The following is a 53,497-nucleotide window of genomic DNA, read 5'->3' on the forward strand; positions in this document are numbered from 1 at the left end:
GACTGTGAATTATCACAAATTATGAAAAATCAGAAAATACCCCACTGCTACAGAGGGGTCGTTCGCAACAGTATGGTTTGCTATCCAGTGTGTTGCGAACACGTTAAGTGATAGGAGTTAGCTTTTCAGCGGGTTTTGTTGTATCGAATGTCTGACTTAGCCGTTGATGATTGCGTTAAGTGTCTCGCTTGGGCGCATCAAAGCTGACGCTTTTTCAAACACAAGTGCATAGTAGCCACCTAGGTCACCAGCGACACCTTGTGCATCATTCAATTCTGCAACAATCTTCTCTTCTTGCGCCGCTAGTGCTTGAGCGATTGGCGCAAATTCAGCAGCAAGTTCAGCATCGTCAGATTGTGACGCGAGTGCCTGTGCCCAGTATGTTGCTAGGTAGTAATGGCTACCACGGTTGTCCAACTCACCTACTCGACGCGAAGGAGACTTGTTGTTATCTAGGAAGTCACCTGTTGCTTTGTCCAGAGCGTCTGCCAGTACTTGCGCCTTAGCATTGCCTGTTACTGTGCTTAGATGCTCAAGAGAAGCGGCAAGAGCGAGGAACTCGCCTAGTGAATCCCAACGTAAGTGGTTTTCTTTCTCTACCTGCTGAACGTGCTTAGGAGCAGAACCACCCGCACCCGTTTCAAATAGACCGCCACCGTTCATGAGCGGAACGATGGATAGCATCTTCGCTGATGTACCAAGCTCAAGAATCGGGAACAAGTCAGTTAGGTAGTCACGAAGAACGTTACCCGTTACTGAGATCGTATCTAGGCCTTGTTTGATACGCTCTAAAGAGAACTGACAAGCTTCTAGTGGAGCAAGGATCTTGATCTCTAGACCTTCGATATCGTGTTGAGGCAAGTACTGGTTTACTTTCTCAATCAGCTGAGCGTCATGAGCGCGGTTTTCATCTAACCAGAAGACCGCTGGCGCACCCGTTGCACGTGCACGAGTGACTGCAAGCTTGACCCAATCTTGGATTGGTGCGTCTTTAACCTGACACATACGGAAGATATCGCCTTCTTCTACTGATTGCTCCAGTAGCACTGCACCGGATGCATCAACGATGCGCACTGTGCCCGCTGCATCTAGGATAAAGGTCTTGTCATGAGAACCGTACTCTTCGGCTTTCTGAGCCATTAGACCAACGTTTGGTACGCTGCCCATTGTCGTTGGATCGAATGCACCGTTCTCTTTACAGAAATCAATCACAGCCTGATAGATGCCTGCATAGCAACGATCTGGGATCATCGCTTTAGTGTCTTTCTGCTTGCCGTCTGGTCCCCACATTTGACCCGACGAACGCAACATTGCTGGCATAGAAGCATCGACAATGATGTCGCTTGGAACATGTAGGTTTGTGATGCCGCGATCTGAGTCAACCATCGCCAAAGGCGGTTGAGTTTCGTAAACAGCCTGTAGAGCCGCTTCAATCTCTTCTTTCTGTGCCGCAGGAAGCGCTTGAATCTTAGCGTACACATCACCCAGACCGTTGTTTACGTCAACGCTAAGCTTATCGAATAGGTCGCCGTATTTCGCAAATACGTCTTTGTAGTACACTTTAACAGCATGACCAAAAATCACTGGGTCAGAGACTTTCATCATTGTCGCTTTCATGTGCAGAGACAATAATACGTCTTGCTGTTTTGCTTCTTCGATTTGCGCTTCAAAGAACTCCACTAGGGCTTTCTTGTTCATTACTGAGCAATCGATAATCTCTTTATCTTGCAGAGCAAAAGGTGCTTTAAGCTGTTTTACTGAACCCGCTGCATCAACAAACTCAATGGCAACTTTTGTCTCACCTGAAACGGTATGAGATTTTTCACTACCGAAAAAGTCGTTGTCTGCCATGCTAGCAACGTGTGACTTTGAATCTTTAGACCATGCACCCATTGAATGTGGGTTCTTCTTCGCATAGTTCTTTACAGATAGAGGAGCACGACGGTCAGAGTTACCTTCGCGCAAAACTGGGTTTACCGCACTACCTTTAATTTTGTCGTACGTTGCTTTGATCGCTTCTTCTTCGTACGTACTTGGTTCTTCAGGGTAGTTAGGTAGGTTGTAACCTTTTTCTTGAAGCTCTTTAATCGCGGCTTTCAACTGAGGGATAGAAGCTGAGATATTAGGTAGTTTAATGATGTTTGCTTCTGGTGTTTTAGCCAACTCACCAAGTTCAGTCAGTGCATCACCAATGCGTTGTTCTTCAGTTAAGTGCTCTGGGAAGTTAGCAATAATACGCCCAGCTAGAGAGATATCACGTGTATCAACGTTGATACCTGAAGAAGCAGTAAACGACTGAATAATTGGAAGAAGTGAATATGTCGCTAGCGCAGGTGCTTCATCAGTAATGGTGTAAATAATTGTAGGTTTTTCTGTAGGCATGAAATTTCCCTATTTGTTCTAGCAAAGCCATCGGATGAGTAGCTTTGTGTAAATGGCCGGCAACAAGTTGATTATTCATCCCCTCACTTGTCGCGTTTTGTCCGTCTCTTTTTGTTTTGGTCGCTTCACAGCGAGTGACTTGAGTGCGGTTAGTTATAATTAAACAAAAACATGATAATAGTCTATTATCTTGTTCAACAATCCTGTTTTCGGGCGCGCAAATGATAGCTCATCTAAGCCGCTGAAGAAACTTTACAACACACTTTATTTACATTTTTGCAAGGTAGTTAACATGTCATCACGCACTCGCCGTGACTCATCCTCTGCGACATCGAGAAAGCAACGCTCTGGTTTTAAACACAAAAACTCAAATGGTCGAACCAACAAACCTTCTTCCAATGCTCGTAAAGCCTCTCCGTCAAATAAGCCAAAAATCTCGCTGCAAGATCGAAAGGTCATCGTGTTTAATAAACCGTTTGACACTTTAAGCCAGTTTACGGATGGTGACGGACGAAAGACTTTGGCAGACTTTATTCCTGTGAAAGGTGTTTATGCCGCAGGCAGACTCGATCGAGACAGCGAAGGTTTACTGCTATTGACGAACGATGGCATTCTACAAGCCAAACTTACTCAGCCTAGCTCTAAATCACCTAAGACCTATTGGGTACAAGTCGATGGCGCACCTTCCGAAGATGATTTGGACAAGCTGCGTAAAGGGGTTGAACTGAAAGATGGAATGACACTGCCTGCTGGCGTTGAGATTATGCCTGAACCGAACGTGTGGCCACGCACCCCACCCGTTCGCTTCCGCGCAAATATTCCAACAACTTGGCTAGCAATCACCATTGTTGAAGGCCGCAATCGTCAAGTTCGTCGCATGACAGCCAACATAGGTTTTCCAACTTTACGATTAATCCGTCACTCTATCGGAGAGATCACGCTGGGTGATTTACAACCTGGGGAATGGAAAGAAATAACGCTCTAATTGCACAGCAGCAATCGAGTTAAGCGACCGCTTTTCCTTGAAAAAAGGAGCACTTCTTCCCTGCTTTTTTGGCTAAGTACAGGCCGTTGTCTGCTTTAGACAACGTCTTGTCTAGACCTTCATTAAGGGTGAATTGCTCAACTCCCGCGCTGAAAGTGACATGAATGTTCCGTGAGTCGAAAATTATTGGACTTTCCATGACACTGCTTTGTAACTGCTCAATCAATTGAGGCAATCCAACGTCGGCCACTCGTTTGGGTTCGAGAAGGACGACAAACTCCTCGCCTCCCATTCGATAAATTTGTTGGCGAGTGACGACTTTATCTAAACGCCTGACGACCTCTTTTAACACCTCATCTCCACCAGCATGACCATAGTTGTCATTGATCGCCTTGAAATCATCCAAATCTAATGCAAACAGATAACAGCCATTGAGCGATAGTGGGTTTTGTTTGAACGTCGTGACTAAAGCTAAACGGTTTTGTGCACCCGTTAGCGCATCTTGATGTGCCAAAGAATTAAGTTGTTCAACCCCTCGTGCGCGACTATCTTCATAGACGTGAGAAATCGCCCAGACAAATATGTATGCCATGACGAGATTCAAATATGTCGCAAAATAAGTCATCAACTGCTCACCGAGCGAATAATAGAGAACTGTGACCTCTAAGCAGAGAAAAATAAGACTACAAATAAATCCAATCCTGATCCCTAACGCGAGATAGAATACGGTTGGCAACACCACCGCCCACAAATAAACCGTGCTCTCTGTTCGGCTAACGTATGTTCCATAACTGATTAAAAAGGTTAGAACAACACAATGGAATCCAAGAAACCAATTCGGCTGAGTCGATTTTCTTACATACTGAAGCATGGTAAAAGAGACGACAAAATAAACAAGCTCTATAATACCCAACAACGTCGCGTTTTTTCCAAAATAGAAAACATTGGCTAAGCCGAATAACAATGATGTCCCGCCTAAAACAACACACATACCAACTAAGACTTTGCGCCTAAGTTGGTAGGTTGCGTCGCATGGAATCAGGTGATCGTTCATATCTGTATCTATTACCCAAAAGTGTTACGTATTTTTAACACAAAGACGCGTAATATTCATGCTTTGAATGTAAAAAAGCCGCTTGTTTCCAAGCGGCTGCAAATAGATTGATGTGACTCGAAAATTATTCCGCGTCTTTTTCTTTTGCTGCTGTGACAGCGATAGCCAACTCTTCAAGCGCCGCCGGATTCGCTAGGCTTGGAGCATCGGTCAGTAGACATGAAGCCGCTGTTGTTTTCGGAAACGCAATAACATCACGGATGTTCTCAGTACCGCATAGCAGCATAACTAGACGGTCAAGACCGAAGGCTAAACCTGCGTGTGGAGGCGTACCGAACTTAAGTGCGTCTAATAGGAAGCCAAACTTAAGCTGTTGCTCTTGTGCATCGATACCTAGAATGTCAAATACTGCTGCTTGCATTTCTGCGTTGTGGATACGTACTGAACCACCGCCCACTTCATAGCCATTTAGCACCATGTCGTATGCGTTAGAGTTCGCAGCTGCTGGGTTCGCTTTTAGCTCTTCCGCGTTAACACCTAGAGGTGATGTGAATGGGTGGTGCATTGCATGCAAGTTGCCTTCGTCGTCTTCTTCAAACATTGGGAAATCAACAACCCATAGCGGCGCCCATGCAGATTCATTGGTTAGCTCTAGATCTTTACCTAGTTTCAGACGTAGAGCACCCATTGCTTCAGCAACGATGTTTGCTTTGTCTGCGCCAAACAGGATGATATCGCCAGTTTCAGCTTGCGTACGATCTAGAATGCCGTTGATCACCTCTTCGCTTAGGAACTTAGCCACTGGAGACTGAATACCCTCAATGCCTGCTGCACGGTCGTTAACCTTCATCCAAGCTAGACCTTTCGCACCGTAGATACCAACGAACTCGCCGTAAGCATCAATTTGCTTACGTGTTAGTGACGCGCCACCTGGTACACGAATAACAGCAACGCGGCCTTTTTCGTCGTTAGCAGGCGCTGAGAATACTTTGAACTCAACGTCTTTCACTAGGTCAGCGATGTCTACAAGCTCTAGTGGGTTACGTAGATCTGGCTTATCAGAACCAAAACGACGGATAGCTTCGCTAAACGGCATTACTGGGAATTCACCGAGATCAACGTTAAGCAGCTCTTGCCACATTTCACGGATCATTTTCTCAGTTGTCGCGCGAACTTCATCAGCCGACATAAATGACGTTTCAATATCGATCTGAGTGAATTCAGGCTGACGGTCTGCACGCAAGTCTTCATCACGGAAACACTTAACGATTTGGTAGTAACGGTCAAAGCCCGACATCATTAGCAGCTGTTTAAATAGCTGTGGAGACTGTGGTAATGCGTAGAAGCTACCTTTATGAACGCGGCTTGGTACCAAGTAGTCACGAGCGCCTTCAGGGGTCGCTTTCGTCAGAACTGGCGTTTCGATATCTAAGAAACCGTTGTCATCTAGGAAACGACGGACAAAGCTTGACGCTTTTGCGCGTAGTTTGATGCGGTCACTCATTTCTGGACGGCGAAGATCCAGGTAACGGTATTTTAAGCGTTGCTCTTCTGAGTTCTTCTGATTGAAGTCCAGTGGTAGAACATCACTGCGGTTAATGATTTCTAGACCTTTGGCGATAATTTCCACTTCACCCGTAGCCATGTCTTTGTTCACTTGGCTTTCAGGACGTACTCGTACTTCACCAGTTAGTTTGATACAGAACTCATTACGTAGAGTGTTTGCGATTTCATACGCGTCTGCCATATCTGGATCGACAACAACCTGAACTACGCCTTCACGATCTCGCATATCAATGAAAATAAGACCGCCTAGATCACGACGACGGTTAACCCAGCCGCAAAGTTCTACAGTTTGTCCTGCAAGGGACTTGTTCAGGTGACCACAGTAATGGGTACGCATAATGAATTTCCCAATCTCTTTAAATTTGTTGATTACTATCTATCGGTGTTAACTTTACCGATAGAGCAAAGTTCCATTTATACGCTGAAAGTTGGTCGAGATCGACTACCCAGCATACAATTTATTGCGATTTATCATCTATTGATGCTTTTTAAAGCAATAAAGGCGTAAAACAGCATCAATGTAAGATAATTGGCGCTGATTATAGCCCCATAATGGGTGGTTCGGCAAAGCTCTATTCTTCTAATCAAATCATGGGTGTTAAGTACAAAATATGGACCGTTTACCCGTCAGACTCGGGCTGACCATGTGGTCTCACAACAATTGGCAGCAAAGCTTTTATGGAAAAGGGACTAAACCCTCTGAAAGGCTAGAAAAATATGCGCGCGTCTTTCATACCGTGGAGGGGAATACCACCTTCTATGCAACCCCGACATTAAGCACTGTCAATAATTGGAAAGCAGCCACTCACGACGAGTTTCGTTTCACCTTCAAGCTACCCCAAGCTATTACTCATCAACAAATGCTTCGAGGCAGCCAAAGTCAGTTGAAAGAGTTCATGCACATCATGCAACCGCTGCATGATCGGATTGGTCAATGGACGATCCAGCTTCCCGCTGCGTTTTCACCCGAGCATCTCGATATATTAAAGAAATTTTGTGCCCTATTTCCACCCAACTTTCCTATCGGTGTTGAAGTGCGCCATCCGGCTTTTTTTGCTAAAGGCGAAGCGGAAATTGCCTTGAATCAGTGGCTGATCGAAAACAATTACGATCGCATAATCATGGACAGCCGCCCTGTGTTCTCTGAACCACTTGAGCCAACACACCCCCACTACGAGTCCTTGCTTGACGCCCAACAGAAAAAACCCAAAGTGCCTGTCCATGCCATCGCCACGGCAAGTCAGCCGATGGTGCGTTTTATTGGCCACCCACAAGAAGAGAAGAATCTCGCCTTTTTTCAGCCATGGTTAGCTAAACTGCCTCAATGGATAGCGCAGGGAAAACAGCCATATTTGTTTATTCACACGTCGGATAACCTTATCGCTCCGGAGCTGGCTGCAACCTTGTATAAGAGTTTGCAGCAACAGACCCTTTTGCCTGACTTATCACCATTTCCAGCAGACGATGGCGTATCACAGCTTCAGATGTTCTAAACAGAATCACCACAAAACATGACACAGACGTTTATTTCTCATAAAATACGCGCCTTTTTAATAGCTGTAGACCATGTTGGCGACCAAGCCGACATCTAGTGAGAACCGAGTATGAACCCTAAGAGCAATCCAGATACTATTTTTTCGGCTCCAATCGATAAAATTGGGGATTTCACCTTTGATGAACGTGTCGCCGAAGTGTTCCCAGACATGATTCAACGCTCAGTACCTGGTTACAGCAATATCATCTCAGCGATTGGTATGCTGGCGGAACGCTTCGTCAAGCCGCATTCAACCATCTACGACCTAGGTTGTTCACTCGGTGCTGCAACGCTCTCGATGCGCCGTCACATCAATCAAGAAGGCTGTAAAATCATCGCCGTAGATAACTCATCTGCGATGGTAGAACGCTGTAAGCTACACGTAAACGCGTATCGAAGTGACACGCCAGTGGAAGTCGTAGAAGCGGACATCCGCAATATTGAGATTGAAAATGCCTCTGTTGTGGTACTTAACTTTACCCTGCAATTTTTGTCTCCTGAAGACAGATATGCCTTACTTGAAAAGATCTACGCTGGTTTACGTCCAGGTGGGATTTTAATTCTGTCTGAGAAGTACGTGTTTGAAGACCAAGTGTCCAATGAGCTTCTGATTGATCTCCACCATGATTTTAAACGGGCCAATGGCTACAGCGAACTTGAGATCAGCCAAAAGAGAAGTGCCATCGAAAACGTAATGCGTCCTGACTCTAAGCAAGAGCACAAAGCGCGTTTTAAAGCGATTGGCTTCACTAGCTACGATGTCTGGTTCCAATGCTTTAACTTTGGCTCTATGTTCGCGATTAAATAGCGAGAAATTTTTCGACTCACTCATTTTGTGTCAAATTTTTAATTTAATATCAGTGATAAGACTATGTTTAATTTTGCTAATTTCTACCAGTTGATTGCTCAAGATACACGCCTTCAACCTTGGTTAAACGTACTCCCTCAGCAGCTAACCGACTGGCAAAATGCGGAACATGGTGACTTTGGTCGCTGGGTCAAAGCATTGAACAAGATCCCACAAGGCTCGCCTGACCAAGTCGATCTAAAAAACTCTGTCACTCTTGCCAATGACACGCCTTTTCATCAAGGCGAGTTGAACAAGCTTGAAAGCCTGTTGCGCACATTCCATCCGTGGCGTAAAGGCCCGTACCATGTTCACGGCATTCATATTGACACCGAGTGGCGCAGTGACTGGAAATGGGATCGCGTTCTGCCACACATTTCACCACTGAAAAACAGAAGTGTGCTTGATGTCGGTTGTGGTAACGGTTACCACATGTGGCGCATGCTGGGTGAAGGCGCTCGGCTCACTGTCGGTATCGACCCTTCTCACCTGTTTCTGATTCAGTTTGAAGCGATACGTAAACTGATGGGTGACGATCAGCGTGCGCATCTGCTACCTCTAGGTATAGAACAACTTCCTAAACTGGAAGCGTTCGACACTGTGTTTAGCATGGGTGTGCTCTATCATCGCCGCTCTCCACTGGATCATCTTATCCAATTGAAAGACCAACTGGTCTCTGGTGGCGAACTGGTGTTAGAGACATTAGTTATCGAGGGTGATGAGACTTCTGTACTTGTTCCTGTTGATCGCTACGCTCAGATGCGTAACGTCTATTTCTTCCCGTCAGCAAAAGCGCTCAAGGTTTGGTTGGAACAAGTGGGCTTTGTCGATGTGCGTATTGTCGATGAAAATGTCACAAGCGTTGGAGAGCAACGTACCACGGAGTGGATGACTCACAACTCTCTGCCTGATTACTTAGACCCGAATGACCCATCGAAAACCGTCGAAGGTCACCCAGCACCAAGACGCGCGATTCTGGTTGCTAAAAAACCATAAATATTGACAGAGAGTTAACCCAAGTTCGACTTGAAAACGTTTCTCTCGTATCCAATAGCCAATACAATAATAAGGATGCTCAGCATCCTTATTTTTTGCGTATGATCATCCCTTCCTCAAATTTTGAGAGCATCAATCCAATTGCTGCTTGTTTGCGATAAAATATATACGCTAAACTTCTTATTTAATTAATAATTCTATTTACGTTCAGGTTTCTCAATGTTGACAAGATTGACCCCTTTAATGGCCATAATGCTAGTCTCTGGTTGTACGCTGACAAACAGCGAACAGCTCCACCAAGAAACACTTGCAGCCATTCAGGCTTCAGAAACAAATCTCACCACTCAATACGAAAACCTAGCTTTGCAATTGAGCAACCAGTCTGATTACATCGAGAGTCTTGAGGATCAGGTCAACTTACTTGAACAGCAGTTGTCCGATTTCAGAACTGAAGCGATGAATGAAGTCCGTAAAACTGCGGCGCCAGTCGTCCTCACTACCCCAGCTCCTGCCCAACCAACACCGACTCATGGCATCGTGCTCGGCGAAGTAGAAAAAGTCACCATTGATTCAATCAAGCAATCTTTTGACGCGCGTGTTGATACCGGAGCTGCGACATCATCACTCAACGCTATCGATATTGAAGAGTTCGAGCGCAATGGTAAGAATTGGGTGCGCTTCCATCTTTCAGATGGAGAGAAAACGCTTGATGAATCTAACTGGATCGAAGCGCCTATTCTTCGTTTCGTAAAAATTCGCCAATCAACCAATGAAGAAGTCGAAAGACGAGCGGTGATTGAATTGTGGGTTAAACTCGGAAAAATCCATGAAAAAGCGCAATTTACCTTGGCGGATCGTTCTCAGATGAGTCATCCTGTACTACTAGGACGCGAATTCATCCGTGATATAGCTGTCGTTGATGTAAGTAAAAAATACATCCATACGGAAAACCAAGAAAAATAACAAGGTAGCGTAAGCTTATGACTTCAAAAATCCCTTTTTATATATCAGTTGCCCTATTAATTGTTGCTGGTATTGCATTGAGCATCTTCCGCCACCAGAATTATGGCGTTCCTTGGACACCAGGCGAAGCACGTCAGGTCTGGGACATTGAGGCTCGCATTGAATTTAGTGGTCAATCCAAGCCTGTCAAAGCCTCATTAGCTGCACCTCATACTCAGACAGGCTTCACCTTAATTGATGAATCATCTTCTTCTCCTGGTTACGGTCTTTCATACGTAGAAACTGAATCAGGACGCCGCGCCGAGTGGTCAGTACGTCAGGCCACAGGACCACAAACCATCTACTATAAAGCTCAGTTCTTGGTTGACCCTCAAGCTAAGGTCGAATCAACGCCACCCACTAACGAAATGACTCAACCAACCTTTGATGGCCCCGCAGAAGCTGCCGTTCTTGCGTTGATTGAACGTGCGAATCAACGCTCTGCTGACGACATTACCTTCACTCGCGAGTTGATCAAATCAATCAACGATTCAGAGAGCCAAAATGCTTCACTACTGCTGAACCGCATGAGCAAAGTAGACGCAGTGGCAAAAATCCTTGCTTACGCCAAAGTACCAAGTAAAGTCGTTGGCGTTATCGAGCTAGAAGATGGCCGTCGTCGACAAACTATCCAGCACATGAATCAGGTATGGAACGGTAAACAGTGGGTTCTGTTTAATCCAAACAACGCTAACCCTGCCATTTCTGACAACATTCTGGTCTGGGATGAATCTAATGTGTCACTACTTGATTTAGTGGGCGGTCAAAACAGTCAGGTTCACTTCTCTATGATCGCGCAGGATATTACGCCATCACAAGCAACCAAAGATAAAGTACTCGCAGATGGTCTATTAAACTTCTCGATTCACAGCTTGCCTCTCGAAGAACAAGCGATGTTTAAAACCATCATGCTGATCCCGATTGGCGCTCTGATCGTTGTGTTCTTGCGTGTGATTATCGGTCTGAAAACCTCAGGTACATTTATGCCGGTGTTGATTGCCGTAGCCTTTGTTCAGACTCAACTCGTTACGGGTATTGTTGGCTTCTTGCTGATCGTCGGTACGGGCCTTATCATTCGAAGTTATCTATCGAAGCTCAACTTACTGTTAGTCGCGAGGATATCGGCGGTGATCATCACGGTAATTATGATCATCTCAGTGTTTACCGTTGTCGCGTTTAAGATTGGTTTAACCGAAGGCTTATCGATTACTTTCTTCCCTATGATTATTCTTTCTTGGACGATTGAACGTATGTCCATTCTCTGGGAAGAAGAAGGCGCGAAGGAAGTCGTGCTGCAAGGCGGTGGCTCACTGCTCACTGCTGTGCTGGTTTATCTCGCGATGACGAACCCATTCATTCAGCACCTAACCTTTAACTTTATCGGTCTACAGTTGATCGTGTTAGCGGCTATCTTGCTGCTAGGTACTTACACAGGTTACCGCTTAACTGAACTCCGTCGCTTTAAACCGCTAGCGGAGGAGTAAGTAATGTTTTCGAAATATACATCGCCGTTCAAGCTCCGCCACAAAGGCATTATGGGCATGAACAAGCGCAACCACAGCTACATTGGCCGATACAATGACCGTTCAAAGTATCCGCTGGTTGACGACAAGCTCAAAACCAAAATCATTGCTGAAGCGGCCGGCGCTACGGTACCAAAACTGATTGGTGTGATTCGCAATCAGGCTGAAGTTAAAACCATTCATGAAATGGTCAAGAACTGGCCTGGCTTTGTGATCAAACCAGCCCAAGGTAGTGGTGGTAAAGGTATTTTGGTTATCACGTCACATAAAGATGGCGTTTACACCAAACCTTCGGGTTCCACCATTAATCAAGAAGATGTAGAGCGTCATATCAGTAACGCATTGGCGGGGCTCTTCTCCTTAGGCGGCAAAAACGATGTTGCTGTTGTGGAGAATTTGATTAAGTTTGATGACTGTTTCGAAGGTTTCAGCTACGAAGGCGTACCTGATGTGCGCATCATCGTCTTCAAAGGTTATCCGGTAATGGCGATGATGCGCTGCTCTACTGCCGCCTCTGACGGTAAAGCAAACTTGCACCAAGGTGCCGTTGGTGTGGGCATTGATATCGCGACAGGCCGTGCTGTCCGAGCTGTACAGTTTGACCAACCTGTTACCCACCATCCAGACACCGGTATGGAGTTAGCGACCCTTCAAGTACCTCATTGGGAACGGCTACTGATCCTTGCTTCAAGTGCATGGGAAATGACTGGGCTCGGCTATATGGGTACCGACATGGTGCTTGATAAAGAGGAAGGTCCAATGGTGCTAGAACTGAATGCTCGTCCTGGACTTGCTATTCAAATCGCTAACGGCGCTGGCTTATTGCCTCGCCTTCATCATATCGAGAGTCTTGGTTCACCCGCTGAGTATCCGAAGCCAGCCGAACGCGTCGCTTATGCCGCGCGTCAGTTCGGTATCTTCGCCAAAGAGATTCCTAGATAGCTCTGTTTTAACGACAAAAAAAGCCCGCTTTCGCGGGCTTTCTTGTCTCTTATAACTCTTCGACCAGTTGCTGGACTTCACTCTTGGCTTTCTTGGTTTGTCCAAACCCCCTTAATCCTACGACATGCACGTGTTCATGATCTTTGAACACCTTACGCACCAGTTTATACGTTGTCCCTTTCTCTGGGCTGATATTCTCTGGTGCAGCGATAAGTAACTGCATGCCGAGACGGTCACACAACTCGAACAGAGTTGAGATAGACTTAGCATCAAGACGTGCTGCTTCATCAAGGAACAATAGACGACAAGGTACAATGTCCTTGCTACGTAGACGTCGAGACTCTTCTTCCCAACTCTGTACAACCATCAATAGAATCGATTGACCGGTACCAATGGCTTCACCTGTCGATAGCGCCCCTGACTCCGCTTGAAGCCAGCCATCTGCACCACGGTTAACTTCCACACTTAATTCCAGATAGTTACGGTAGTCCAGTAACTCTTCACCCAGAACCTGAGGAGAACGCTGTCCCATGTCGATATGTGGATTAACACGTTGGAACAACTTCGCCATCGCTTCAGAGAACGTGTAACGCGTGGATTCGAAGAGATCTTTGTGCTGTTCTTGTCCTGTAGACAAGCCATTAAGCAATATTTCATGGCTTTCACGGATCTTAACGTTGAGTCGAACGCCCTTGACCTGACCAAATGATATGTTGGACAGACCTTGGTTAAGCATACGAATACGGTTTTGCTCACGCTGAATCGTCTTCTTAATGATGCTCGCAACAGAATCCGAGCTGATTGCCAAACGGTTTTCACGTTGTGTCAGTTCTTCGGTTAGACGCGCAAGTTCCACTTCCATCTCTTCGATAGCTTCAACAGGATCATCAGTATGAATAATGTCCTGACGAATACGCTCACGAAGATGCTGGTATACGGCAATATAAAACAAGACTTTGCGTTCTGGACGTGCATTGTCTTCAGAAAGACGCAGCGCATCACGCAGATCATCATTGTCGGCGACCGCAAGACGCAATGCGCCCAACGATTTATCCGACATAGAACGCAGTTCATCTGCGGACATGTAAGCCAGTTCACGCTTGTGAAGGCGACGTTCCACATCATTCTCACGTGCTAGGCGAAGTACTGAACACCAACCTGCTTTCGCTGCAACGACAAATGTACGCAGATCAACGTAATCTTTCTGCACTTTCTTGAGACGTTTTGCCAGCGCTTTCATTTCAAGTTCTGTCGCAGTGATAGTGCGCTCGTATTCACTCTTACGAGAACGTGAAGTATGCAAACGCTCTTGCAGTTCATCGCGACGACGCATAGCGCGTTCAGCAGCACCTTCGTCAGCCGTGACACCGTATTCTTGTAACTCTTGTTTGAACTCTTGAACCGTCTCAAGCTTCGCCTGATGCGAACTCTTGAGTGAGGCTAGCACCTGGTTGTATTGGTTCATCTGGCCTTGAGCCTGTTTAAACTCCTCGCGTGAACGCGTGCGCATACGTTCCGCTTCGACCAGTTTCGATTTGAGCTGCTCGCTCAATTCGCTACTTTGATTCAACAAATCGACTGAGTCTGAGTAAGCGAAGTAATGACGACGCTCAACCAAATCTGCCACAGCAAAAATCTGGGTTTTCAGCTGTTGAAGTTTTTGGTCAGCCGCGTGGTATTCCGCTTCCAAAGTATCAAACTGCTCAGGGTCAGCTTCCAGCGCTGAAGCAATTTTTTCTAGCTCAGCAATCGCCTTACCATGACGAGCAATATACGCTTTGGCGTCTGTCAGTTGGGCAATGTTTTGCTCCAGTTCTTCAAACTGAGCAAGTAGTGCCTGATCCTCAATAAGAGCCATATTTGGCGCAATCTTATCGAGAGCGGATATCGCTTGCTTGCTTGCCAATAACTGACTACGTTGCTGCTGCTCTTTGGCATCTAGATCTGCCAAAGCTCGTGTTAATTGGCCGCGTTTTTCACGTACTACGATCAATGCTTGCTCTGGGTCTGGTTCAAACGCAACCTGAATGTGTTTAGCCACAAAGTTGTTGAATGCTTGGTACAGACGTTGGAGTTTTTGCGAATCAAATGCCGCTTTAGCATGCTGCTCTACGACCTCTTCGCGCTCATTGCGCAGCAGTTCCAAACGTTGCTCACGAGCGGCACGACCGAACAAAGGAATTTCTGGCAAACGCGAATAACGCATCTGACGATTGTTCATTCTCACGCATACCGCACCTTCAAGCTCTTCTGCATCAAATGAGCTGTCATCAAATGCATCGATGTCACCTTCAATGATATAGAGGTCTTCAGGGCAGTCATCTAATTCAACCAGCTTCTCTTCGATACCAGACAAGTCTGATACAACAATCGCATGGCGAGCTGGGCCGTACATCGCACTGAAATACGGCGCATCGTCAATGGTGATATCGTCATAAATCTCGGACAGCAGAACCCCACCTAGGGTATCGGCTAAGCCTTTCAGGCGCGGATCGTTAGAACCACCAGGAGACGCGAGTCGTTCAATTTCATCTTCAAGCTTGCTACGACGTTCAGCCAGTTTATCTTTGGCGATAGACTGTTGTTTTTCTTGCTCTAGAACGACTTGCATATGGCTCATGACAGCCTGACTGTCATACAGTTCTACACCGCTTTGCTCTTGAAGTGATTCGAGGGCATCATTCGCAGCAATCCAAGTTGGAGCAATGGCTTCATGCCTGTTAATTTCAGCGGATGCATCTTGCTCTAGACGGCGCTGCTCACTGCGTTGCTCACGCAACTCTTCTTGAGATATCTCTAGAGATTCGATCTGTTGAACGTGACGTTCACGCTCGATCTCAAACGTCGCTTCATCGGTCAGTTCTACTTGATGCTGTTTTTGATATTCAGTGACCAGTTCCTGAGTTTGGCGTTGCTTATGTAAACGACGTTCCACATCACGATGCTGTGCTCGCCATTGCTGTTCATTTTGAGCGATGCGCTGTGCTTCACGACTCTGTTCAATCGCGGCTTTCGCGGCCGTTGAAGCCTCTTTACGCTCTACATGTCCGACAATACTTGCAACCAGCTTGAGAGCGGATTCAAACTGTTCAGCAGCAGCTGATGAGATATCCAATTTATGCTTAGTTGCGAGCAACTCTGTCGTACTTTGGGCTTCTTGCGCTTTCAACTCAGAAACAAGCACTTGCGCCGATTCAGCAGTTAAGCCTTCGTTACCCAATAGTTGTTTTGCTTTATCTAGCGCCTCAACCGCTTGCTGATATTGCAGCGCACGGGTTTGCTGAATGTCCAGCGCTTGCTGGTAGTCGGCTAACTGACTCTTCAAGCTATCCACTTCTTCTTCAGAAACAGACGCTTGCTCTTCGGCCATCGCGACACGCTCTTGCGCTTCTTCAACCACCATCAACTGCTCTTCAAGACGCTCGTTGAGCTCTTCGAGATCTTCTTGGTAACGCTCAATCTTTTCTTGCTGACGCAAAGCATTTTGCACTAATTGCAGATGGTCAGACGCCGCTTGGTAGTCTTGCTCTAAAGCAGATTCAGACTCAACCAGCAGCTCAAGCTCTTCTTGCACTCTGTTAAGTAGATTGTTGTGCTCGATTAGCGTTGCACGTGAACCAAACAACTCACTACGTAAAGATAGAGTCTGCTCTAGTTTGTTGCGTCGGTCATTTGCATGGCGCATGTAGTCTGCTGCCACGTAGTTGGTTGACTCAGTGATAAGGTGTTTGAACAGGTCACGATCGGCTTGAGTGGTTTTGATCGCTTCAAGCGTCATACGGTTTTCACGCAACGCTGATTCCATATCTTGGAACGCTTTCTTCACGCCGCCATTTTGCGGTAGCAAGTAGTCTCGCAGTGAGCGAGTAATCGCACTTGAAATACCGCCGTACAGTGACGCTTCGATTAAGCGGTAGAACTTAGAGCGATCACTGGAGTTACGTAGTTTCTTCGGAATAACGCCAAACTCGAACATTTGCGAGTGGTAGTCAACGATGGAAGGGAACGCTTTAAACTGCACACCCTCGAATTGTCCGACCGCTTCCTTTACTTCGTTAATCTGACGAACACGTGCCTGAGTTGCCGACACGCTCTCAATTAAAATATCGGTAGGTTTAACATGGCTTGGTAAACCCTGTACAACAAATGGCTTGATGTCGACTTTCTTATCACGGCCTGCCACTTGCTGTAGCTTGACGGCAAACAGTAAGCGTTGATTTCGTGAGTTAACCACGTCAAGCGCAGCGTAACAGGCACCCGCTTGCAGCTTACCGTAAAGACCTTTATCACGAGATGACTGATTGCTGCCCGCCTCTGTGGTATTACGGAAGTGAAGTAAGGTTTGGTCTGGGATCAGTGCCGTGATGAAGGCCGCCATGGTCGTAGACTTACCTGCACCGTTACCGCCAGAAAGCGTTGTTACTAGACCATCGATATCAAATGTACGCGCAAAAAAGCCGTTCCAGTTGACCATGGTTAGCGATTGATATTTACCGCGTTCAATCATGCTTCACCCTCTTCTAACATTTGCTCTTCGGCTTGATCATCATTGTCATCATTATTTCGCTCAAGGAGGCTACCCTGACTTGGTTCTTTGGTATGGACAACCGCTTCACCATCGCGGATAAGACGCAGTTGTGCCTCACGCATATCGTCGCCGATGCGTACATCTGCCCCGAAGCGGAATACCGATTCACTGATACTGAATTTGCCCGTTTCACCAATATTGATGATCATGCCTAAACGGCGTAGTCGACGTAGAGACGTACGTACTTTTTCGAACAGTTTCTCTTTGTCTAAGTCTGAACCTGTCGCTCGGTTGGTCACAAGCTTCATTAGCTTAGATTCATCAGCAAGAGCAAGCAGCTCTTCATACAACTCTTGGTTGGTAAAGATACCTTCATGAGCTAAGCGCTCAGGGCTTAGATATAAGAAACACAACACCTTGCCCACCAGCATATCCAGTTCGGAAAGAACACTGCGGCCAATCAAAGAGGTTGAACGTGGACGAAGGTAGAAAAAGCCTTCAGGTGCTTTAACTAGCTCTGTGTTGTAACGCTGATAAAAAGAGCTCAGCTCAACTTCGAAGTCTGACAACAGTGCGTGGTTATCGAGATCTTCACTGGAAATGTGACGGCCTGCTCGCAGCATGCTATCAAGCGCTGGGAACAGAGGGTTCGAAATTGCTTTTACCAGATTATCTGGCATGTATTCATTAGTATCGGTCGATGACATTTGCTTGTACCTTTGCACCAAAATCGTTGATCGCCTGCCAGTCTGGCTGAATTGCCTGATAATCTGACTCGGAATAGCCAAGGCGTACTGCTTGGTCGATAACAATTCGTGCTAAATCAAAATGATGAGTCTGCGGATGCTGAGCTAGGTAATCGCGTAGCACGATACCAAGATCAATGGCGGTACCCTGTTCTTTATGAACTCGGAGCATATTGCCAATGCGTTCTGCCAATTCATCATTGACCTGTTGGAACTCTTCGTATTCTACCTCTAGCGGCACTTGGCCTGTGACTTCATCATCGCGAAGTACTAGAGCTTCATCACGAAGGTCAGTTAGACGCTCAGCATCTGCATAAGTCAGATACCAAGGCATATCGAAATAATCTTTTATCGATTGACGTAAACGCGAACTAAACGCTCGGTTCTTATCCATATCAATCGCGGTACGGATAAACTTGTGGACGTGGCGGTCATAGCCAATCCAAAGGTCAATCGCTTGTTGACCCCAGCTTGTGATGCGGTCAAGTTTCATTTGCAGTGCGAACAGTGTTTCGGCAATAAATTCGAGTTCATCATCACCGTACACCAGCTCTTGAATATCAAGAATCTGAGTTTGCAGTTCATCACCCGCCGCTTGGAGCGTATCTTGCAACTCTCTAAGCGTGTTGGACGTTTCAGACAGCAGCGACTCACAGTTGTTTATCGCATCTCGCCAATCTTTGTTCAGTAGCTCCGCAATTTGAAGTTTGACCGACTGTTGCTGCTCATCCATCACACGTTGGTTCAAGTCGATTTGGTCAAAAATCTCTCCCACCGAGTATTTTAAGACTCCGTAAACATTCTTGCGCCAATGCTCAGGTGTGCCACCCTGACGTGCAGACTCAATCGCTTTCGCCATTTCATCTGCAACCATAGATAATTGGATAGATAATTTAAGCTTAGAAAATTCTCTGTGGCGAACGTAATAGTCAGTAATACCGATCGCGAGAGGCGATAAACGGTAAATACTTGCTCCGTCGTTAATTTCACTGGTAAAGCGGCTGATTAGTCTCTGTTTCACCATTTCATTAATGGCGTTGTTTGCACGGAACGCAGATGCATCCCCTGTTTCTTCGAATAATCGAGTCACTATGGTAAACGCATCATGCAGTTCACCTTCACCTAACTCTTCATCGAACCTTTCGTTACTGAGCACAGCAATAGCGATCAAAAATGCCAAGCGCTCTGTGGTCAGATTCAATGAGAAATCGTGCTGTTTTACCCAGCCGACCAACTCGTCGATCGGCTGCTCTGCAGCATTTAGAGTCATCTCACTCATTGTTAGTCCTGCTTATCTTTCTTTTTCGCCCATACATGTATGTATCGGCCTAACGAGAGGTATGGCTCTTGTCTGCACAATTGTCTTTCTAGTGCCAACACATCTTCATACTGGTAGTCGCCCATATACTCCATATTGCCTATGTAGTCACTAAAACAACGAATACCAGATTTACCGCAAATTGAAAAACCAGCGTCTTCTATCCACTGATATACCTCTTCGGGTTTTAAGCCTTTTTGCGGTTGTAATTTAAAACGCTTACGATGCGGCATCCCGTCAAGAACATGGGGAATATTGCCACATACAACATTCTTGTAGACCAGCCCATGGTGGTTATAAAACATGATGGAAGCCATACCACCAGCTCTCACCTGCTCAAGCACTTTTTCTAATGCCGGTTTCGGGTCTGCCAACCACTCCATGACTGCATGAAACAAAACGATATCTACTTGAGTGTCGAGATGTTGATCAATCGATTGGACTGGCGAATGAATGAAGCGATACTGCGCAAGCAGTTCATTATTTGCAATATCATGCTCTGCTAATTGCAGCATTTCAGAAGATAGATCACATAACGTGACGTGATGTCCGAGTTTAGCAAGCTTTTGTGACATTTGTGCCAAGCCGCCCCCAGCATCCAGCACATTCAGTGGTTGTTTCGCACCATCTACGGCATGAAGTATCTGTTGAAGATCTTCCCAAACAATGACTTGACGAATCTCGCCTTTGTCAGAACCGTAAATATTTTTTGCAAATTTGTGGGCAATATCGTCGAAATTGCGGTCTTCAGTCACAGCAGCTTGAGTTATCATGTCTAATCGTGCTGCTATTCTGTCACAAGAAAAGCAGGAATAAAGAGGCTTTCTCTTAAAATATAATCAATTGATGTTTTTTCGGACTATTTCGTATGTTTGAGCTGAAAAAAGTTGTGTCTTCTTTGCTAATGCCCTTGCCGGCCCTGCTCATCATTGGCCTATTCGGGCTAATGTTGATCATGTTTACTCGAAAGCAGAAGACAGGTTGCTTTGTTGTTCTATTCTCTTTTATTGGCATTTTCCTGATCGCCTTCCAACCCGTTTCATCTCGTCTATTGATGCCACTAGAGCGCCAATATTCGGCGTTTTTCCCAGTCGATGAGCCCATCGATTATGTTATGGTTTTGGGCAGCGGCCACGTTGTCGACGATAAAATACCACCAACATCTGAGTTAAGCCGTTCTGGTTTGATGCGCCTCACAGAAGGTATTCGAATTTTACGCATCTACCCAGGCGCCAAGCTTATCTTATCTGGTTACACCGCAGGTTCAGAAGTGAGTAATGCACGAATGATGGCCAAAGTCGCGCTCGCACTTGGTGTGTCTAAGTCCGACATCATTTTGCTTGAAACAGCAAAAGATACGTGGGAAGAAGCGCGACAAGCAGCAGCTTTTGTGACAAACAAAAAGCTGGTTGTGGTGACTTCAGCAAGCCATATGACGCGTGCACTGAATGAGTTCCACTCAGCAGGTTTAAAACCTTATGCCGCTCCAACTAACTACTTAGCGCATGAGAATGTAACCGAATTCTGGGCGAAATATGCGCCAAAAGCGGTCTACCTCGAGCAAACTGAACGTTATTGGCACGAGACATTGGGTCGTATTTGGCAGACGCTTCGAGACTGGGCGTCAGACTATGAAGAGAAAGCTTTGCAGGCTTCAGAGAGCAACGTTTAGCAACTTGCTGTCATCACTGTAAAATAAAAACCGAGGCAAATGCCTCGGTTTTTTTAATTCATCTAGAGCGACTAGTCGCCTGCAAACATATAACCTTCGCCATGAACCGTCACAAAGATCTGAGGGTTCTTTGGATCGAATTCCATTTTCGCTCGCATACGTCTTATCAGCACATCAATGGTACGATCGTTCGGTGCGTCGACACGGTGGCTAATCATGTTGAGAATACGCTCACGGCTCAATACCTGATTAGGGTATGAAGAGAGTGCAACCAGCAATTCATACTCAGCTTTAGTGAGTTTTACTGGCTCTCCATTGCGACTTAATGCACGTCGTTGAACATCAAATGTCCATTCACCAAAACGTACTACATTGTCGTCTTGCTGCGCTGCGTCTAGTGTTGCAGATGCGTTGCGGGCAGAAGAGATACGCCACAATAAGTTTTTAACTCGAACCAAAAGTTCGCGTAACTCAAACGGTTTGGTGACGTAATCATCTGCGCCCATTTCTAGGCCAACAATTTTATCGATGCTATCCGTGCGTCCTGTTACCAGGATAATTCCAATGTCAGATTGACTGCGAAGTTCGCGCGTTAGCATTAATCCATCTTCACCAGGAAGATTAATATCTAACATCACCAAATCAATCGCATTGTTTTGTAGCGTATGACGCATCTGCTCGCCGCTTTCAGCCTCACTCACGTTATAACCTTCGTTCTTAAAGTAACCAACGAGTTTGCTACGCGTGACTGCGTCATCTTCTACAACTAGTACATGATAGCTCATCTACACCACTTAATTTACATTGGGAATTGCTCTAAAATTGTATTCTATTCATAAATAGTAACATTTCTAGTAATTATCACTTTAAAACTAAGAAAGATGATTTTTTCTTGATTCAAGACAAAAGTCACCCACTCATTAACATTCATTCATAATTGATGGTAACTTATCACACAAGCCGTTATCCCTATTCATTTTTATTGGTTAAACTAGTAGATAGTTATTTTAGGAGTTGAACCTAATGCAAGAAATTAAAGCATTTAATGAGAAACGTGCCGAGATTTACTGGTGGCTATCAAGCCTGTTTGCCAATGAGCTTACTGAGGAAAATATCGCGCAGTATCATTCCGCTGAAATCCGCGCGTTTTTGACTGGTTTGGGTGAAAATGCCGCTTTAAAACCTGCAATTGACCGTGTCACTGATGCGCTCAATCGCTTGATGGATCGTGAAGATGCTCAATTGGAACTCGCCGCAGATTTCTGTGATCTATTTTTAAAGTCAGATAGAGACTCTGCCCTTCCTTATGCCTCTATGTACATTGGTCAATCGGGATTACTCAACGACACGCCAGCTAAAGAGATGGAAGAGCTCATGGCGAAACATGGGGTTGCAGTTGAAAAAGATCTAAACGAGCCAGCCGACCATCTTGCAATCGAACTCGACTTTCTTGGCAATCTTATTATTCGCTCAAATGAGTTGGAACAAGAACGTCATTTAGAAGATGCGTTAAAAGAGCAAGAAGCGTTTATTCAGCAACACCTATTGAGCTGGGTTCCGAAATTTTCAACCAAGTGTCAGACACTCGATGACTTCGGTTTTTACTCTGCAATCGCCAGCCTTACTAGCGCTTTCTTAGAGCTAGATTGCAGCTATCTTGCAGGCGAGTAAAAAACGCACATTGTGAGCTCAAACCTACAACTTTGACGTTTTTTGTTTGCTCTCTGAGAGTTTGCGGTCTAAAATCGTGACCGCAAACGATAAAAATGAACGATTCAAATACAAACCGCTAAATAAGGGCGGTTTTTGTGTTTCTGATACTTTCTGCCAGACTATTTTATTCTACACTTGAATATATTTGCTTGGCAGTCATCGACAGGACAAAACCTTATGGCCACTATTAAAGATGTTGCTCGCCTAGCCGGTGTTTCAACAACCACTGTGTCTCACGTAATTAATAAAACACGCTTTGTTGCTGAAGCTACTCAAGAAAAAGTAATGGAAGCGGTGAACGAGTTAAACTATGCGCCAAGTGCTGTTGCGCGTAGCTTGAAATGTAACACGACTCGTACAATCGGTATGTTGGTCACCCAATCAACAAACCTATTCTTTTCAGAAGTGATTGATGGCGTAGAAAGCTACTGCTACCGTCAAGGCTACACGCTTATCTTGTGTAATACTGGTGGCATCTACGAGAAACAACGCGACTACATCCGCATGTTGGCAGAGAAGCGCGTAGACGGCATCTTAGTCATGTGTTCAGACCTTACTGAAGAGCTGAGCGAAATGCTCGATCGCCATAAAGATATCCCTAAAGTCGTTATGGACTGGGGTCCTGAAAGCTCGCAAGCGGACAAGATCATTGATAACTCAGAAGAAGGCGGCTACTTAGCAACAAAATATCTGATCGAACGTGGTCATAAAGATATTGCCTGTCTAAGTGGTCACTTTGAAAAAGCCGCCTGTCAGGAGCGTATTCGCGGTTTCAAACGCGCGATGAGTGAAGCAGAACTTTCGGTGAATGAAGATTGGATTCTTGAAGGCAACTTCGAGTGTGATACCGCCGTACTCGCCGCAGACAAAATTGCAGCGATGGATAACAAGCCAAGTGCTGTGTTTTGTTTCAACGACACAATGGCATTGGGGTTGATGAGCCGTCTACAGCAAAAAGGCATTCGAATTCCTGAAGATATGTCAGTCATCGGCTATGACAATATTGAGCTGGCTGAGTACTTCTCTCCACCACTAACGACTGTCCACCAACCAAAACGTCGTGTTGGTAAAAACGCATTCGAAATCTTGCTTGAGCGGATCAAAGATAAAGAGCATGAGAAGCGTATTTTTGAAATGCACCCTGAGATTGTTGAACGAAATACCGTCCTTGATTTGAACAAATAGTTCAAATCGTTCGCTTAGCCGGTAGCACATTATTGGCTAAGCGGATAATTCACCTCTTTTTGCTGAACCAAGATCACACTTATTCCATTTCGGCGTGATGTCCTACGCATATTTTATTTATGCTCTAAATGTTCGAACAATGCCACGAACAGGGCAAACCACTCCGAAAGGGTGGGACGCAAAGCCTCCGGCCTTAAACATGATATGTCTGGTAGCGGGGTTGCCGATGGTAAATATGCACTTGTCATACACGAATTGCTAACGGTTGTATGACGCCTTACTTACAAAGTACCTGCATTATTTTGCTAATCTCTCGGACCTGAACTGGTGGCGTATAACTATACACCGAGAATAAACAGCATGGATAAACCAATACTAAAAGACTCAATGCGATTATTTGAGCAACTTGGCTACATCAAGTCTCGTTCAATGTTTGGTGGCTTTGGCATTTTTGCTGATGACACGATGTTCGCACTCGTGGTCAACGATAAACTTCACGTTCGTGCAGACGCAGAACTGACTAAACAATTTAAATCTCAAGGACTCGAACCTTACGTTTATAAAAAACGCGGATTTCCCGTTGTAACGAAATACTACGCCTTGTGTCATGACTTGAGTTCAGATACCAATAAAACCTTAGAACTCGCCAAGCTTGCACTTGATGCGGCAAATAAAGAGAAGAAAACTCAATCGCAAACGAAACCAAGTCGCCTCAAAGATTTACCGAACTTACGATTAGCTACTGAGCGTATGCTCAAGAAAGCAGGTATCGAAAGTGTCGAAAACCTTGAAGAAACCGGCTCAGTTAACGCATTCAAAGCGATTCAGTCTACTCACTCTTCTGACGTTAACATCGAGCTACTTTGGGCATTAGAAGGTGCGATCAATGGCACTCACTGGTCCGTCATTCCTCAAAATCGACGCCAAGAGCTGCTCAACGAGCTTAGCCATCACTAACAGATAAGTTATCGAATCAATAAAGAGTCAGCCTTAGTGCTGACTTTTTTCTTATTTGTGAAATTTACTGCTTGCTTTCCCTTTCTAGTCTATTAACACTTTAATTTCGCTAGCTTTGATGTTTGATGGAGATGTTGTATGAGTAAAAAACTGATTTTGGGCGTTGTGTTCATCCTTGTTGTTGTATTGCTAGCCCTTAATTTTGGACAGTATCTCACTCTGGAAAACGCTAAAGCTCAGCAAGCCGAGCTCGCTCTATTTATCGCAGATAACTTCGTTGTCGCGGCCGCTAGCTATTTCGTGGCCTATGTCACCATCACCGCCTTTTCTGTTCCGGGTGCTGCTGTGGTCACACTATTGGGAGCTGCCCTATTCGGTTTTTGGACAAGCTTAGTCCTTGTCTCTTTTGCCAGTACCATTGGCGCAACTCTGGCTTTTTTAAGCAGCCGCTATCTTCTTAGAGACTGGGTTCAAACGAAGTTTGGTGACAAGTTGTCAGCAATCAACCAAGGCGTTGAACGTGACGGATCATTTTATCTATTCTCGTTACGTCTAATTCCTGTTTTTCCGTTCTTTTTGATCAACCTATTGATGGGGCTAACACCGATTACGACTTTACGATTCTACTTGGTGAGCCAGTTAGGTATGTTGCCAGGCACAGCGGTATACCTCAACGCGGGTACCCAGTTGGCGCAGATTGAACACTTATCCGGTATCGTTTCTCCAAGTGTGTTGGCTTCCTTTGCCTTATTAGGTCTTTTCCCTGTTGTCGCTAAATGGATAATGGGCAAACTCAAATCGACGCCTTCAGCATCAAACGGAAACGTGTAATGCGCCTCTACTCAGCGACAACACCACCTGAGGCACATATCGTTTGTGAGTTATTGAAATCACAGCAAATCCTTTGTGAGGTGCGGGGCGAAGGTTTATTCGGTTTACAGGGAGAGCTCCCTTTTGGTGAGAACAGTGAACCGTATATTTGGCTATTCGATGAGCAACAACTCGCTCAAGCACAAGCAATCATTGCCGATTTTAAGCGTGCTGAAAGAGGAGTAAGCTGGCGGTGTAGTGAGTGTAGTGAACAAAACGAAGCTCAATTCGGTTTGTGCTGGAAGTGCGGCGCCTGTGCGCCCTAACTCTATTTGGCTTCGATTTGTTGCTGAATAAAGGCTATCGAGTGTTGGTTAAATTCATCAGGCCTTTCAACATTACAGACGTGACCACAACCAGCGATTTCAAGTAATTGGCTTTTGCGGTGAGCGGCAACCATCTCTTTGACCGGTTGAATGAACATGTAGTCACGCTCGCCCATCAAGTATAGCGTTGGGATGGGTAACTCACGATCCTTGAAGTATCGCATCAACGGATTAACTTCAGCGGTAAGAATAAACCAACGCTTGAACTCTTTTTGGCATAACTTTTTGGCTTCACGGATAAATAAGTGACGTGATTCTTTTTGCGTACGTTGAGGCATCACGATATAGGCAAAAAGGCTGTATAACCACATGTAAGGAACAATGTGCTTACAAAGGTTACCTAGTTTGACCAACACTTGAGAGCGTGTATTAAGACGCGTTACAGCGCCTCCCAGCACCATTGACTTCACTCTGTCCATCGATAACTCTGCGATATTACGGACAATAATGGTACCCAACGACATACCCACAAAATGGGCTGAACGAATCTTTAGGTGATCAAGTACCTTGAGAATATCCATGGTCACGGCTTTGAAGGTATAGCGGTTTGCAATCAGCTCTTTGAGCAACTGATTCGATTTGCCATGACCGCGAAGATCAATCAACAATAGATTGAAATGCTTCCTGTACGCTTTGATTTGTTTAAACCAAATCGATGAACTTCCCCCAGCACCATGCACAAAGACAACCCACTCGTCGCTAGTGGGGTGGGCAAACGTTTTGTGGAATAACAAGGTATCGCTCATATCAGACAAGGGCCACTTAGGTTCAAAATCTTGGCTTAGGAGATTACCATAATCCTAGAAGGATTTAAGTCCAACAACTCCATTTATCCGTCATTCTCTGGTCAAAAATGTAAATATCATTGAAAAAGGCGTCGAAATGACGCCTTTAGAAAGATTAAGCGTGAAGGGCCGACCGATACAGGTTGATATACTCTTCAGCCGCTTTAGACCAACAGAAGTTTTGTTCCATCGCATACAATTGAACGCGTTTAACTTCATTCGGCTGTTGGGCATATAGTAAGAGTGAACGCTGTAGAACGTTTAATAACTCACTCGGCTCAGGTTGTTGAAAAACAAAACCAGTCGCCGTATTGGGTCCTTCGTCATAATCATTGACACTATCACGCAATCCCCCAACGCCACGGACAATGGGTAACGTGCCATAAGCCATACTATAAATTTGATTCAACCCACACGGTTCAAATTCAGAAGGCATGATAAAGAAGTCAGAGCCCGCCTCGACCAAATGAGCAAGGTCATTATCGTAGGCCTCGACAAAGACGAATTTATTGCTGTGTAACGCTTCAATCTCTTTTAGCTGCGCCGCCAAGACAGGGTCTCCAGTACCAACGATGACCACCTGAACTTGATGCTTCAAGAAAGCATCCAGAATCGGGATTAGATAGTGGATACCTTTCTGGTGCGTTAGGCGACAAACCATGCCATATACAGCTACATCACACGCTTCTAAACCAACACGTTGCTGAAGTTCTTTCTTACACGCTTTCTTCCCTCGTACCATGCTTTGTCGCGTTGCTTTGTAGTTCACAGGCAAAGAAGGATCGGTTTGAGGGTTCCATGCCGAGTAGTCACAACCATTTAGTATCCCGACTAAATCCTCGGCTCTGTGCTGAAATTCCGCCGCCATACCATGACTACCTAACTCAGTTTTTAGTTCCTGTGCATAAGTAGGACTCACGGCATTAATCTTATCCGCACACATAACGCCCGCTTTTAGCATGGTTACATGGGTGTCACTCACAGCCGCATCACCAGCGTAGCGTGTGTGCATCTCTGGTAGATTCTGTAACTCATCATAGCTAAACACCCCTTTAAATACGGCGTTATGCACCGAGAGTACACTTTTCGTCGATGAAAAAAACGTATCCGCTCCGTAGCGGTGTTTCAGTAAGTAGGGAACAAACCCAGTATGCCAGTCATTGGCGTGAACGATATCTGGTTGAAAGCCAAGTTTCGGTAGCATATCGAGGCACGCGGCACTAAAGAAAGCAAACCTTTCACCGTTGTCTTGATACGCTTGGTTGTTCTCCGCGTACATTTCCGAGCGGTTGAAGTACTCCTCGCAATCAATCGCGTAGACAGGTACTCCCACGATTTCGAGTTGTTTAACTCGATACGGTGTGTGCGGCCAATATTCAAGCTGTGTGTCCAGTAAAACTGGAGCTTGTTCAATGCCCGCTACTTTCTGGTATGCGGGTAGAGTGATACGAACATCTTGCTGTAATGTGAGCAATGCTTCAGGCAGCGCCTTGGCAACATCTGCCAAGCCACCGCTTTTGATTAACCCTTCAACTTCCGATGCTACAAATAGAATGGATAGATTCTTAGTAGCCAATACGTGCTCCTTTTGGAATGACAACGATACCCTCTTCCGATACATGGTAGTGTTTCTTATCTTCCGATAGGTTTACACCAATTTGGGTACCCGGTGCAATATCCGCATCCTTATCGACGATCACGCGGCGCAGTACACAGCCCTCACCGACCTTAACATCACCCAGTAGGATACTTTCGCTAATGTCACACGCAGAGGCGATGTTGCTGCGGAAGCCGAGTACCGATTTTTCAATTCTCGAACCGCGAACATAGCTACCGCTGCACACAAGACTATCGATAATTTGTACTCGACCATTGTCAGAGTCAGTAAACGTTGCCGGTGGTAACGGTGGATAATAGGTGTGGAGAGGCCATTTACGGTTATACAGCGAGAAAGGCGCGTCTTTCGCGAGCAGATCCATATGAGCCTGCCAATATGCGTCAATCGTACCGACATCACGCCAATACACTTCTTCTTTCTCGCCAGTAATGCGGTTGGTGCTGAAGTCATACACGAACACATCGCCGCGAGGGAACATCTTTGGAATGATATCCTTGCCGAAGTCATGAGTTGAGTCTGGGTTATCTGCATCTTCAATCAGCTCAGCAAAAAGCGTCTGTGCTTCAAATACATAGTTACCCATAGATACTAACGCGTATTCTGGATCGCCAGGGATAGATTTCGGGTACGCTGGTTTTTCTTCAAAACCTACCATTCGCCCTTCAGCATCGACTTCAATGACACCAAATTGAGACGCTTCACTTAAAGGCATACGTAAAGCAGAAACGGTAAGCGAAGCTTGCTTTTCTTTGTGGTAATCAAGCATTTGCTTGATATCCATCTTGTAGATGTGGTCTGAACCAAAAATACAAACTTGATCCGGTTCAGACAACTCCATAAAGCCAAGGTTTTGGTAGATAGCATCCGCCGTACCTTCGTACCAACGCTTCCCGGTACGCATCTGTGCTGGAATAGGGTCAATAAAACGGTCGGTAATACCGTTGATATTCCAACCTTTCTTTAGGTGGTGAAACAAAGATTGAGATTTGAACTGTGTTAACACGTAGATACGCATTAGGTCAGCATTAACAAAGTTATTTAGTGCAAAGTCGATAAGACGGTAGCTACCGCCAAAAGGCACCGATGGTTTACTGCGAGACTCCGTCAGTGGGCGCAGGCGCGAGCCTTCTCCACCAGCAAGGATCATTCCCAAAACACCAGCCATTTAATTCTCTCCATTTTATTTATTGTGTAATGAGCCTTTATTTAGGGGGGCTCATCTAATTCCTTTAGTCCACTCCGGTTCCTCGTAGGAATGGGCATAACAATCGCTGCCGCGCTAGACTCTAAGCCTAGTTCTTGGCGTAAAAGGATTATTATAAGTTATCGTATTTCAGGAAGATTACAATTTAAAACATGCCGTCATTTGGAGCTCACAATTGTTGCTTTGCAGCGCTCTGCGATAGCTCACACTATCTCGCCGCAAGCTCGCAAACAAGCAACAAATTAACTACATTAACGTGACTTCGCTCGAATAGCTTAGGTGAATATAATCAGGGTATTACCTAGGATTGAAACACACGTAAATCAAGCCGTTTGCCTTTCACTTGACACCGTATGAATGTGAATCGTCGATTGGTTGGACTGTGCCAGAAACAATGAACTGTCTGCCAACGCGAGAGCCTGTTGCAAACTCATCTGAGGTTGAATAAGTGCTCCACCAATAGAAAGTCTGATCAAATGGTGGGAATGAATGGTGTCACTATCTTGATGTGAATCGACATACTGCTTAATGCGCTCGGCGATGCGTTCTAACGTCCTAGTTTGACCACATCTAACCAACACCAAAAACTCATCTTCCGCCCATCTTGCCGCCACATCGTACTCCCGAATCGCTCGTTGCAAGCCTCGAGCCACCAACTGCAAAGCATTTTGGTATTGATGACTCTCTTCTTCGGAGTCAGATTGCACCTTAATTCCAGCGTCAATCCACAACAAACCAAACTGATACTGTTCACGAGAAGAGCGCGCTAACTCAGCCCTGAGTTCTTTTTCCAGACCTCTACGGTTATGTATCTGGGTCAAAACATCAAATGTTGACAGCTCATCCAGTATCGCCGTTCTAGACGCAACCAGATTATCTAATCCCTTGCGACTATTTTGTAACTCATGCTCAAGCACATCAAAGCACTGTTCAAGATTAAGTGAAGCGCCATCTTGGCCAGTCGAGTTGTCTTGCACAAGTCGATAAATGCGCTGATTCCAATATTCTCGAGGGACTAACCAGTGCTTGACTAGCCAACCAAAGAGAAGAATTGCGACGATTAAGGTTACAGCAAGCAGTGGGAAATAGAGTTGGGTATTCACCCATGTCGGCACTATCGCATCAATACTGACAAAGGTCACTTCATACCACCCTAGAGACTCGATGTAATAAATCGCAACAGCGGCTCGCCCACCACCTTGGTTAACCATCAGCACTTGTGCTTCTTGACCTTCCTTCTGCAACTTCATCAGTTTTTCGAGCGCTTGATAATCTTTATCATTGCTAATTACACTGCTGAGCAGGGGTTTCCTTGAACGGCTATCACGCAGTGGGTATTGAACAGAATCGACGCTTAGGACCAGTTGGATCCTCATCTGTTCATCAATAAAGTAGGTTTCTATCCCTGTGGGTTGTGAGTTATGAAACGGCTCGATCAGTTCCGTGAAATCGATACCAGTGCCGAGAATACCTAAAAACAGACCGTTCTTTTCTATGGTCTGATTAATCCAGATCTTGGTTAATCCCAGATGTACATCATGAGCGATATTGACGGAGAGATCGATTCCGCTCGACTTCTGCTCGAAAAACCATTTATCGGTAATCGCATCTGGATCCAGATAGTGGCGAAAGAAAGTTCCTTGGCGGATGCTATTTACATCGTTGTAGTGATAAGACAGGTTCTGATCTAAGGCGACGAAGAAATTTTTGGACGCCAGCCGCCAACGAAATTGTTCAAGTGTATCTTCTGCAACGGCTAGGTAGACTGAATCTTCGCTGTTTTGCGCCCATGAAGTGATATTGGGGTGAGTAGCCAACTGTTTTACGATCTCGGACTGAGCCGTTATAGGCTTTAACACTTCGGCGTCATGTTTGGCAGAGACTTGAGCAAACTCCCATAGCAATCCCTCAATCACGCTATCTAGCACTCGTTTTGAGATACTAAAAGCGGCTATCACCAAAACCAAGCTACCTGCGATAATGATACTTAGAAGCCTTAATCTCTGTCTCATGGCACCCTTCCCGTTATTCTTCTAAATCAATAGAAGCTAGAGATAATAATGTCAAAAGACAGACTGAGAATCACAATATATTAACAACCAATAGGTGAATAATTGTATATTGATCTCATAAATATGAAAACAGACAAGCGTTCGTCTAAAAGAAAAGGCAGCCATTATCGGCTGCCTTTCGTATTCTATACCCTACTTGCTTTTTGCAGGTTTCTTGCGCTTATCAGTAATTTCCCACTTACCGTCCACATAAAGTGCAGTGTAGCCGGTAGGCTTACCGTCGACTTCAGTGCGGACATAGTTCTCTTTTGACTTACGACTAAAACGAACCACCATTGGTAAACCATCAGGATCTTTTTCTGGAGCTTCCGTTAAGTAATGGAACTTGGCTGAAAGACGATCTTTAAAACGCACCAGTTCTTCCACTAGAGGTGCACGTGTTTCACGTGATTTAGGGAAGGTACTCGCCGCAAGGAACAAACCTGACGCACCATCGCGAAGTACGAAGTAAGCATCTGAGTTCTCACATGGCAGTTCTGGCAAATGAACAGGGTCCTCTTTCGGTGGCGCGACTTCTCCGTTTTTCAGGATCTTACGTGTGTTCTTACACTCTTCACTCGTACAATCCATGTACTTGCCGAATCGACCGTTCTTGAGCACCATATTGCTGCCACACTTGTCACACTCGACAACAGGGCCATCGTACCCTTTCACTTTGAACTCACCATGCTCAACAACGTAACCATCACAATTTGGGTTGTTACCACAAACGTGCATTTTACGTTTATCGTCAATCAGATACGCATCCATCGCGGTTTCGCAAATCGGACAACGTTTCTTAGCTCGTAGAGCCGCTGTTTCAACGTCCTCTTCGAGAACATTGATAATGCCGTCTTCGTCACCCAAGTTGATCGTTGTCTTACAACGCTCTTTAGGCGGTAGTGCATAGCCAGAACAACCAAGGAACACGCCGGTAGATGCAGTACGAATACCCATAGGACGCGAACATGTCGGACATTCGATATCTGTGTATACGATGTGGTTAGGCTTCATGCCGCCTTGATCTTCATCCTGCTCAGCTTTTTCAAGATCGCTCGTGAAGTCATTAAAGAAGTCGTCAAGTACGCCTTTCCAATTCGCTTCACCTTCAGCGATTTGGTCAAGCTTCTCTTCCATACGAGACGTGAACTCATAGTTCATCAGGTCATCAAAACTACCATCTAGACGGTCTGTAACGATCTCACCCATCTTCTCTGCATAGAAACGACGTTGTTCAACCTTAACGTAACCACGATCCTGAATCGTAGAGATGATTGATGCATAGGTCGATGGACGACCAATACCACGTTTCTCAAGCTCTTTTACCAAAGCAGCTTCTGTAAAACGCGCTGGCGGCTTAGTAAAGTGTCGCTTAGGATCAAGATTGACCAATTCGATACTGTCGCCAACTTGAACCGCAGGTAGGATCTGGTCTTCGTTCTTGCCAAGTGGACGTTGAACACGAGTCCAGCCATCAAACTTAAGAATACGACCTTTAGCTTTGAGGGTGTACTCCTCAGCTTTTACACTTACCGTGGTGGAGTCGTACTGAGCTGGGGTCATTTGACAGGCAACAAACTGGTTCCAAATCAATGAATATAGCTTGTGCGCATCGGCTTCCATTGCTTGAAGATCTTCTGACTTCACAGAGACATCGGATGGACGAATCGCCTCGTGCGCTTCTTGAGCACCTTGCTTACTGCCATAGACATTTGGCTTCGCAGGAAGGTATGCCTCACCAAACTCATTACCGATATAACCACGCACAGTCTCAACCGCTTCCGCACTCAGGTTTGTAGAGTCGGTACGCATATAAGTGATGTAACCCGCTTCGTAAAGACGCTGAGCGAGCATCATGGTTTTCTTAACACCGTAACCTAGGCGCGTACTGGCAGCCTGTTGCAGCGTAGATGTAATAAATGGTGCGGATGGTTTGCTTGATGTAGGTCGATCTTCACGCTTACACACTTCGTAGCGCGCTTTTTCAAGCACAGCAATAGCCGCTTTAGTTTCGGCTTCGTTAACCGGTTTAAACGCAACACCATCTTTCTGCGCGACTTGCAGGCGGAAGTCTGTTTTGTCTTGCGTTTTAGTATCAGCATGGATATCCCAAAACTCTTCTGGAATAAACGCTTTGATTTCACGCTCACGTTCAACCAATAGCTTTACTGCAACGGACTGAACACGGCCAGCAGACAAACCACGTGCGACTTTCTTCCACAGCAGTGGCGAGACCATAAAGCCCACCACACGGTCCATGAAACGACGTGCTTGTTGCGCATTAACGCCATCCATGCTCAACTCGCCCGGCTTTTCGAACGCTTGTTGGATAGCATTTTTAGTAATTTCGTTGAATACAACGCGTTTGTATCGCTCTTCATCGCCACCGATAATCTCACGAAGGTGCCAAGCGATAGCCTCTCCCTCGCGGTCTAAATCGGTTGCTAGGTAAACGCAATCTGCGTCTTTGGCTAACTTCTGTAATTCTGCAACGACTTTTTCTTTGCCCGGCAGAATTTGATAGTTCGCTTCCCAGCCATGGTATGGGTCAATGCCCATTTTTTTAATCAGTGACTTACGATCTTTTTCTTTCTTGATGCGCGCTTTTTCTTCAGCACTTAAGCCTGTGGTTGATACGGCCGCAGCTTTTTGGCCCGTGCTTTGACCAGCAGTCGGTAGATCACGTACGTGACCTACACTGGACTTTACAATAAAGTCCTTACCTAAATACTTATTGATGGTCTTCGCCTTAGCAGGCGACTCCACAATAACCAGTGACTTACCCATAATTGACTCAAGTGTCCTTTATCAAGTGCGATACATATCGCACGACATACTTAATACTTTGCTTCTTTTTTTACTATTGAGCGAGATTGCAAGAAGATCAATATCTTTTTTTAATTTCTACATTGACTGCTCGACAATGCAGCGATGTCTTAAAAATGGTAAGCATTACCAAACGACAAAATAATGCGCGATTGATTCGGGCAACTTATGAAAACGCCACATACTAAACGGCATAAGATCTACGATGCCAACTTTAGATAAGGTTTTTTGCCACCAGTCACAAAATCCACAAGCTTCAGCGCTTCAGTGTCCGCAGTGCGATTGATCTATCGCAATTGATTTTATCGTCATTATTCATACAATTTTCAGCAAACCTCTTCAATTAGAAGAAATCATCTACAAAGGTATCCCCCAATGAGCGAAAAAAAAGTCGTTTCACAACTTGAGCTTCTCATGATTGCTAATCACATCATCCAAGAACACGATGATTACATTGATGGCATGCGAGCCGACAGCGTTGAAGAAAAATACGACGTCTTAGTGTTCAAAGGAAATTATTTTCTTGATGACAATGGATTACCAACAACGAAGACAACGGCTGTTTTTAATATGTTTAAGTACTTAACACATCACTTGTCGAAAGAGTTTACTTTAGAGAAGTAGCGAGAAGCGAGAAGCGAGAAGCGAGAAGCGAGAAGCGAGAAGCGAGAAAATCTTGCAAGGGTTGACAGAGCATGCCAACCCTTTCTTTTAAATTCAGACAATTAAGTTTTAATATCAGCCAGTACTACCTACAACTTTCGACTCAATCACCACAGCACCTCTCGAAGGACGAAGTCCGAACTCACAGCGAAGCGTTCTAGATTCTCGAAGGACGCAGTCCGTTCCAGCTCTCTGCAAGCAAAGCGCTCTACGAACTTAACCCTTCCAACTTGTCAAAGTAATCAGGGAAAGTTTTTGACGTACACTTTGGATCGTTAATGGTTACTGGTGTATCGCTGAGTGCAACAAGGGAGAAACACATTGCCATACGGTGATCATCGTAAGTATCGATCGCAGCGTGGATAAGTTGCTCCGGAGGTGTCACAATCAGGTAATCTTCACCCTCTTCCACTTCAGCACCGACTTTACGTAACTCAGTCGCCATCGCGGCCAAACGATCGGTTTCCTTAACGCGCCAGTTATACACATTGCGAATCGCGGTGGTACCTTTGGCAAATAGTGCAGTGGTTGCGATAGTCATTGCCGCATCAGGAATATGGTTGAAATCCATATCGACCGCTTTAAGCTCACCCACGCGGGAGATAACGTAGTCATCACCCCACTCAATCTCAGCACCCATTTTTTCGAGAGCATCGGCAAACTGAATATCACCTTGAATACTCGTCTTACCAATACCTGTCACTTTAATCTCGCCGCCTTTGATCGCAGCCGCCGCTAGGAAGTAAGATGCCGATGACGCGTCACCTTCAACTAAGAAATCCCCCGGTGCAACATAGTGTTGACCATGACGGATAACAAACTCTTGGTAGTCGTTATTTTCTACTTCAACGCCAAACTGAGCCATGATGTGCAACGTGATATCGATGTATGGTTTTGATACCAATTCACCAACGATTTTGATCGTTACATCACCCTGAGCAAGTGGTGCCGACATTAAGAAAGCAGTTAAGAACTGACTTGAAATCGAGCCATCAATCTCGACCATTCCGCCTTTCAGACCAGTGCCGAAGATTTTGAGTGGTGGGTAGTTTTCGTTTTCTAGGTACTCAATTTTAGCCCCCGCTTGACGCAATGCATCAACCAAGTGACCAATAGGACGCTCCTTCATACGAGGTTCACCCGTCAAGATGAACTCTCCCTCACCTAAACACAATGCGGCAGCAAGGGGACGCATCGCTGTACCTGCGTTGCCTAAAAACAGTTCTAGTGCTTGTGTCGCTTGAAAAGGCTTACCTAAACCTTCGACTTCACACACAGTTTTGTCATCAGATAGACGGTAAGACACGCCTAACTTGCTCAGTGCATTCAGCATATGACGAATATCGTCGCTATCGAGCAAATTCGTTAATCGTGTTGTACCACTTGCTAAGGCTGCGAGAAGTAACGCACGATTTGAAACACTTTTTGAACCCGGTAAGTTGACCTCACCATTGACTTTATTGATAGGTTGTAACGTAAGGCTTTCCATTTAAATTGATGTTCCTTGCTCAGCCCGTCTTCCTAAACGAGATGATGAAAAATTCTTCGTACTTGCAGCCTATCTAAAAAGCCTTAGTAAAACCAGAGCAAAGTCACAATTAAACTGAATAAATATGTCGTCGGGACTTTGGTGCCTATTATGAACATCAATACTCTTTATCGACCCTAACGCCATCATCAAAATATAGAATGCGAACTTTATCGCCCTTTTCAAACAGCATACGGCTGTCTATGTCCTGAATTACATCGATTAACTTCCCCTGCTCGGTTTCAATCAACAACTCCACCAACCACGGCACCAAGCAGTGTTTCCCATCCTGAACCTTGTGATTTGACGATCTCTTGCTGGGTGATATATCGCACCGTATCAACTTGACCAAACACCACTTCGTTGACTGGCCGAGCGGTATTTCTTTGGTAAGCTGCATTGGCAATCAAGGGAAAAACCAATATGATCCATAACAACTTCTTCATTCTTGTTTCCTCTATTTATTCATGGCGATATATCTGACTGAACTTAACTGTGATGAACTCTGGTTCCCCTCGCCTTTGGAAGCACTGGCCGATCCAAATGGCCTGCTCGCTTTTGGCGGCGATCTACAACCAGACAGATTACTTTTGGCCTACCAAAATGGCATTTTCCCATGGTACGGCCCTGGAGAACCGATTCTCTGGTGGAGCCCTTCGCCAAGAGCAGTCTTTAATCCTAAGACATTTGAACCAGCAAAAAGTCTCAAAAAATTTCAGCGAAAGCATCAGTATAAAGTCAGTATTAATCAAGCAACAGAACGTGTCATCGACTTGTGTGCCTCGACTCGTCATGAGGATGAAACTTGGCTTAATGAAGATATGCGGGATGCCTATAAACAACTGGCGAAATCGGGTCACTGTCATTCCGTCGAGGTTTGGCATCAGGAAGAGTTGATAGGTGGACTTTATGGTCTTTCAATCGGTAAACTATTTTGTGGTGAGTCGATGTTTAGTTTAAAAACCAACGCATCTAAGATTGCCTTATGGTATTTATGCGACCACTTTCAAAAACATGCAGGGGAACTGATTGACTGCCAAGTCATGAATGCCCACCTAAAATCACTTGGCGCTATTGAGTTGCAGCGTGAAGATTTCATGCAAAGACTGCTATCATTTAAGAACCAACCTGTTATTGAAGGTTGTTTTAACAACCAGTGGCTCACTTGTGAAATATGAGGAGATAAATGAGTTCTGATCTGCAACAAATCCGCATTGGATTGACTGACAGTCATCCTTGCAGCTATTTAGCCGATCGTCAGGAACGCGTTGCTGTCGCACTTGATCCTGCCATGCATTGCGGCTCTAGCTATGAGGTACTGTTAGCTAACGGCTTTAGACGTAGTGGTGATACGATCTATAAACCCCATTGTGATCAGTGCCAATCCTGCCAAGCGCTACGCCTGTCTATTCCAGATTTTGAACCATCACGCAATCAAAAGCGCCTATTAAAAAAAGCGGCTCAATATCAATGGCAATTGAAAGAGAGGATGGACGATAACTGGTTTGATTTATATGCCCGTTATATTGAGTCTCGCCATAAAAGTGGCTCAATGTACCCTCCTAAAAAAGAGGAGTTTGCTCAGTTTTCGAAATGCAATTGGTTAAACACTCAGTTTCTCCATATTTACCAAGAGCAACAACTTGTCGCTATCGCTGTGACAGATATCTTGTCGAATAGCGCCAGTGCGTTTTACACCTTTTTTGAACCTGAACACTCATTATCCTTAGGTACCTTAGCGGTATTATTCCAAGCTGAATACTGTATTGAGCAAGGTAAGCAGTGGCTCTATTTGGGCTATCAAATTGATGAATGTCCGGCGATGAACTATAAAGTCCGTTTTCAGCGTCATCAAAGGCTAGTAAATCAGCGTTGGCAAGGGTAGAATACGCCCCAACTTTACATAATTCATTTTGATCGGCATTGTGCGCCGGTTGGAATTGTCCATTTTGAAAAGAGGATTAAATGGCTAAAGAAGACGTAATTGAGATGCAAGGCACTGTCCTTGATACTCTTCCAAACACAATGTTCCGTGTTGAGCTAGAAAACGGCCACGTAGTTACTGCTCACATCTCTGGTAAAATGCGTAAGAACTACATCCGTATTCTTACTGGTGACAAAGTAACTGTAGAGATGACTCCATACGATCTATCTAAAGGTCGCATCGTCTTCCGTGCTCGTTAATCTCAGATTATCGAATACACACAAAAAACGGAGCTAGCGCTCCGTTTTTTGTATCTGCTACGCTACTTACCTAGCGCTTCTTTATAGTGCTGACGACAGACAGAAACATATTTATCATTGCCACCAATCGCAACCTGATCGCCTTCCGCAATCGCAACACCATTTTCATCGGTACGGATGACCATGTTAGCTTTGCGGCCACAGTGACAAATCGTTTTTAGTTCTACAAGCTTGTCTGCCCAAGACAGCAAGTATTTGCTCCCCTCAAACAGCTCACCTAAGAAATCGGTTCTCAATCCGTAGCACAACACTGGAATATGAAGTTTATCAACCACTTCGGTCAATTGGTAAACTTGCTCTTTGCTCAGGAACTGACACTCATCGACCAAGATGCAGTGACGCTTCTCGACTTCATTAAGGCTAGAAATTTCCTGATAGAGATTGGTTGCAGAGTTGTACAGATGCGCATCCGACTGTAAACCAATACGTGAACTGACTTTACCGACACCGTAACGATTGTCTAACGCAGCGGTAAAAATAACTGGTGTCATTCCTCGCTCTTGGTAGTTAAACGCAGATTGAAGAAGAGTGGTTGATTTACCCGCATTCATTGCAGAGTAGTAGAAGTACATCTGAGCCACTGTTTTTACCCATCAAAATAATCAAAAAAATAAACAAAAGGGCTGAATAAACAGCCCTTAGAAAATTGCTATACCAATGCGATCGACTTAACGCTCACCCACAGATTTAAAACTGAACAAGGCATCAATCGCATCGAGATCTATCACTTACGACGCCAAGTGGTGCCCTCTGGACCATCTTCTAGCACGATACCCATCTCGTTTAGCTTGTCTCGAGCCATATCTGCATTCGCCCAATCTTTTGAAGCACGGCTATCGTTACGTAGCTTAATCAGCGCTTCAATCTCTGCCACTTCATCATCGCTGCCAGCGTCACCCTTAAGGAACGCTTCAGGATCTTGGTGTAAGATACCAATCACATCCGCGAGTTCGCGCATCAATGAGCCTAAAGCACTTGCCGCCGATAAGTTTTCAGTTTTAAGACGGTTGATCTCACGCGCCATATCAAACAGCACTGAGTAAGCTTCTGGTGTATTGAAGTCGTCATTCATTACTTCTGCAAAGCGAGTAACATACTCCTCTCCACCAGCGGCTGGCGTTGCCAGATCCAATCCACGCAGAGCCGTGTATAAACGCTCAAGAGACGCACGAGCTTGATTGAGGTTCTCTTCGCTGTAGTTCAGTTGACTGCGGTAGTGACCTGACATTAGGAAATAACGAACAGTCTCAGCGTCGTAATGTTCAAGGACATCACGGATGGTGAAGAAGTTTCCTAGCGACTTAGACATTTTCTCTTTGTCTACCATCACCATGCCGCTATGCATCCAAGTATTTACGTACTGAGTGCCATGAGCACAGCATGATTGAGCAATTTCATTTTCGTGGTGAGGGAACTGCAAATCAGAACCGCCGCCGTGAATATCAAAATGGTTGCCCAAAATTGATGAGTTCATCGCCGAACATTCAATATGCCAACCTGGACGACCAGGGCCCCAAGGTGATTCCCAAGTTGGTTCACCCGGTTTCGACATTTTCCACAACACAAAGTCAAGCGGACTGCGTTTTGCGCTTTCTACATCAACACGTGCGCCCGCTTGAAGTTGGTCAAGATCTTGCTTTGATAGCTTACCGTATTCATCGAACTTCTTAACTTCGAACATAACGTCGCCGTTGCTGGCTACATAAGCAAAACCACGCTCGATAAGTTTTTCAACCAGTTCAATGATTTCTGCAATAAATTCTGTCGCACGCGGCTCAACATCAGGACGCTTCATGTTCAATGCATCAAAATCAGCGTGCATTTCACCAATCAGACGTTCCGTTAATGAATCACAGCTTTCACCGTTTTCGTTGGCACGTTTGATAATTTTGTCATCAATGTCGGTAATATTGCGAACAAACGTTAGGTCATAACCTAGGTAACGCAGGTAACGAGAGACAACATCAAAAGAAACAAAGGTACGACCGTGGCCAATATGACAGAGATCATAGATGGTTACTCCACAGACATACATGCCGATTTTACCGGCATTGATTGGTTTGAATTCCTCTTTCTGTCTTGTGAGTGTGTTGTATATCTTTAACATGATCTCTTTCTAATATTTCCAGTGAATCAAAATAGTGAGCCAGTATATCAAGTCATGCACTAATAGGTAATCCCTCAAACGGTTAAAAAGCCATCATTAGCAATGCTACTCAGCTCTCAACCTGCGCTTTTCACGTATTAATGTCGCAAAAGTTACGCTAGAATCTTTGCTTCAAGTCAAAAACGTATGTAAAGGACAAAATCATGATCACCCTTCACACAAATTTTGGTGACATCAAAATTCAACTAAATGAAGAAAAAGCACCAGAAACTAGCGCAAACTTCCTACAGTACTGCCGTGATGGTTTTTACGACAACACACTGTTCCACCGTGTTATCGATGGTTTCATGATTCAAGGTGGCGGTATGGAGTCTGGTCTTCGTGAAAAACCGACTCGTGATCCAATCAAAAACGAAGCAAATAACGGTCTGAGCAACAAAGTAGGTACCATTGCGATGGCACGTACTATGGAACCGCATTCGGCAAGCTCTCAGTTCTTCATCAACGTTAACAACAACACTTTCCTAGATTTCCGTAGCGAAAGCCTAGATGGCTGGGGTTACTGTGTATTCGGAGAAGTGGTTGAAGGCATGGACATCGTTGACAAGATTAAAGGTGTAAGTACCGGTTCTATGGGCATGCACCAAGACGTGCCGCTTGAAGAAGTGTTCATCACTAGCACAACAATCGAAGAATAATCCGATTCAAGAGAGCGCCCTGCGCTCTCTTCTTTAATCTACTATGACCACACTATTTATTTCTGATCTACACCTATCCCCGACGACACCTGAAACGACGTCATGCTTTATCCGTTTTATGCGCGAGGAAGCAATCCACGCCGATGCACTTTATGTTCTGGGTGACTTATTTGAATTCTGGATTGGTGATGATGACCGCTCCGAATTTGCCTCAAGCATACGGGACGAATTTAAGAGACTCACTGACCACGGCGTTGCTTGCTTTTTTACTCAGGGTAATCGCGATTTTCTCGTTGGTCGCCGATTTGCTAAGCAGACGGGAGTTACGCTCCTTGGCGATGAAACCGTGATAGACCTTTATGGTACCAAGGCCGTCGTACTCCACGGTGATACCCTGTGTACCGATGACGTTAAATACCTCGAATTTCGTGCCAAAGTACACCAACCTTGGCTGCAATGGATTTTCAATCGCATTCCAATGTTCATAAAAAAGAAGATTGTGTCTAAAGTTCAGTCTGACATCAAAGATGACAAGAAAACCAAATCTCTAGACATCATGGATGTGACACAAGGCGAAGTAGAGAAAGTGATGACCGAATGCAATGTAGAACTTATGATCCATGGTCATACACACCGGCCGAATGTTCACACTTTTGAACAAGGTAATCGCGTCTATACTAGAATAGTGTTGGGTGACTGGTACACTCACGGTTCAGTATTGGTCTACAACAAAAATAATTTCGACCTACAACAAAGACCTTTTTCTGGTTAAGTGACTGAAATTGTGCACAATATGCCATACCATTTCCGGTGATTTTGAGCCAATAAATTTAGACAAGAAGCGCGGTAACTACCTTGAAACACTCGTATATAGCAAGACAACCCATTCTCAATAAAGATAAACACACGGTTGGATATGAGCTCCTGTTTAGGGATGGTCCCAAAAACACGTTTCCAGATATTGATCCTGAGCAAGCGACAAGCCGCCTGCTGTCAGATCACTTCCTTTCTACTCACTATGAAACGTTGGGAGACAAGTTAGGCTTTGTCAATTTCCCTTACCAAAGCCTGATTAATAAGGTGCCGACCCTTTTCCCATCAGACAGTCTCGTCGTTGAAATCTTAGAAAACTGTGCCCCCACTAAAGAGTTATTGCAGGCTGTTAAAGAGATGTCAGCCCTTGGCTATAAGATGGCACTCGATGATTTTGTGCCAACCAGAGAATGGAAACCATTTTTACCTTACATTTCCCTGATCAAATTCGATATCCGCCAAGTTTCTATCGAAAAAGCTCGTATTTTTATACTCAGACTTGCAGGTTCCAATATTGAGTTTCTCGCAGAAAAAGTGGAAACCTATGAAGAGTTCGAACAAGCTAAATCCGCTGGATTTGACTATTTTCAGGGTTACTTTTTCAGCAAACCCGAAATGATCAGCCGTAAATCGCTTGAACCGTCCTTCATGACAGTGGTTCAGTTACTGACCGAAGTGTCTAAACCGGATATGGATTACACGGCAATTGAAGCACTCATCACCAAAGATCTGACGCTGTCCTATAAGTTACTGGCCTTTGTTAATTCCTCTTCTATCGTTTGCTCAAAAATCCAATCTTTCAAGCAAGCGCTGGTGTATCTAGGGGAAGAGAAACTGCGTAAGTTTATTTCTCTCGTCGCGCTTGCCTCTACGCAAAATAGCAAACCAGATTACTTGTATGGCTTGTCCATTCAAAGAGCGCGATACTGTGAGCTGCTGGCCTCTAATCTTGACGCAAAACTCGAACCAGGACATGCATTCTTAACCGGCATGTTTTCGCTATTGGACAGTTTACTAGATCGCCCACTGGCACAAATTCTTGAAGAAATCTCAATCGACCAAACGATAAAACTCGCAATTATTGCCAACGAAGGCATACTTGGCGACATTCTCACCCTGACCAAAGCGTACGAACACGCTGAGTGGGACGAAGTCCATCAGCGATGTGAGAACATTGGCTTAGATCATGACATTCTAAGCGAGTGTTACGACTCATCGGTGAAATGGACGGCTGATCTTCTATCGGTTAAAACGAATTAATTGGAGTCTTTATGAGTTCGTGTCCTTGTGGCAGTTCACAAGATTACACCGTCTGTTGTGAACCTATCCATAACAACCATGCACTAGCCAAAACCCCCGAACAATTGATGCGTTCGCGCTACTCAGCACACGTAAAAGGCTTAGTAGACTATGTGGTAAACACATATCACCCGAGTTGCAACGCTTCGCAGCAGCGTGACGAGATAGCTGAGTCAATTAACAGTGATTGGTGTGGCTTAGACGTTGTCGGCACGGAGTCAGGCAAGGATGACAACGAAGGTTTTGTCACATTCAAAGCCTTTTTCAATCAAGATGGCCAGCAGTACTGTTTAGAAGAACGCTCAAGATTCGTTCGAGAAGGCGGCCTTTGGTTCTATATCGACGGCACGTTCCCCGAAGAACAAAAGCCTGTCGATGTTCGATTGAGCCAAACCATTAGCCAGTTGAAAATCGGTCGTAACGACCCCTGTATTTGTGGTAGCGGCAAAAAATTCAAAAAGTGCTGCGGTTAACGGTTTAACCACCGATAAAAAAGCAGGCATGGTGCCTGCTTTTTTGGTTTATTGAAGCGTTAGTCATTCAAATTAGGATTAACGCGGACAATATCCTCTTGCCCTTGTTGGAATTGCTTCTTCAGTTCCGCTTTAGACTTAAAGCTAATCTCTCCACCTTTGGCAACCGTCATGTGCTGAGCTTCAGAATTGTGTTTAGATTGATACAACATCACAGCCTGCATACAAGAATCTCGCTGCTGTTGAGAAAGTGGGGTACCCTCAGGCCACTTACCTGTTTCTACAGCAAAAAGTAGACGCTCATATGCCTCTGGTGTGATGGCGTTAATTAACTGCTCTGCGTCCATGGTATATCCTATAATCAATCAAGATAGACGAACATTAACTGGCTGGGAGCTTGAGTCAAGGCAACTGCTAATAATAAGCGTAACGGATCACAAGCAATAATAATATGAAACTAACGAATGTCCTCACTTTACTGAGCGCAAGTATTGCGCTCACTGGTTGTTTTGAAGGAAACAAGAATACTGAACAACTTTGTAATGATAATCCAGGGCTTCAATGCCAACGACTTAATGTCGGAGACGGTCAGTGTCGAGTGCCACGGACTGATCTAATATGGCATCGCTTCGAAGTGCTGAAAAACCCGAACGACGATAACTACATCAAAGAGTACGCACTACTTTCAACCTACAAGAAGTGCCTCGAACTTGCTTCTCAAATTCAACCCATTGATCAGTCAGGACTCAAACAACGTCGCTTTGATGCATTAATTAACTCAGGCCAAGACTTAGAGGCCATTGTCTCCCGACTAGAAAAATCCAATGCCCCTCAATCTCTCTATTTTTTATGGAGTCAAACCGGCAGTGACCCTGCCCGTCGAGCGTTTTTGCAGTTAGAAGGGACACCGTCTCTCGAAACGGCTGAGATGCAGTATGCTTTGGCAACATTCTATACCAGCAGAGATCAAGCTAAAACTCGACAACTTCTCGTTCATGCACTAGAACTCACTAAGCGCGGCAAAGTTAACACTGAAATATTCAAATCCTTGGCGAGCACCACCTATCGACTCGGCAATAAAGAAGAGGCTTATATTTGGACTATGGTAGCGCAACGCTTCAACGTACCAATTGCTTCGGAAAGTGAGCTGCAATTGCTATACGGTTTTGATAGCAGTACTTATAGCCAGTTAGATGATATTGCAGAGAAGATAGAGGAGATGGTGAACAACGGGACATTTAACGCGTCAATCGTCCCTAGGTTTAAGTAGCCATAAACCATTCATTGAAAGGATAAAACAAATAGCGGTGATTAAATCACCGCTATTTTTATGAATTGTTGAAAATTAACGACACAGAGTTCACACAGAATCTCTCACCTGTCGTCTTGGGTCCATCAGGAAAAACGTGACCCAGATGGCTATCACACGCTGCACATCTAATCTCAATTCTCACCATTCCGTGACTGAGATCTTCTAAATAGCGAATCGCCTCACTATTGATAGGGGCATCAAAACTAGGCCAACCACACCCCGAATCGTACTTGTTGTCTGAGGTGAATAGTGGTGCTTGGCAGCACGTACAAGAGTAAACTCCGGTTTGTTTGTTATGCAGTAGCTTACCGGAAAACGGTGCTTCTGTACCTTGCTCCCTACAGATACGATATTGCTCATCAGACAACATCTCACGCCAGTATTCATCAGGCTTCACAACCTTTTCTACCTTATGTTTCACGGGCTTAAATCTCCACATTCTCATTTTTTATTCTGACTTTTTTCGCGAAAAACTTGCGAATAATAACCTTTGTAGCACATACTTTGAGACCATGACAGGATGGTTAAACTTTCAGCACAGCTGTCAACATCTGAACTATTTTACGTCAACTGGTTAGGGAAAAAACCAGTAATCCGTTCAAAACATGACCATTTGCGACTAATTGTGAAAAAAAGCGACGCTTTTTTTTGACTTTAAACAAGTTAAGTCCGATTATCTGTTGCAGATTTTGACTGGATTCTGTAATTTTACTACCAGTTATCTTTAATCAGAAATTAAGTTGTGGAGCAACTATAATGACTATCAAAGTAGGTATTAACGGTTTTGGCCGTATCGGTCGTTTCGTATTCCGTGCAGCACAAGAGCGCGCAGACATCGAAGTAGTAGGTATCAACGACCTTATCGATGTAGATTACATGGCATACATGCTTAAGTACGACTCAACTCACGGCCGTTTCAACGGTACTGTTGAAGTTGAAGGTGGTAACCTAGTCGTTAACGGTAAAACTGTACGTGTTACTGCAGAGCGCAACCCAGAAGACCTAAAATGGGACGAAATCGGTGTTGACGTAGTAGCTGAAGCAACGGGTCTTTTCCTAACAGACGAGACTGCACGTAAGCACATCACTGCTGGTGCGAAGAAAGTTGTTCTAACTGGCCCTTCTAAAGACGCTACTCCAATGTTCGTAATGGGCGTTAACCACGCTACTTACGCTGGTCAAGACATCGTTTCTAACGCTTCTTGTACTACTAACTGTCTAGCGCCTGTTGCTAAAGTTCTTAACGACAAGTTCGGTATCGTATCTGGTCTTATGACTACAGTTCACGCTACTACAGCAACTCAAAAAACTGTAGACGGTCCTTCTGCTAAAGACTGGCGCGGTGGTCGTGGTGCTTCTCAGAACATCATCCCATCTTCAACTGGTGCTGCTAAAGCTGTAGGCGTTGTTCTTCCAGAACTAAACGGCAAACTAACTGGTATGGCTTTCCGCGTACCAACAGCTAACGTTTCTGTAGTTGACCTAACAGTTAACCTAGAGAAAGGCGCATCTTACGAAGCTATCTGTGCAGCAATGAAAGAAGCTTCTGAAGGCGAACTAAAAGGCGTTCTAGGCTACACTGAAGATCAAGTTGTATCTCAAGACTTCATCGGTGAAGTTCAAACTTCAGTATTCGATGCTAAAGCTGGTATCGCTCTAACTGATAACTTCGTTAAAGTTGTATCTTGGTACGACAACGAAATCGGTTACTCAAACAAAGTTCTAGACCTAATCGCTCACATCTCTAAGTAATTTTTACTTAGTCAGCGTTTAGCGAAGAATTTCGTTAAAGAAAAGGCGGCTCTTGAGTCGCCTTTTTAGTATCTGTTGGTTTGGTAATACTATCGAGATTACAGCCCATTGTTCATTGCTGCCGAGTGGACAGTTGAATGTAATTTCTCTCATCAGGGACAATAGAATGAATTTAACTCAACTACCTGCTTTAACCGTTCTTTCTGACAACGTCACTATCGTTGAAAAAGACAAGGTTAAAATCGTTCGCATTATTCATGATAAAGCCACCGCAGGCATAGCACTGCACGGCGGTCATGTCGTTTCGTTTCAACCAGTTGGTCAGCCTGAACTGATCTGGATGAGCGAAGAGGCTATTTTTGATGGTAGCGCAGCACTACGTGGCGGCATTCCTGTTTGCTGGCCTTGGTTTGGCAGAATTGCCGCTCCCGCGCACGGCTTTGCGCGCTCGTCGCAATGGCAACTGATTGAACATCGTGAAAATGAACATGGTGTTATCGTTGAGCTAGGCCTGAGCGATAGTAAAGAGACACAAGCAATCTGGCCGTATCAATTTGATGCTCGCCTGATTGTTGAAGTGACGGAAAAGCTTAAAGTCACGCTAAAAGTGACCAATACTGACGACAAATCTTGGATGTTCTCTGGCGCGTTGCACACTTACCTAAACGTTGGTGACATCGCTCAGGCTCAAACGACAGGTATGGGTTCAGAGTACATAGATAGCTTACAGGCAGGAAAACGATGCCAAGGTGGTGAGGTACTCAAACTCACCGACACCATTGATCGTGTTTACACTAAGCCAGAGCAAGAAATTCTGGTTCAAGATCCCGTTCTGAATCGCACCATCAAAGTAGAGAATCAGGGGCATAACTCAGCCGTTCTTTGGAACCCATGGGCAGAAGGCGCAACATCTATGGCTGACATGGAAGACAACGGCTACCAAACCTTCCTGTGTGTTGAGTCGACCCTTCATGCTCCATCTCTTGAGCAAGGAAAGTCGCTGCAATCTGGCGAAGGTTATGAGCTAGTGACCACCATTTCGGCAAACTAACGGCTTTTGTCGCAGGATAACGTCCTGCGACATTTTCTCTCCTCGAAATTAATTCCTGATTACCTCGTTAAAAGACCCGTCAGGTCACCGCTAGTCTACTGCCCTGCTTCCTGATAAACTTCGCCCACTCAGTATCGATTAGAGCCAGTTATGTCCTACACCTGCCCATTATGTCACCACCCTCTCTCCCTCAGCGAGCGTACCTATCGCTGCGAGAATAATCATTCTTTTGATCTCGCCAAAGAGGGGTATCTCAACTTGATGCCTGTGCAGCATAAACGCTCGAAAGATCCCGGTGACAATAAAGAGATGATGCAAGCTCGTCGACGCTTTCTCGATAAAGACCATTACCAGCCGATGAAGCAACGAGTGGCAGACTTGATTTCAGATCTGCTGATCAACAGCAAGCATCGCTTACTGGATATTGGTTGCGGGGAAGGCTACTACACAACTGCAATATCTGAGTCACTAAAGCAACAAGATGCGAACTCCGCGACTTATGGCTTAGATATTTCTAAAGTAGCGATTCGTTACGCTGCTAAGCGCTATCCAAACTGTCAGTTTTCGGTAGCTTCAAGCCATAGGCTGCCTTTTGCTGATGGCAGTTTTGATGCCGTACTCCGCATCTACGCTCCTTGTCATGCTCAAGAACTCAATCGAGTTACGACGGAAAATGGGGTTGTAATCACGGTCACACCTGCCGGTCGTCATCTCTATCAGTTGAGAGAAGAGATCTACCCCGATGTTCGCTTACATAGTGAAGAAACGGAAGCGATCGAAGGTTTCGCTCTAGAACATCAAGAGACGCTAAGCTACACGATGAAGCTGAGTGATGGGGATGGCTTCGACCTGCTGCAAATGACGCCATTTGCATGGAAAGCCGATGACGCACTTAGAGAAAAATTAAAATCGGCTACACTGTTTGAGTGTGAGGCTGACTTTATGATTCGGGTTTACCGCAAGCAATAAACCAAAATCGATAATTATTCTCATTTTCATTGAGTTCATTCACAGTCTCCATTACTATTGCCGCTCAAGTTAATGGAGGCTGCTATCATGCTTCGGTATATCGCTATTTTATTGAGTTTTATTGCCCTTACCGCCTGCTCATCTGCCGACCCTACTCACGAGTCACAAGGTGTCGTCAGTTTCTATGACTACCAACTCTATAGTCCAGACAACGAGCCCATCTCAATCAATTCTCTACCCGACGCGTTAACAAAGGCTAACGTGATACTGGTTGGTGAGTGGCATACACACAGCGCAATTCACCGCTTTCAGACCGACCTCGTCAAACAGCTGTTTCGCACTAGCCCACACCTGACGATCTCCATGGAACAGTTTGCACGCGACAAACAGTCAGTATTGGATGCATACCTTGATGGTGAAATCGGCGAGCAGACCCTGATCAAAACCGCCAATGGCTGGCCTAACTATGAGAGCGACTACCGAGCACTGGTCGAGTTCGCCAAATCGAATTCACTGGACGTCATTGCATCAAACGCTCCTAAACCTCTCGTGCGCTGTATTGGGCGTCAGGGTATCGGCTATCTAGACAAACTCTCGAATGAAGAGAGACAACATCTTGCCCGAGAGATCGAGACGGGCTCTAGCCCCTACAAAGAGAAGTTTATGGCATCTATGCATCATGGAGAACCAGAACAATCTGAGCGCCAATATGCAGCGCAAGTCACGTGGGATGAAACAATGGCAGAGTCAATCAGTGATTACTTAAAGCAGAATCCTCGTCATCAAATCATCCATATCGCAGGAAAGTTTCACACTGAACAAGGTCTAGGAATCGAAGCCTCTTTACTGCGAAGAATGCCCAGCCTTAACATCGTCGTCATCACACCGACAAGCTCGCCAACTATCGAGCCTGATAATCATCGTGATTTTCGCCTGCACGTACTGGCGCCTCCGACGCGTTACATAAAAGCAGAAAACCGCCTTGCGGCCTTCCAGCACTTAGCAACACGAAATGATCAGCTAATCTGTAAATAGGCACTGCTCTTGCTTGATAACAATGCCCCGTTACGCTTTGTTAAAAAATATTAACGACGTGATAACTGGGCACGGTTTATGCTTGGTCTTTTTTCATACAAATCTCGCATATTTTGCACAAGTTTTTCATCAAGCAGCCGATATATTGTCTGAGGATGATGTAAGGAGATCATTATGACCCCAGTAGGAATGGAGCCAGCTAAGCTGTCCCCAACCCAGCAGGTAAAACCTCAAGCCAATGCAGTTAGTGCAACCACCAACCCTGCTCCACTTAAAGTCGAGCAGAATAAAGTAACCCTTTCCGAGGAAGGTAAGGCACTTCTAACTGCACTACAGGAAATTGAGAAAGAAGGCGTACAAGCGAAAAATGAAAACAAAACTGTCGGTGACAAAGTTGAGTCGTTCGCACACGGCGCGTTAGGCATGGATCATCCAGATAAGATCAAAGAAGAGGAAGACGGTTCTTATTCTGCGGGGCAATATCTTTCCGCAGCGGCAACCGTAGGCGGAATCCTACTGGCTATCCTTTAACTTTAGCCAGTAGAGACCTTGTTATTACAAGGCATTGGCTGTTGCCAATCGATATACGGCCAACCTGCCCCGCTTATTTGCTACAGCGCTAACTCCCCTTAGGACAAAGCCCACCTGCAAGTAGGCTAGTTTCTTGTCGCCGTCGCGACTTATGCGCCCTCTGTCTATTCTTGATCTAGCTGGGTTTGCTTGACCATGTGCAAATGAACGTCTTGCTGTGGGAATGGAATAGAAATGCCTTCTTTGTCAAAACGCAGTTTGACTTCTTTAGTGACATCCCAATAAACATCCCAGTAATCGTCTGTTTTGACCCATGGACGAACAATAAAGTCCACGGAAGAGGTATTCAGGCAATGGACTCGAATATTCGGTTCTGGAGTACGTAAAACTGAAGGATGAGAAGTAACAATTTCAGTTAACACTCGCTCAGCTTTGAGTAAATCGTCACCATAGCCAATCCCGAATACCATGTCGACACGACGCAGACGTTCATGAGTAACGTTTTTAATCACGTCTCCCCAGATTTTGCCATTCGGAATGATAATAATCTGGTTGTCAAAGGTCTTAATCGTGGTGTTCACTAAACTCATATGGCTCACCTTACCATCAACACCTCCAGCGAAAACGAAGTCACCGACATCAAATGGACGATAGATAAGCAGCATCATACCCGCCGCAAAATTCGACAGGGTATCTTGTAATGCAAAACCAATGATGACACCCGCAATACCGAAACCTGTCAGCACCGGTGTTAAGTTTAACCCGATCTGGGAAAGCGAAACCAAAATCCCTATCACCCAGACAATATTGCCTGACATGCCGACAAAAAATTCCTGCATCAGTTGTGATAATTTAAGGTTCTTTGATACGACCGTTTTACTCACCACTTTGCGCGTCAACTTCGCCACCATACTGGTCGCAAGCAACAGCAGAGCGAAAACGAACAGTTGGAACAAGTGCTGAGGTGCATTATGTGCGAGCCAATCCCAAATGTTAGTCGACCAATGAGAAATGATCGAAATTAGTACCTGCCCATCAAACAAGTCCTGAGTGATACTGCCAGTCACTTCAAACATCAAACGTTTATACTCGGACGTATCAATACCAAGTTGGTCAGCGATGGAAATCAGTGAATTTAGGCTTTCAACCGCAATCGACATACGCTGCTTAAGCACTAGCTGAGACAGCTGTAAGGACGACTTTTCAGATTCCGGACTAGCCGATAACTGTTTGCCCACAACACTGACTTGCTGATTGAAATACTCCACAGACGCTGACATAAGACGCAATCTCTTGCTCACTAAGTCGCGAAAACTTTCCGTTGCAGCTGTTTCATCCACCCCGAGCTTGGTCAACCATTCAATGTTCTGCCAGCTAGACTCAATGACGCTGTCAAAGTAGTGCTGTAATTCCTGATAATCATTGAGCAGAGCTAGGCGTTCATCATCTTTGGCACCATTGATCTTTTCATTAAGATCTTTGATTTTGCCTTCTAAATAAACACTGGCACCCTGTGAGTAGTTTTGTTGCATCTCAACTTGAGAAATCAAGGTTTGCTTTGGAAGCGAATCACGTTCAATAGCGCTGGCTAGTGTCGAGCGCAACTCTTCGTTCTTCTGGAATAATTTAAGCTGCAACGCATCCTTATCTTGCCCAGTACTGGTCAATAGAGCATCGGATAACTCTTTCAAATCTAAATTAATTTTTTCTAAGGTTTGCTCAGCTTTAGACGGTGGCTCTGCCGAGGCTCGCACGGAATAACTGGTGAATGCACTCACTACAACCATTAGTCCCAAAAGGGAACACAACCAAATTCGACTAGATAAATGCTTCATTAGTCCCTCAACCATTAAGCCTTTGTTTCTTTTATAAATAGGTCTTAAGTGTACACCACAGGCAAGTAAACACGGCCTATTAATCGTCAATACATTGCAAATAGTAAATGACAATTATCAAGGCACGATCAATTACCTCTCAAATACCATCGACGATTTACAACAACGCTCCTTGAAGGCTAAGTACGAGTTAGCCGAAACGTTAGGCAAACCCTACTCGCCCACTAATCAAGCTTATCTTGCCAGCTTAAAACAAGAGATATCGATAAACGAACAATTAGTGCACAATCATCATCAGGTCAGGCACGAATTGACCGCGACTCTAAACAACCCTGAGCGGTATCCGCTCAGTTTACTGCTGATGTCTAATCAATCCTTACCTGAAGAAGTTAAGAAGCAGATATTATGAAAAAAACACAAAGCGTTCGATTGTCTTGGTTTGTTTAACGGTGGTTGGCTATTGGTACTATTATGACTCCCAACCCAACATTTGGGGAGATGAGGCTGATGAGCCATATATCACTATTTCAGGTATCAAGCCGCCAGATGCCACCATT

At 45.1% G+C, this 53,497-nt stretch carries 47 protein-coding genes, 1 pseudogene and 1 riboswitch; of the genes and pseudogenes, 28 read left to right on the forward strand and 20 right to left on the reverse strand.

Going from position 1 to position 53,497, the window contains the following annotated elements:
• Positions 1 to 156 precede the first annotated feature (156 nt).
• Positions 157 to 2,382 carry an NADP-dependent isocitrate dehydrogenase gene (locus QTN94_RS09405; protein WP_331427500.1) on the reverse strand — a complete coding sequence of 742 codons (2,226 nt, stop codon included), beginning with the start codon at positions 2,380 to 2,382 and terminating at the stop codon, positions 157 to 159.
• 292 nt (positions 2,383 to 2,674) lie between these two features.
• Between QTN94_RS09405 and QTN94_RS09410 the strand changes: the two genes are divergently transcribed.
• Positions 2,675 to 3,367: a pseudouridine synthase gene (locus tag QTN94_RS09410; RefSeq protein ID WP_331427501.1), complete on the forward strand. Its 693-nt coding sequence runs from the start codon at positions 2,675 to 2,677 to the stop codon at positions 3,365 to 3,367.
• 19 nt (positions 3,368 to 3,386) lie between these two features.
• Here the strand turns inward: QTN94_RS09410 and QTN94_RS09415 are convergent, their stop codons facing one another.
• Positions 3,387 to 4,421 carry a GGDEF domain-containing protein gene (locus tag QTN94_RS09415; RefSeq protein ID WP_331427502.1) on the reverse strand — a complete coding sequence of 345 codons (1,035 nt, stop codon included), beginning with the start codon at positions 4,419 to 4,421 and terminating at the stop codon, positions 3,387 to 3,389.
• A gap of 124 nt (positions 4,422 to 4,545) precedes the next feature.
• Positions 4,546 to 6,324 carry an aspartate--tRNA ligase gene (gene aspS, locus QTN94_RS09420; RefSeq protein WP_138972427.1) on the reverse strand — a complete coding sequence of 593 codons (1,779 nt, stop codon included), beginning with the start codon at positions 6,322 to 6,324 and terminating at the stop codon, positions 4,546 to 4,548.
• Positions 6,325 to 6,598: 274 nt separating this feature from the next.
• Here aspS and QTN94_RS09425 point away from each other — a divergent pair, with 274 nt between their 5' ends.
• The 6 genes from QTN94_RS09425 (at position 6,599) to QTN94_RS09450 (ending at position 12,831) form a co-directional block, all read left to right on the forward strand.
• Entirely contained in the window at positions 6,599 to 7,480 is an 882-nt protein-coding gene (locus QTN94_RS09425) for a DUF72 domain-containing protein (protein ID WP_331427503.1), read from the forward strand.
• A gap of 111 nt (positions 7,481 to 7,591) precedes the next feature.
• Positions 7,592 to 8,329: a carboxy-S-adenosyl-L-methionine synthase CmoA gene (cmoA, locus tag QTN94_RS09430; RefSeq protein ID WP_138972425.1), complete on the forward strand. Its 738-nt coding sequence runs from the start codon at positions 7,592 to 7,594 to the stop codon at positions 8,327 to 8,329.
• Positions 8,330 to 8,392: 63 nt separating this feature from the next.
• Complete coding sequence (gene cmoB / locus QTN94_RS09435) at positions 8,393 to 9,364, forward strand: tRNA 5-methoxyuridine(34)/uridine 5-oxyacetic acid(34) synthase CmoB (protein WP_269377182.1); 972 nt, start codon at positions 8,393 to 8,395, stop codon at positions 9,362 to 9,364.
• A gap of 219 nt (positions 9,365 to 9,583) precedes the next feature.
• On the forward strand, positions 9,584 to 10,327 hold the full coding sequence (locus QTN94_RS09440; protein ID WP_331427504.1) for an ATP-dependent zinc protease family protein: 744 nt from the start codon (positions 9,584 to 9,586) through the stop codon (positions 10,325 to 10,327).
• Between the two features lie 17 nt (positions 10,328 to 10,344).
• The gene (locus QTN94_RS09445) at positions 10,345 to 11,850 is read left to right on the forward strand and encodes an inactive transglutaminase family protein (protein WP_331427505.1); all 1,506 of its coding nucleotides are present in this window, start codon (positions 10,345 to 10,347) and stop codon (positions 11,848 to 11,850) included.
• Between the two features lie 3 nt (positions 11,851 to 11,853).
• Positions 11,854 to 12,831 (forward strand): alpha-L-glutamate ligase-like protein, encoded by a 978-nt coding sequence (locus QTN94_RS09450; protein WP_138972421.1) that lies wholly within the window; start codon positions 11,854 to 11,856, stop codon positions 12,829 to 12,831.
• Positions 12,832 to 12,880: 49 nt separating this feature from the next.
• Here the strand turns inward: QTN94_RS09450 and mukB are convergent, their stop codons facing one another.
• The 4 genes from mukB to cmoM are packed head-to-tail and all read right to left on the reverse strand — an operon-like array spanning position 12,881 to position 20,196.
• The gene (gene mukB, locus QTN94_RS09455) at positions 12,881 to 17,338 is read right to left on the reverse strand and encodes a chromosome partition protein MukB (protein WP_331427506.1); all 4,458 of its coding nucleotides are present in this window, start codon (positions 17,336 to 17,338) and stop codon (positions 12,881 to 12,883) included.
• A complete protein-coding gene (mukE, locus tag QTN94_RS09460) occupies positions 17,335 to 18,066 on the reverse strand; it encodes a chromosome partition protein MukE (protein WP_171052214.1) in 732 nt (243 codons plus the stop codon). Before mukE ends, mukB begins: the two co-directional genes overlap by 4 nt.
• The gene (gene mukF, locus QTN94_RS09465; protein ID WP_331416016.1) at positions 18,047 to 19,384 is read right to left on the reverse strand and encodes a chromosome partition protein MukF; all 1,338 of its coding nucleotides are present in this window, start codon (positions 19,382 to 19,384) and stop codon (positions 18,047 to 18,049) included. The genes mukE and mukF overlap by 20 nt, the downstream gene beginning before the upstream one ends.
• A 2-nt stretch (positions 19,385 to 19,386) precedes the next feature.
• Positions 19,387 to 20,196, reverse strand: coding sequence for a tRNA uridine 5-oxyacetic acid(34) methyltransferase CmoM (gene cmoM, locus QTN94_RS09470; RefSeq protein ID WP_331427507.1), 810 nt, complete (start codon positions 20,194 to 20,196; stop codon positions 19,387 to 19,389).
• Between the two features lie 95 nt (positions 20,197 to 20,291).
• Here cmoM and elyC point away from each other — a divergent pair, with 95 nt between their 5' ends.
• Positions 20,292 to 21,095, forward strand: coding sequence for an envelope biogenesis factor ElyC (gene elyC / locus QTN94_RS09475; protein ID WP_331416018.1), 804 nt, complete (start codon positions 20,292 to 20,294; stop codon positions 21,093 to 21,095).
• 71 nt (positions 21,096 to 21,166) lie between these two features.
• Here elyC and torR read toward each other — a convergent pair whose 3' ends face one another.
• On the reverse strand, positions 21,167 to 21,880 hold the full coding sequence (gene torR, locus QTN94_RS09480; RefSeq protein WP_138972416.1) for a two-component system response regulator TorR: 714 nt from the start codon (positions 21,878 to 21,880) through the stop codon (positions 21,167 to 21,169).
• Positions 21,881 to 22,118: 238 nt separating this feature from the next.
• On the opposite strand from torR, the gene torD reads away from it, so the two are divergent.
• From torD to QTN94_RS09505, 5 genes are all read left to right on the forward strand, one after another.
• On the forward strand, positions 22,119 to 22,766 hold the full coding sequence (torD, locus tag QTN94_RS09485; RefSeq protein ID WP_331427508.1) for a molecular chaperone TorD: 648 nt from the start codon (positions 22,119 to 22,121) through the stop codon (positions 22,764 to 22,766).
• 219 nt (positions 22,767 to 22,985) lie between these two features.
• Positions 22,986 to 23,993, forward strand: coding sequence for an HTH-type transcriptional repressor PurR (gene purR / locus QTN94_RS09490; protein ID WP_138972414.1), 1,008 nt, complete (start codon positions 22,986 to 22,988; stop codon positions 23,991 to 23,993).
• A gap of 142 nt (positions 23,994 to 24,135) precedes the next feature.
• Positions 24,136 to 24,221: riboswitch (cyclic di-GMP riboswitch) on the forward strand.
• Positions 24,222 to 24,353: 132 nt separating this feature from the next.
• Positions 24,354 to 24,950 (forward strand): TfoX/Sxy family DNA transformation protein, encoded by a 597-nt coding sequence (locus tag QTN94_RS09495; RefSeq protein WP_331416020.1) that lies wholly within the window; start codon positions 24,354 to 24,356, stop codon positions 24,948 to 24,950.
• A 138-nt stretch (positions 24,951 to 25,088) separates the two neighbouring features.
• Complete coding sequence (locus QTN94_RS09500; protein ID WP_331427509.1) at positions 25,089 to 25,781, forward strand: TVP38/TMEM64 family protein; 693 nt, start codon at positions 25,089 to 25,091, stop codon at positions 25,779 to 25,781.
• Positions 25,781 to 26,086, forward strand: a complete 306-nt coding sequence (locus QTN94_RS09505; protein ID WP_331427510.1) for a putative signal transducing protein — start codon at positions 25,781 to 25,783, stop codon at positions 26,084 to 26,086. The genes QTN94_RS09500 and QTN94_RS09505 overlap by 1 nt, the downstream gene beginning before the upstream one ends.
• A gap of 2 nt (positions 26,087 to 26,088) precedes the next feature.
• Here QTN94_RS09505 and QTN94_RS09510 read toward each other — a convergent pair whose 3' ends face one another.
• The 5 genes from QTN94_RS09510 to topA all read right to left on the reverse strand — a co-directional run bounded on the left by QTN94_RS09510 (position 26,089) and on the right by topA (position 34,591).
• Positions 26,089 to 26,892: an alpha/beta fold hydrolase gene (locus QTN94_RS09510; RefSeq protein ID WP_331427511.1), complete on the reverse strand. Its 804-nt coding sequence runs from the start codon at positions 26,890 to 26,892 to the stop codon at positions 26,089 to 26,091.
• Between the two features lie 154 nt (positions 26,893 to 27,046).
• On the reverse strand, positions 27,047 to 28,507 hold the full coding sequence (gene glgA, locus QTN94_RS09515; protein ID WP_331427512.1) for a glycogen synthase GlgA: 1,461 nt from the start codon (positions 28,505 to 28,507) through the stop codon (positions 27,047 to 27,049).
• Positions 28,497 to 29,714, reverse strand: coding sequence for a glucose-1-phosphate adenylyltransferase (glgC, locus tag QTN94_RS09520; protein WP_138972408.1), 1,218 nt, complete (start codon positions 29,712 to 29,714; stop codon positions 28,497 to 28,499). The genes glgA and glgC overlap by 11 nt, the downstream gene beginning before the upstream one ends.
• Before the next feature lie 362 nt (positions 29,715 to 30,076).
• Positions 30,077 to 31,765, reverse strand: a complete 1,689-nt coding sequence (locus QTN94_RS09525; RefSeq protein WP_331427513.1) for a GGDEF domain-containing protein — start codon at positions 31,763 to 31,765, stop codon at positions 30,077 to 30,079.
• Between the two features lie 192 nt (positions 31,766 to 31,957).
• Positions 31,958 to 34,591, reverse strand: coding sequence for a type I DNA topoisomerase (topA, locus tag QTN94_RS09530; protein ID WP_331427514.1), 2,634 nt, complete (start codon positions 34,589 to 34,591; stop codon positions 31,958 to 31,960).
• 414 nt (positions 34,592 to 35,005) lie between these two features.
• Between topA and QTN94_RS09535 the strand changes: the two genes are divergently transcribed.
• On the forward strand, positions 35,006 to 35,254 hold the full coding sequence (locus QTN94_RS09535) for a YciN family protein (RefSeq protein WP_331427515.1): 249 nt from the start codon (positions 35,006 to 35,008) through the stop codon (positions 35,252 to 35,254).
• Between the two features lie 247 nt (positions 35,255 to 35,501).
• On the opposite strand, the gene aroA is transcribed toward QTN94_RS09535, so the two are convergent.
• A complete protein-coding gene (gene aroA, locus QTN94_RS09540; RefSeq protein WP_138972404.1) occupies positions 35,502 to 36,782 on the reverse strand; it encodes a 3-phosphoshikimate 1-carboxyvinyltransferase in 1,281 nt (426 codons plus the stop codon).
• A 157-nt stretch (positions 36,783 to 36,939) separates the two neighbouring features.
• Positions 36,940 to 37,267, reverse strand: a pseudogene (locus QTN94_RS09545) (glycine zipper 2TM domain-containing protein).
• Between the two features lie 21 nt (positions 37,268 to 37,288).
• Here QTN94_RS09545 and aat point away from each other — a divergent pair.
• The 3 genes from aat (at position 37,289) to infA (ending at position 39,005) form a co-directional block, all read left to right on the forward strand.
• Positions 37,289 to 37,999, forward strand: coding sequence for a leucyl/phenylalanyl-tRNA--protein transferase (aat, locus tag QTN94_RS09550; protein WP_138972402.1), 711 nt, complete (start codon positions 37,289 to 37,291; stop codon positions 37,997 to 37,999).
• An 8-nt stretch (positions 38,000 to 38,007) separates the two neighbouring features.
• Positions 38,008 to 38,706, forward strand: a complete 699-nt coding sequence (locus QTN94_RS09555; RefSeq protein ID WP_331416028.1) for an arginyltransferase — start codon at positions 38,008 to 38,010, stop codon at positions 38,704 to 38,706.
• 80 nt (positions 38,707 to 38,786) lie between these two features.
• Positions 38,787 to 39,005, forward strand: a complete 219-nt coding sequence (gene infA / locus QTN94_RS09560; RefSeq protein WP_001040192.1) for a translation initiation factor IF-1 — start codon at positions 38,787 to 38,789, stop codon at positions 39,003 to 39,005.
• A gap of 62 nt (positions 39,006 to 39,067) precedes the next feature.
• Here infA and QTN94_RS09565 read toward each other — a convergent pair whose 3' ends face one another.
• Both QTN94_RS09565 and cysS read right to left on the reverse strand, forming a co-directional pair.
• Positions 39,068 to 39,646 carry a thymidine kinase gene (locus tag QTN94_RS09565; RefSeq protein ID WP_331427516.1) on the reverse strand — a complete coding sequence of 193 codons (579 nt, stop codon included), beginning with the start codon at positions 39,644 to 39,646 and terminating at the stop codon, positions 39,068 to 39,070.
• 143 nt (positions 39,647 to 39,789) lie between these two features.
• Positions 39,790 to 41,172, reverse strand: coding sequence for a cysteine--tRNA ligase (gene cysS, locus QTN94_RS09570; protein ID WP_331427517.1), 1,383 nt, complete (start codon positions 41,170 to 41,172; stop codon positions 39,790 to 39,792).
• Positions 41,173 to 41,375: 203 nt separating this feature from the next.
• Between cysS and QTN94_RS09575 the strand changes: the two genes are divergently transcribed.
• The 4 genes from QTN94_RS09575 (at position 41,376) to QTN94_RS09590 (ending at position 44,455) form a co-directional block, all read left to right on the forward strand.
• Positions 41,376 to 41,870: a peptidylprolyl isomerase gene (locus tag QTN94_RS09575; protein ID WP_331416030.1), complete on the forward strand. Its 495-nt coding sequence runs from the start codon at positions 41,376 to 41,378 to the stop codon at positions 41,868 to 41,870.
• 43 nt (positions 41,871 to 41,913) lie between these two features.
• Positions 41,914 to 42,642 (forward strand): UDP-2,3-diacylglucosamine diphosphatase, encoded by a 729-nt coding sequence (gene lpxH / locus QTN94_RS09580; protein ID WP_331427518.1) that lies wholly within the window; start codon positions 41,914 to 41,916, stop codon positions 42,640 to 42,642.
• 83 nt (positions 42,643 to 42,725) lie between these two features.
• The gene (locus QTN94_RS09585; protein WP_331416032.1) at positions 42,726 to 43,943 is read left to right on the forward strand and encodes an EAL and HDOD domain-containing protein; all 1,218 of its coding nucleotides are present in this window, start codon (positions 42,726 to 42,728) and stop codon (positions 43,941 to 43,943) included.
• An 11-nt stretch (positions 43,944 to 43,954) separates the two neighbouring features.
• Positions 43,955 to 44,455, forward strand: coding sequence for a YchJ family protein (locus tag QTN94_RS09590; protein ID WP_138972395.1), 501 nt, complete (start codon positions 43,955 to 43,957; stop codon positions 44,453 to 44,455).
• A gap of 59 nt (positions 44,456 to 44,514) precedes the next feature.
• Here QTN94_RS09590 and QTN94_RS09595 read toward each other — a convergent pair whose 3' ends face one another.
• Positions 44,515 to 44,802 (reverse strand): YeaC family protein, encoded by a 288-nt coding sequence (locus QTN94_RS09595; protein ID WP_269377153.1) that lies wholly within the window; start codon positions 44,800 to 44,802, stop codon positions 44,515 to 44,517.
• Positions 44,803 to 44,906: 104 nt separating this feature from the next.
• Between QTN94_RS09595 and QTN94_RS09600 the strand changes: the two genes are divergently transcribed.
• Entirely contained in the window at positions 44,907 to 45,725 is an 819-nt protein-coding gene (locus tag QTN94_RS09600; RefSeq protein WP_331427519.1) for a DUF2989 domain-containing protein, read from the forward strand.
• Between the two features lie 58 nt (positions 45,726 to 45,783).
• Here the strand turns inward: QTN94_RS09600 and msrB are convergent, their stop codons facing one another.
• The gene (msrB, locus tag QTN94_RS09605) at positions 45,784 to 46,212 is read right to left on the reverse strand and encodes a peptide-methionine (R)-S-oxide reductase MsrB (RefSeq protein ID WP_426951252.1); all 429 of its coding nucleotides are present in this window, start codon (positions 46,210 to 46,212) and stop codon (positions 45,784 to 45,786) included.
• A 311-nt stretch (positions 46,213 to 46,523) separates the two neighbouring features.
• Here msrB and gap point away from each other — a divergent pair, with 311 nt between their 5' ends.
• The 5 genes from gap (at position 46,524) to QTN94_RS09630 (ending at position 51,105) form a co-directional block, all read left to right on the forward strand.
• Complete coding sequence (gene gap / locus QTN94_RS09610) at positions 46,524 to 47,519, forward strand: type I glyceraldehyde-3-phosphate dehydrogenase (RefSeq protein WP_138972391.1); 996 nt, start codon at positions 46,524 to 46,526, stop codon at positions 47,517 to 47,519.
• A 166-nt stretch (positions 47,520 to 47,685) separates the two neighbouring features.
• Entirely contained in the window at positions 47,686 to 48,570 is an 885-nt protein-coding gene (locus QTN94_RS09615; protein ID WP_331427520.1) for a D-hexose-6-phosphate mutarotase, read from the forward strand.
• Between the two features lie 150 nt (positions 48,571 to 48,720).
• The gene (gene rlmA / locus QTN94_RS09620) at positions 48,721 to 49,539 is read left to right on the forward strand and encodes a 23S rRNA (guanine(745)-N(1))-methyltransferase (RefSeq protein ID WP_331427521.1); all 819 of its coding nucleotides are present in this window, start codon (positions 48,721 to 48,723) and stop codon (positions 49,537 to 49,539) included.
• Positions 49,540 to 49,626: 87 nt separating this feature from the next.
• Entirely contained in the window at positions 49,627 to 50,574 is a 948-nt protein-coding gene (locus tag QTN94_RS09625; protein ID WP_331427522.1) for a ChaN family lipoprotein, read from the forward strand.
• Positions 50,575 to 50,748: 174 nt separating this feature from the next.
• A complete protein-coding gene (locus tag QTN94_RS09630; RefSeq protein WP_331427523.1) occupies positions 50,749 to 51,105 on the forward strand; it encodes a hypothetical protein in 357 nt (118 codons plus the stop codon).
• A gap of 164 nt (positions 51,106 to 51,269) precedes the next feature.
• Here QTN94_RS09630 and QTN94_RS09635 read toward each other — a convergent pair whose 3' ends face one another.
• Positions 51,270 to 52,940 carry a mechanosensitive ion channel domain-containing protein gene (locus QTN94_RS09635; protein ID WP_443088789.1) on the reverse strand — a complete coding sequence of 557 codons (1,671 nt, stop codon included), beginning with the start codon at positions 52,938 to 52,940 and terminating at the stop codon, positions 51,270 to 51,272.
• 94 nt (positions 52,941 to 53,034) lie between these two features.
• Between QTN94_RS09635 and QTN94_RS09640 the strand changes: the two genes are divergently transcribed.
• Positions 53,035 to 53,349: a hypothetical protein gene (locus QTN94_RS09640; protein WP_331427524.1), complete on the forward strand. Its 315-nt coding sequence runs from the start codon at positions 53,035 to 53,037 to the stop codon at positions 53,347 to 53,349.
• The last annotated feature ends 148 nt before the right edge of the window (positions 53,350 to 53,497 follow it).

The organism is Vibrio sp. M250220, from assembly GCF_036533795.1.
In the GTDB taxonomy this organism is placed as follows: domain Bacteria; phylum Pseudomonadota; class Gammaproteobacteria; order Enterobacterales; family Vibrionaceae; genus Vibrio.

What these genes read in the sequence shown, in the direction of transcription:
- QTN94_RS09405 (WP_331427500.1), bottom strand. Translation starts at nt 2,382, where the DNA reads ATGCCTACAGAAAAACCTACAATTATTTACACCATTACTGATGAAGCA.
- QTN94_RS09410 (WP_331427501.1), top strand. Translation starts at nt 2,675, where the DNA reads ATGTCATCACGCACTCGCCGTGACTCATCCTCTGCGACATCGAGAAAG.
- QTN94_RS09415 (WP_331427502.1), bottom strand. Translation starts at nt 4,421, where the DNA reads ATGAACGATCACCTGATTCCATGCGACGCAACCTACCAACTTAGGCGC.
- aspS (WP_138972427.1), bottom strand. Translation starts at nt 6,324, where the DNA reads ATGCGTACCCATTACTGTGGTCACCTGAACAAGTCCCTTGCAGGACAA.
- QTN94_RS09425 (WP_331427503.1), top strand. Translation starts at nt 6,599, where the DNA reads ATGGACCGTTTACCCGTCAGACTCGGGCTGACCATGTGGTCTCACAAC.
- cmoA (WP_138972425.1), top strand. Translation starts at nt 7,592, where the DNA reads ATGAACCCTAAGAGCAATCCAGATACTATTTTTTCGGCTCCAATCGAT.
- cmoB (WP_269377182.1), top strand. Translation starts at nt 8,393, where the DNA reads ATGTTTAATTTTGCTAATTTCTACCAGTTGATTGCTCAAGATACACGC.
- QTN94_RS09440 (WP_331427504.1), top strand. Translation starts at nt 9,584, where the DNA reads ATGTTGACAAGATTGACCCCTTTAATGGCCATAATGCTAGTCTCTGGT.
- QTN94_RS09445 (WP_331427505.1), top strand. Translation starts at nt 10,345, where the DNA reads ATGACTTCAAAAATCCCTTTTTATATATCAGTTGCCCTATTAATTGTT.
- QTN94_RS09450 (WP_138972421.1), top strand. Translation starts at nt 11,854, where the DNA reads ATGTTTTCGAAATATACATCGCCGTTCAAGCTCCGCCACAAAGGCATT.
- mukB (WP_331427506.1), bottom strand. Translation starts at nt 17,338, where the DNA reads ATGATTGAACGCGGTAAATATCAATCGCTAACCATGGTCAACTGGAAC.
- mukE (WP_171052214.1), bottom strand. Translation starts at nt 18,066, where the DNA reads ATGTCATCGACCGATACTAATGAATACATGCCAGATAATCTGGTAAAA.
- mukF (WP_331416016.1), bottom strand. Translation starts at nt 19,384, where the DNA reads ATGAGTGAGATGACTCTAAATGCTGCAGAGCAGCCGATCGACGAGTTG.
- cmoM (WP_331427507.1), bottom strand. Translation starts at nt 20,196, where the DNA reads ATGATAACTCAAGCTGCTGTGACTGAAGACCGCAATTTCGACGATATT.
- elyC (WP_331416018.1), top strand. Translation starts at nt 20,292, where the DNA reads ATGTTTGAGCTGAAAAAAGTTGTGTCTTCTTTGCTAATGCCCTTGCCG.
- torR (WP_138972416.1), bottom strand. Translation starts at nt 21,880, where the DNA reads ATGAGCTATCATGTACTAGTTGTAGAAGATGACGCAGTCACGCGTAGC.
- torD (WP_331427508.1), top strand. Translation starts at nt 22,119, where the DNA reads ATGCAAGAAATTAAAGCATTTAATGAGAAACGTGCCGAGATTTACTGG.
- purR (WP_138972414.1), top strand. Translation starts at nt 22,986, where the DNA reads ATGGCCACTATTAAAGATGTTGCTCGCCTAGCCGGTGTTTCAACAACC.
- QTN94_RS09495 (WP_331416020.1), top strand. Translation starts at nt 24,354, where the DNA reads ATGGATAAACCAATACTAAAAGACTCAATGCGATTATTTGAGCAACTT.
- QTN94_RS09500 (WP_331427509.1), top strand. Translation starts at nt 25,089, where the DNA reads ATGAGTAAAAAACTGATTTTGGGCGTTGTGTTCATCCTTGTTGTTGTA.
- QTN94_RS09505 (WP_331427510.1), top strand. Translation starts at nt 25,781, where the DNA reads ATGCGCCTCTACTCAGCGACAACACCACCTGAGGCACATATCGTTTGT.
- QTN94_RS09510 (WP_331427511.1), bottom strand. Translation starts at nt 26,892, where the DNA reads ATGAGCGATACCTTGTTATTCCACAAAACGTTTGCCCACCCCACTAGC.
- glgC (WP_138972408.1), bottom strand. Translation starts at nt 29,714, where the DNA reads ATGGCTGGTGTTTTGGGAATGATCCTTGCTGGTGGAGAAGGCTCGCGC.
- QTN94_RS09525 (WP_331427513.1), bottom strand. Translation starts at nt 31,765, where the DNA reads ATGAGACAGAGATTAAGGCTTCTAAGTATCATTATCGCAGGTAGCTTG.
- topA (WP_331427514.1), bottom strand. Translation starts at nt 34,591, where the DNA reads ATGGGTAAGTCACTGGTTATTGTGGAGTCGCCTGCTAAGGCGAAGACC.
- QTN94_RS09535 (WP_331427515.1), top strand. Translation starts at nt 35,006, where the DNA reads ATGAGCGAAAAAAAAGTCGTTTCACAACTTGAGCTTCTCATGATTGCT.
- aroA (WP_138972404.1), bottom strand. Translation starts at nt 36,782, where the DNA reads ATGGAAAGCCTTACGTTACAACCTATCAATAAAGTCAATGGTGAGGTC.
- aat (WP_138972402.1), top strand. Translation starts at nt 37,289, where the DNA reads ATGGCGATATATCTGACTGAACTTAACTGTGATGAACTCTGGTTCCCC.
- QTN94_RS09555 (WP_331416028.1), top strand. Translation starts at nt 38,008, where the DNA reads ATGAGTTCTGATCTGCAACAAATCCGCATTGGATTGACTGACAGTCAT.
- infA (WP_001040192.1), top strand. Translation starts at nt 38,787, where the DNA reads ATGGCTAAAGAAGACGTAATTGAGATGCAAGGCACTGTCCTTGATACT.
- cysS (WP_331427517.1), bottom strand. Translation starts at nt 41,172, where the DNA reads ATGTTAAAGATATACAACACACTCACAAGACAGAAAGAGGAATTCAAA.
- QTN94_RS09575 (WP_331416030.1), top strand. Translation starts at nt 41,376, where the DNA reads ATGATCACCCTTCACACAAATTTTGGTGACATCAAAATTCAACTAAAT.
- lpxH (WP_331427518.1), top strand. Translation starts at nt 41,914, where the DNA reads ATGACCACACTATTTATTTCTGATCTACACCTATCCCCGACGACACCT.
- QTN94_RS09590 (WP_138972395.1), top strand. Translation starts at nt 43,955, where the DNA reads ATGAGTTCGTGTCCTTGTGGCAGTTCACAAGATTACACCGTCTGTTGT.
- QTN94_RS09595 (WP_269377153.1), bottom strand. Translation starts at nt 44,802, where the DNA reads ATGGACGCAGAGCAGTTAATTAACGCCATCACACCAGAGGCATATGAG.
- QTN94_RS09600 (WP_331427519.1), top strand. Translation starts at nt 44,907, where the DNA reads ATGAAACTAACGAATGTCCTCACTTTACTGAGCGCAAGTATTGCGCTC.
- msrB (WP_426951252.1), bottom strand. Translation starts at nt 46,212, where the DNA reads ATGAGAATGTGGAGATTTAAGCCCGTGAAACATAAGGTAGAAAAGGTT.
- gap (WP_138972391.1), top strand. Translation starts at nt 46,524, where the DNA reads ATGACTATCAAAGTAGGTATTAACGGTTTTGGCCGTATCGGTCGTTTC.
- QTN94_RS09615 (WP_331427520.1), top strand. Translation starts at nt 47,686, where the DNA reads ATGAATTTAACTCAACTACCTGCTTTAACCGTTCTTTCTGACAACGTC.
- rlmA (WP_331427521.1), top strand. Translation starts at nt 48,721, where the DNA reads ATGTCCTACACCTGCCCATTATGTCACCACCCTCTCTCCCTCAGCGAG.
- QTN94_RS09625 (WP_331427522.1), top strand. Translation starts at nt 49,627, where the DNA reads ATGCTTCGGTATATCGCTATTTTATTGAGTTTTATTGCCCTTACCGCC.
- QTN94_RS09630 (WP_331427523.1), top strand. Translation starts at nt 50,749, where the DNA reads ATGACCCCAGTAGGAATGGAGCCAGCTAAGCTGTCCCCAACCCAGCAG.
- QTN94_RS09635 (WP_443088789.1), bottom strand. Translation starts at nt 52,940, where the DNA reads ATGAAGCATTTATCTAGTCGAATTTGGTTGTGTTCCCTTTTGGGACTA.